The sequence below is a fragment of the Mycobacteriales bacterium genome, assembly GCA_035690485.1.
GTDB lineage: Bacteria > Actinomycetota > Actinomycetes > JAFAQI01 > DASSKL01 > DASSKL01.
On sequence record DASSKL010000005.1, the window covers coordinates 55,474 to 113,144 of the forward strand.

At 73.0% G+C, this 57,671-nt stretch carries 56 protein-coding genes, 1 tRNA gene and 1 riboswitch (1 of these 58 running past the window's edge); of the genes, 50 read left to right on the forward strand and 7 right to left on the reverse strand.

What is annotated here, in order from left to right:
• Positions 1–231 precede the first annotated feature (231 nt).
• The 5 genes from VFJ21_00550 to VFJ21_00570 all read left to right on the forward strand — a co-directional run bounded on the left by VFJ21_00550 (position 232) and on the right by VFJ21_00570 (position 3,397).
• Complete coding sequence (locus VFJ21_00550; protein ID HET7405612.1) at positions 232–396, forward strand: DUF4244 domain-containing protein; 165 nt, start codon at positions 232–234, stop codon at positions 394–396.
• A complete protein-coding gene (locus VFJ21_00555) occupies positions 393–809 on the forward strand; it encodes a TadE family type IV pilus minor pilin (protein HET7405613.1) in 417 nt (138 codons plus the stop codon). Before VFJ21_00550 ends, VFJ21_00555 begins: the two co-directional genes overlap by 4 nt.
• On the forward strand, positions 806–1,312 hold the full coding sequence (locus VFJ21_00560) for a pilus assembly protein TadG-related protein (GenBank protein HET7405614.1): 507 nt from the start codon (positions 806–808) through the stop codon (positions 1,310–1,312). The genes VFJ21_00555 and VFJ21_00560 overlap by 4 nt, the downstream gene beginning before the upstream one ends.
• 136 nt (positions 1,313–1,448) lie before the next feature.
• On the forward strand, positions 1,449–2,168 hold the full coding sequence (locus VFJ21_00565; GenBank protein HET7405615.1) for a sortase: 720 nt from the start codon (positions 1,449–1,451) through the stop codon (positions 2,166–2,168).
• Positions 2,165–3,397 (forward strand): hypothetical protein, encoded by a 1,233-nt coding sequence (locus VFJ21_00570; protein HET7405616.1) that lies wholly within the window; start codon positions 2,165–2,167, stop codon positions 3,395–3,397. The genes VFJ21_00565 and VFJ21_00570 overlap by 4 nt, the downstream gene beginning before the upstream one ends.
• Positions 3,398–3,453: 56 nt before the next feature.
• Here VFJ21_00570 and VFJ21_00575 read toward each other — a convergent pair whose 3' ends face one another.
• Positions 3,454–5,775, reverse strand: a complete 2,322-nt coding sequence (locus tag VFJ21_00575) for a DEAD/DEAH box helicase (protein HET7405617.1) — start codon at positions 5,773–5,775, stop codon at positions 3,454–3,456.
• A gap of 132 nt (positions 5,776–5,907) precedes the next feature.
• Between VFJ21_00575 and VFJ21_00580 the strand changes: the two genes are divergently transcribed.
• From VFJ21_00580 to VFJ21_00640, 13 genes are all read left to right on the forward strand, one after another.
• On the forward strand, positions 5,908–6,249 hold the full coding sequence (locus tag VFJ21_00580) for an STAS domain-containing protein (protein HET7405618.1): 342 nt from the start codon (positions 5,908–5,910) through the stop codon (positions 6,247–6,249).
• A gap of 10 nt (positions 6,250–6,259) precedes the next feature.
• Entirely contained in the window at positions 6,260–6,760 is a 501-nt protein-coding gene (locus tag VFJ21_00585; protein HET7405619.1) for an ATP-binding protein, read from the forward strand.
• Between the two features lie 134 nt (positions 6,761–6,894).
• Positions 6,895–9,219 carry a sodium-translocating pyrophosphatase gene (locus tag VFJ21_00590; protein ID HET7405620.1) on the forward strand — a complete coding sequence of 775 codons (2,325 nt, stop codon included), beginning with the start codon at positions 6,895–6,897 and terminating at the stop codon, positions 9,217–9,219.
• Between the two features lie 37 nt (positions 9,220–9,256).
• Positions 9,257–9,832, forward strand: a complete 576-nt coding sequence (locus tag VFJ21_00595; GenBank protein ID HET7405621.1) for a hypothetical protein — start codon at positions 9,257–9,259, stop codon at positions 9,830–9,832.
• Between the two features lie 34 nt (positions 9,833–9,866).
• Positions 9,867–12,533 (forward strand): type I DNA topoisomerase, encoded by a 2,667-nt coding sequence (topA, locus tag VFJ21_00600; GenBank protein ID HET7405622.1) that lies wholly within the window; start codon positions 9,867–9,869, stop codon positions 12,531–12,533.
• Between the two features lie 3 nt (positions 12,534–12,536).
• Complete coding sequence (tmk, locus tag VFJ21_00605) at positions 12,537–14,576, forward strand: dTMP kinase (protein ID HET7405623.1); 2,040 nt, start codon at positions 12,537–12,539, stop codon at positions 14,574–14,576.
• Entirely contained in the window at positions 14,573–15,724 is a 1,152-nt protein-coding gene (locus tag VFJ21_00610) for a DNA polymerase III subunit delta' (GenBank protein HET7405624.1), read from the forward strand. Before tmk ends, VFJ21_00610 begins: the two co-directional genes overlap by 4 nt.
• A 36-nt stretch (positions 15,725–15,760) precedes the next feature.
• Positions 15,761–16,594 (forward strand): regulatory iron-sulfur-containing complex subunit RicT, encoded by an 834-nt coding sequence (gene ricT / locus VFJ21_00615; protein HET7405625.1) that lies wholly within the window; start codon positions 15,761–15,763, stop codon positions 16,592–16,594.
• Positions 16,519–18,126, forward strand: a complete 1,608-nt coding sequence (locus VFJ21_00620) for an alpha/beta hydrolase (protein HET7405626.1) — start codon at positions 16,519–16,521, stop codon at positions 18,124–18,126. Before ricT ends, VFJ21_00620 begins: the two co-directional genes overlap by 76 nt.
• A 23-nt stretch (positions 18,127–18,149) precedes the next feature.
• Positions 18,150–18,225, forward strand: a tRNA-Thr gene (locus VFJ21_00625).
• 53 nt (positions 18,226–18,278) lie between these two features.
• The gene (locus VFJ21_00630; GenBank protein HET7405627.1) at positions 18,279–18,869 is read left to right on the forward strand and encodes a VOC family protein; all 591 of its coding nucleotides are present in this window, start codon (positions 18,279–18,281) and stop codon (positions 18,867–18,869) included.
• Positions 18,870–18,990: 121 nt separating this feature from the next.
• The gene (locus VFJ21_00635; protein HET7405628.1) at positions 18,991–19,446 is read left to right on the forward strand and encodes a MaoC family dehydratase; all 456 of its coding nucleotides are present in this window, start codon (positions 18,991–18,993) and stop codon (positions 19,444–19,446) included.
• Positions 19,447–19,465: 19 nt separating this feature from the next.
• On the forward strand, positions 19,466–21,130 hold the full coding sequence (locus VFJ21_00640; GenBank protein ID HET7405629.1) for an AMP-binding protein: 1,665 nt from the start codon (positions 19,466–19,468) through the stop codon (positions 21,128–21,130).
• Here the strand turns inward: VFJ21_00640 and VFJ21_00645 are convergent.
• The gene (locus VFJ21_00645) at positions 21,115–23,037 is read right to left on the reverse strand and encodes an APC family permease (protein ID HET7405630.1); all 1,923 of its coding nucleotides are present in this window, start codon (positions 23,035–23,037) and stop codon (positions 21,115–21,117) included. The genes VFJ21_00640 and VFJ21_00645 overlap by 16 nt on opposite strands.
• 151 nt (positions 23,038–23,188) lie before the next feature.
• On the opposite strand from VFJ21_00645, the gene VFJ21_00650 reads away from it, so the two are divergent.
• Entirely contained in the window at positions 23,189–24,301 is a 1,113-nt protein-coding gene (locus VFJ21_00650; GenBank protein HET7405631.1) for a DUF4118 domain-containing protein, read from the forward strand.
• Entirely contained in the window at positions 24,298–24,975 is a 678-nt protein-coding gene (locus VFJ21_00655; protein HET7405632.1) for a response regulator, read from the forward strand. Before VFJ21_00650 ends, VFJ21_00655 begins: the two co-directional genes overlap by 4 nt.
• A gap of 83 nt (positions 24,976–25,058) precedes the next feature.
• On the opposite strand, the gene VFJ21_00660 is transcribed toward VFJ21_00655, so the two are convergent.
• Positions 25,059–25,718 carry a response regulator transcription factor gene (locus VFJ21_00660; protein HET7405633.1) on the reverse strand — a complete coding sequence of 220 codons (660 nt, stop codon included), beginning with the start codon at positions 25,716–25,718 and terminating at the stop codon, positions 25,059–25,061.
• Positions 25,715–26,998 (reverse strand): PspC domain-containing protein, encoded by a 1,284-nt coding sequence (locus VFJ21_00665; protein ID HET7405634.1) that lies wholly within the window; start codon positions 26,996–26,998, stop codon positions 25,715–25,717. The genes VFJ21_00660 and VFJ21_00665 overlap by 4 nt, the downstream gene beginning before the upstream one ends.
• A 131-nt stretch (positions 26,999–27,129) precedes the next feature.
• Between VFJ21_00665 and VFJ21_00670 the strand changes: the two genes are divergently transcribed.
• Positions 27,130–27,393 (forward strand): PspC domain-containing protein, encoded by a 264-nt coding sequence (locus tag VFJ21_00670; protein HET7405635.1) that lies wholly within the window; start codon positions 27,130–27,132, stop codon positions 27,391–27,393.
• A complete protein-coding gene (locus VFJ21_00675; GenBank protein ID HET7405636.1) occupies positions 27,390–27,791 on the forward strand; it encodes a DUF1707 domain-containing protein in 402 nt (133 codons plus the stop codon). Before VFJ21_00670 ends, VFJ21_00675 begins: the two co-directional genes overlap by 4 nt.
• Positions 27,792–27,810: 19 nt before the next feature.
• Here VFJ21_00675 and thrC read toward each other — a convergent pair whose 3' ends face one another.
• On the reverse strand, positions 27,811–29,082 hold the full coding sequence (thrC, locus tag VFJ21_00680) for a threonine synthase (protein HET7405637.1): 1,272 nt from the start codon (positions 29,080–29,082) through the stop codon (positions 27,811–27,813).
• Positions 29,083–29,093: 11 nt separating this feature from the next.
• A riboswitch (SAM riboswitch) is annotated at positions 29,094–29,222 on the reverse strand.
• A gap of 271 nt (positions 29,223–29,493) precedes the next feature.
• Here thrC and VFJ21_00685 point away from each other — a divergent pair.
• The 9 genes from VFJ21_00685 to VFJ21_00725 all read left to right on the forward strand — a co-directional run bounded on the left by VFJ21_00685 (position 29,494) and on the right by VFJ21_00725 (position 38,835).
• Positions 29,494–31,143, forward strand: coding sequence for a nitrite/sulfite reductase (locus VFJ21_00685; GenBank protein HET7405638.1), 1,650 nt, complete (start codon positions 29,494–29,496; stop codon positions 31,141–31,143).
• Positions 31,140–31,301, forward strand: a complete 162-nt coding sequence (locus tag VFJ21_00690; protein HET7405639.1) for a hypothetical protein — start codon at positions 31,140–31,142, stop codon at positions 31,299–31,301. Before VFJ21_00685 ends, VFJ21_00690 begins: the two co-directional genes overlap by 4 nt.
• Entirely contained in the window at positions 31,298–31,990 is a 693-nt protein-coding gene (locus VFJ21_00695) for a phosphoadenylyl-sulfate reductase (protein HET7405640.1), read from the forward strand. Before VFJ21_00690 ends, VFJ21_00695 begins: the two co-directional genes overlap by 4 nt.
• Complete coding sequence (locus VFJ21_00700) at positions 31,987–32,781, forward strand: ABC transporter ATP-binding protein (protein ID HET7405641.1); 795 nt, start codon at positions 31,987–31,989, stop codon at positions 32,779–32,781. Before VFJ21_00695 ends, VFJ21_00700 begins: the two co-directional genes overlap by 4 nt.
• Positions 32,762–33,574: an ABC transporter permease subunit gene (locus VFJ21_00705; GenBank protein ID HET7405642.1), complete on the forward strand. Its 813-nt coding sequence runs from the start codon at positions 32,762–32,764 to the stop codon at positions 33,572–33,574. Before VFJ21_00700 ends, VFJ21_00705 begins: the two co-directional genes overlap by 20 nt.
• Positions 33,571–34,332: a uroporphyrinogen-III C-methyltransferase gene (gene cobA, locus VFJ21_00710; protein HET7405643.1), complete on the forward strand. Its 762-nt coding sequence runs from the start codon at positions 33,571–33,573 to the stop codon at positions 34,330–34,332. The genes VFJ21_00705 and cobA overlap by 4 nt, the downstream gene beginning before the upstream one ends.
• On the forward strand, positions 34,329–34,997 hold the full coding sequence (locus VFJ21_00715) for a CbiX/SirB N-terminal domain-containing protein (protein ID HET7405644.1): 669 nt from the start codon (positions 34,329–34,331) through the stop codon (positions 34,995–34,997). The genes cobA and VFJ21_00715 overlap by 4 nt, the downstream gene beginning before the upstream one ends.
• 60 nt (positions 34,998–35,057) lie before the next feature.
• Complete coding sequence (locus VFJ21_00720) at positions 35,058–36,089, forward strand: polysaccharide deacetylase family protein (GenBank protein ID HET7405645.1); 1,032 nt, start codon at positions 35,058–35,060, stop codon at positions 36,087–36,089.
• Between the two features lie 133 nt (positions 36,090–36,222).
• Positions 36,223–38,835, forward strand: a complete 2,613-nt coding sequence (locus VFJ21_00725; GenBank protein ID HET7405646.1) for an EAL domain-containing protein — start codon at positions 36,223–36,225, stop codon at positions 38,833–38,835.
• 7 nt (positions 38,836–38,842) lie between these two features.
• On the opposite strand, the gene VFJ21_00730 is transcribed toward VFJ21_00725, so the two are convergent.
• A complete protein-coding gene (locus VFJ21_00730; GenBank protein HET7405647.1) occupies positions 38,843–39,334 on the reverse strand; it encodes an inorganic diphosphatase in 492 nt (163 codons plus the stop codon).
• A 73-nt stretch (positions 39,335–39,407) separates the two neighbouring features.
• Here VFJ21_00730 and dacB point away from each other — a divergent pair, with 73 nt between their 5' ends.
• From dacB to VFJ21_00800, 14 genes are all read left to right on the forward strand, one after another.
• Positions 39,408–40,769 (forward strand): D-alanyl-D-alanine carboxypeptidase/D-alanyl-D-alanine-endopeptidase, encoded by a 1,362-nt coding sequence (gene dacB, locus VFJ21_00735; protein ID HET7405648.1) that lies wholly within the window; start codon positions 39,408–39,410, stop codon positions 40,767–40,769.
• A gap of 24 nt (positions 40,770–40,793) precedes the next feature.
• Positions 40,794–41,873 carry a zinc-dependent metalloprotease gene (locus VFJ21_00740; protein HET7405649.1) on the forward strand — a complete coding sequence of 360 codons (1,080 nt, stop codon included), beginning with the start codon at positions 40,794–40,796 and terminating at the stop codon, positions 41,871–41,873.
• A gap of 7 nt (positions 41,874–41,880) precedes the next feature.
• On the forward strand, positions 41,881–42,858 hold the full coding sequence (gene tilS / locus VFJ21_00745) for a tRNA lysidine(34) synthetase TilS (protein HET7405650.1): 978 nt from the start codon (positions 41,881–41,883) through the stop codon (positions 42,856–42,858).
• Positions 42,824–43,402 (forward strand): hypoxanthine phosphoribosyltransferase, encoded by a 579-nt coding sequence (gene hpt, locus VFJ21_00750; GenBank protein ID HET7405651.1) that lies wholly within the window; start codon positions 42,824–42,826, stop codon positions 43,400–43,402. Before tilS ends, hpt begins: the two co-directional genes overlap by 35 nt.
• A 34-nt stretch (positions 43,403–43,436) precedes the next feature.
• Entirely contained in the window at positions 43,437–44,717 is a 1,281-nt protein-coding gene (locus VFJ21_00755) for a glycosyltransferase 87 family protein (GenBank protein HET7405652.1), read from the forward strand.
• Positions 44,714–46,105 (forward strand): hypothetical protein, encoded by a 1,392-nt coding sequence (locus tag VFJ21_00760; protein ID HET7405653.1) that lies wholly within the window; start codon positions 44,714–44,716, stop codon positions 46,103–46,105. The genes VFJ21_00755 and VFJ21_00760 overlap by 4 nt, the downstream gene beginning before the upstream one ends.
• Positions 46,106–46,301: 196 nt before the next feature.
• Complete coding sequence (gene ftsH / locus VFJ21_00765) at positions 46,302–48,473, forward strand: ATP-dependent zinc metalloprotease FtsH (GenBank protein HET7405654.1); 2,172 nt, start codon at positions 46,302–46,304, stop codon at positions 48,471–48,473.
• On the forward strand, positions 48,463–49,041 hold the full coding sequence (gene folE, locus VFJ21_00770) for a GTP cyclohydrolase I FolE (GenBank protein HET7405655.1): 579 nt from the start codon (positions 48,463–48,465) through the stop codon (positions 49,039–49,041). The genes ftsH and folE overlap by 11 nt, the downstream gene beginning before the upstream one ends.
• A 123-nt stretch (positions 49,042–49,164) precedes the next feature.
• Complete coding sequence (gene folP, locus VFJ21_00775) at positions 49,165–49,962, forward strand: dihydropteroate synthase (GenBank protein ID HET7405656.1); 798 nt, start codon at positions 49,165–49,167, stop codon at positions 49,960–49,962.
• Positions 49,959–50,417 (forward strand): nuclear transport factor 2 family protein, encoded by a 459-nt coding sequence (locus tag VFJ21_00780; protein ID HET7405657.1) that lies wholly within the window; start codon positions 49,959–49,961, stop codon positions 50,415–50,417. Before folP ends, VFJ21_00780 begins: the two co-directional genes overlap by 4 nt.
• Positions 50,414–50,776, forward strand: a complete 363-nt coding sequence (folB, locus tag VFJ21_00785) for a dihydroneopterin aldolase (GenBank protein ID HET7405658.1) — start codon at positions 50,414–50,416, stop codon at positions 50,774–50,776. The genes VFJ21_00780 and folB overlap by 4 nt, the downstream gene beginning before the upstream one ends.
• A gap of 14 nt (positions 50,777–50,790) precedes the next feature.
• Complete coding sequence (gene folK, locus VFJ21_00790; protein HET7405659.1) at positions 50,791–51,279, forward strand: 2-amino-4-hydroxy-6-hydroxymethyldihydropteridine diphosphokinase; 489 nt, start codon at positions 50,791–50,793, stop codon at positions 51,277–51,279.
• Entirely contained in the window at positions 51,276–51,749 is a 474-nt protein-coding gene (locus tag VFJ21_00795; protein HET7405660.1) for a DUF3180 domain-containing protein, read from the forward strand. Before folK ends, VFJ21_00795 begins: the two co-directional genes overlap by 4 nt.
• 52 nt (positions 51,750–51,801) lie before the next feature.
• Positions 51,802–52,122, forward strand: coding sequence for a hypothetical protein (locus VFJ21_00800; GenBank protein HET7405661.1), 321 nt, complete (start codon positions 51,802–51,804; stop codon positions 52,120–52,122).
• 16 nt (positions 52,123–52,138) lie between these two features.
• Here the strand turns inward: VFJ21_00800 and VFJ21_00805 are convergent, their stop codons facing one another.
• Positions 52,139–53,107, reverse strand: a complete 969-nt coding sequence (locus tag VFJ21_00805) for an ATP-binding cassette domain-containing protein (protein ID HET7405662.1) — start codon at positions 53,105–53,107, stop codon at positions 52,139–52,141.
• Here VFJ21_00805 and VFJ21_00810 point away from each other — a divergent pair, their 5' ends adjacent.
• From VFJ21_00810 to VFJ21_00830, 5 genes are all read left to right on the forward strand, one after another.
• A complete protein-coding gene (locus tag VFJ21_00810) occupies positions 53,108–53,800 on the forward strand; it encodes an ABC transporter permease subunit (GenBank protein ID HET7405663.1) in 693 nt (230 codons plus the stop codon).
• Positions 53,797–54,513, forward strand: a complete 717-nt coding sequence (locus VFJ21_00815; GenBank protein HET7405664.1) for an ABC transporter permease — start codon at positions 53,797–53,799, stop codon at positions 54,511–54,513. Before VFJ21_00810 ends, VFJ21_00815 begins: the two co-directional genes overlap by 4 nt.
• A 179-nt stretch (positions 54,514–54,692) precedes the next feature.
• A complete protein-coding gene (locus tag VFJ21_00820) occupies positions 54,693–55,631 on the forward strand; it encodes an ABC transporter substrate-binding protein (GenBank protein HET7405665.1) in 939 nt (312 codons plus the stop codon).
• A gap of 86 nt (positions 55,632–55,717) precedes the next feature.
• Positions 55,718–56,626: a DUF2520 domain-containing protein gene (locus VFJ21_00825; protein HET7405666.1), complete on the forward strand. Its 909-nt coding sequence runs from the start codon at positions 55,718–55,720 to the stop codon at positions 56,624–56,626.
• Positions 56,623–57,671: the 5' portion of an L-aspartate oxidase gene (locus VFJ21_00830; GenBank protein HET7405667.1), read on the forward strand. The gene runs 598 nt beyond the window's last position; only the first 1,049 of its 1,647 coding nucleotides appear in the window; the start codon lies at positions 56,623–56,625; the stop codon falls past the right edge of the window. The genes VFJ21_00825 and VFJ21_00830 overlap by 4 nt, the downstream gene beginning before the upstream one ends.

The window sequence follows — 57,671 nt, forward strand, 5'->3', positions numbered from 1 at the left end:
CTGGGTTGTGGAGTGCCCGTCCCGCTCTCCACAGATGAGCTGCGCGTCATGGCCCTCGACACCTCGGCGACGGACGCTCGATCCGTCCGGTGACCTCCCGGACGCCGTGCCGGCCGGCCGCCGGAAAGACCTCCTGGAGGATCCATGCGCCGCACGATTCATGCTGTCGCCAGTCGCTTTCGAGCTGCCTGTTCCACGATCGCCCCGCTGGCCGCACCGCGGCGGGTGGCCATGCGCCTGCGACTCGACGAGGTGGGCAGCGCCACGGCGGAGTACGCCGTCGCGACGGTGGCCGCCTGTGGGTTCGGGGGGATCCTGTTCAAGATCCTCACCGGGGACAGCGTCATGAAGCTCCTGCAGCAGGTGATCACCAACGCGCTCAAGCACTTCCTGTGATCTGGCGCCCTGGGGTGCGGCGGGTGGCCGCCGGTCTTCGGGGAGCCGCCGGCCCCGGTCGCGCCAGCGACCGGGGCTCGGTCACCGCCGAGACCGCGGTCGTGCTGCCGGTGCTCGTGCTCGCGGTGGCCCTTGGCGTGTGGCTCGTGCTCGTGGCGCTCGCCCAGCTTCGCTGCGTCGACGCGGCGCACGCCGCGGCTCGCGCGGCGGCCCGCGGCGAGCCCGTGTCCGCGGTTCGTGCCGCGACGGTCGATGCCGCACCGGCGGGCGCTCAGGTCACCATCGCGCAGGAGGGCCGGGCGGTGACGGTCGCCGTGGCCGCCACCGTGCGCCCGTTCGGCGGCCTGCTCCGCCTGGTGCCGAGCGTGCACGTGGGCGCCACCGCGCACGCCGAGTCGGAGGCGGGGTCGTGACGCTGGGTGAGCGCTCGCGCGATCCCGGCGCTGAGCGTGGCTCCGCCACCGTCTGGCTGCTGGCGTTGCTGCCTCTCCTTCTCTGTGCGACGGCCGCGGCCGTCCTCGTCGCCTCGGCGGTGATCGCCCGGCACCGGGCGGCCCTTGCGGCCGACCAGGCAGCGCTCGCCGCGGCCGCTCGGGCCGCTGAGCTGCAGCCGCTCACGGCGGTGGTCGACGTGGCCGCCGACGTCGCGGGCAAGACCGGGGTCGCGGGCGCCATCGGTGGCGCGGCCGCCCGCGCGGGCAGCACCCTGCTCATCCAGCGGCGGGCCTGCGCGGCGGCCCGCGCGACCGCGTCGGCCAACGGCGCGCACGTCACGTCCTGCACCCTGATCGACGGTGTCGCCGACGTCTCGGTCGCGATCTCGGGCCGTGGCCTGCTCGGCCGGTTCGGTGGAGCCCACGGCCGGGCCCGCGCCGGTCCCGCTGGGCCAAGCCCGACATTCCCCGCGATGTGGTGATCGCGCCGCCTTCGCGTTCTTGGCCCTGCAGGCACGTCACGGGGCGTAACCTTCGCTTCACCGCATCGTTGCCTGTGCAGGGCCGGCGGCGGCACGCCGCAGCGGCTGTTAGCCCCGGCTTCGAGGAGAGTCACCCATGCAGCCGACGTTCGCTCCCGCGCCGGTGGGGCCACGCCCCCGCGGGATCGCCGCGCTGCTCGGTGACTGCCTGCGCCGGCCGGGCGGCCGGCGGGTCGTCTCGCTGCTCACGGTCGTGCTGTTCATCGCCGGGGTCGGCATGTTCGCCTACCCCGTCATCACCGACATCCAGGCGCAGCACCGCCAGTCGGAGCTGAAGAGCCAGTTCGAGAGCCACTTCGCCGATCCGCAGTTCCGCCAGGTCTACCGCGAGCACAAGATCGAGGTCGGCGAGGGCCTCACCCGCCTGCAGATGCCCAAGATCGGCGTCGACGTCCTCGTCGTCGAGGGCACCACGCCGGCCGCGCTGCGCGCGGGCGCCGGGCACTACCCCGAGACCCCGCTGCCCGGAGAGAAGGGCAATGTCGGCATCGCCGGGCACCGCACGACCTACGGCCGGCCGTTCAACCGCCTCGACGAGATGGGCGCAGGCGACAAGGCCATCCTCATCACGCCGTTCGCCGAGTTCACCTACGTCGTGGTGCCCGCGTTCGACGGCCACCCCAACCCCTGGCCGGTCGCTCCCGACGACTTCAGCGTCGTGTCCCAGGCCGGTGCCCTCGGCGCGGGTCACTGGCTGACGCTGACGACCTGCAACCCCAAGGGCAGCGCCCGGCAACGACTGATCCTGCGGCTCAAGCTCGCCGACACCAAGATGCTCAGCGGAGCCGTCAAGTGAGAGGCACCCGCGGCCGGCTGCGCGCGTTGGCCTTGCTTTCAGCCGGCGCCGGCACGCTGCTGCTGGGCGCGCTCCCCGCATCGGCCGCGGCCGGCATCAGCATCACGACCGCGAGCGACGGCTCGGCGGTCAGCGCGAGCCAGCCGGTCACCGCCGACGACGTGCTGCAGATCCACGGCCAGATCGACCCCCGGACCAAGACCACCGACCTGGTCGTCACTGCGCCTGCCGGTGACAGCCACACGGTCGCCGAGGCCACCGCCAGCTTCACCAGCGGGGCGAGCCTCGACTTCGACCTGACGACCTCCTGCCTCACTTACGACGCCCGCCGGGCCCCGTGCAGCGGCCGCTCGCCGGCCCCCAACGGCACGTGGACGGCGCAGCTCACCGGGGGCGCGACGGCCACCTCGCAGTTCGTCCTGCGGATTCCGCCGGCCGCACCGACCGGAGTCACCGCGACCGCCAGCGGCAGCGGTGCGGTCGTCTCGTGGCAGCTCGGGGCCGAGCCCGACCTCCGCTCCTACGACGTCCTCGACGGGTCCGGGCAGCAGCTCGTCGGGGGCCTCAGCCCGTCCAACGTCTGCGACGCCAGCGGTGGCTGCAGCACGACGATCGCCAAGACCAGCGCGCAGTCGTTCATGGTGCGGGCGCACCGGGCCACGTGCCCGTCCTGCAGCGACACCGTCGCCTCGGCGCCGTCGAGCGCGGCATCGATCTCCTCGGGCAGCAGCGCCGCCCCCGTGCCGTCCCAGAGCGGCGATCCGTCCGCCGGCGGCAGCACGCAACCAGGGTCCAGCTCAGGCACCGCACAGGGCGGGTCACCGGCTCCGTCGACGAGCCCGGGTGCGCAGCCGTCCGGCGGCAAGCCGGGCGCGGCCGGGGTGAGCGCGCCGGGGCGCCGGGCCGCCGCCAGTGGCGCGGCCGGCCGGCTGCTGCAGCAGTTCCTGCCGGCGCCGACCGCGCTGCAGGCGCCCACCGTCCCGGCCTCGATCCTCGCGCCGCTCGCCGACGGCACCTACAAGCCCAAGCTGGCCTACGGCCAGCAGACCGTCGGCGAGGACGTGCTCGTGCCCGACGGCTCGACCCCGCGGATCGCGGCCCACTCCACCGGCGTGCTCAGCGGGCTGATGGACAGCGGCCGGGTCTGGGAGTCCGTCGCCGAGGGCGTCCTCCTGCTCCTGGTCTGCGCCCACCTCATGGCCTGGCTGGCGCGCACCCGCCCCGAGTAGGTCCACTCGCGTCAGCTGGCGCGGCGCGTCCCGTACCAGTCCGGGTGCTCAGGACATCAGCCCAGCCGGGCGACCACCAGGTCGAGCAGCCGCAGGGCACCCGACTTGTCGAGCGGCTGGTTGCCGTTGCCGCACTTCGGCGACTGGACGCACGACGGGCAACCCTGCTCGCACTCGCAGGCGGCGATGGCATCCCGCGTCGCGGTCAGCCAGCGGTCGCTCGCCCGGTAGCCGCGCTCGGCGAACCCGGCACCGCCGGGGTGACCGTCGTACACGAAGACGGTCGTCAGTCCGGTGTCGGGGTGCAGGGCGGTCGAGACCCCGCCGATGTCCCACCGGTCACAGGTCGCGAACAGCGGCAGCAGCCCGATCGACGCGTGCTCGGCGGCGTGCGCCGCCCCCGGCACGTCGGCCGACTGCAGGCCCGCCTGCTCCAGCAGCGGTGGCGTCAGCGTCCACCAGACGGCAGCCGTCCGCAGCTGCCGCGGCGGCAGGTCCAGCGCCACCTCGCCGAGGATCTCGCCGGAGCCCAGCCGGCGGCGTAGATACGCGACCACCTGGCTGGTCACGTCGACCGTGCCCACGGCGACCGCCACCCCGCCGGCGTCGCGCTGCTCGGCGGTCGAGACCACCCGGATCTCCGTCACCTCGCGGGCCGACGTCGTGTGGTCCGGCTGCGCCGGCTCGAGCAGCGCGACGGACTCGTCGAGGTCCAGTGCGCGCACGAGATAGGTCTCGCCCTGGTGCAGGTAGACCGCGCCCTCGTGCGCGGTGCTGTGCGCCGCCGCGGCGTCGACCGTGCCGAGCAGGCGCCCGGTGCCGGCCTCGACCAAGCGGACCGGCGTGCCACCCGTGCCTCGGATGTCGGTCAGGTCGTGCGCGCGGTCCCGCCGCGTCCAGTACCAGCCGGCCGCTCGCCGGCGCAGCAGCCCGCGCTCGGCCAGCTCGGGCAGCAGCTGCATGGCCGCCGGCCCGAAGACCTCGGTGTCGCCGTCGGACAGCGGCAGCTCGGCGGCTGCGGCGCACAGATGCGGGCCGAGGACGTGCGGGTTGTCGGGGTCGAACACGGTGGCCTCGACCGGCCGCGCGAAGACCGCCTCCGGGTGGTGGACGACGTAGGTGTCCAGCGGATCGTCGCGGGCCACGAGCACCGCGAGAGCCGGCTGCCCCCCGCGCCCCGCCCGCCCCGCCTGTTGCCACAGCGATGCGCGGGTCCCCGGCCAACCCGCCATCAGGACCGCGTCGAGCCCCGACACGTCGATGCCGAGCTCCAGCGCCGACGTCGCCGCGACCCCGAGCAGCCGGCCGCTGCGCAGGTCCCGCTCGAGCGTCCGGCGCTCCTCGGGCAGGTAGCCGGCTCGGTAGGCGGCGACCCGGCCGGCAAGCTCCGGTGCCACCTCCGCCAGCCCCCGTCGCGCCGACAGCGCGACGGCCTCGGCCCCGCGCCGGGAGCGGACGAAAGCCAGCGAACGCACGCCGGACGTGACGAGGTCGGCGAGCAGGTCGGCGGTCTCCGCGGTCGACGACCGCCGGGCCGGAGCCCCCCACTCCCCGAGCCCGTCCATCAACGGTGGTTCCCACATCAGGAACGTGGTGGCTCCGCGCGGCGCCGCGTCGTCGACCACCTCGGTGACCTCGGCCCCGACGAGACGCGACGCCGACCGACCCGGCTCGGCCACCGTCGCCGACGCCAGCACGAACGTCGGGCTCGCGCCGTAGTGCGCGCAGATCCGCCGCAGCCGCCGCAGGATCTGGGCCACGTGCGCGCCGAACACGCCGCGGTAGGCATGGCACTCGTCGACGACCACGAAGCGCAGCGCCCGCAGGAAGCCGGCCCAGCGGGTGTGCTGCGGGAGCAGGCCGAAGTGCAGCATGTCGGGATTCGTCAGCAGCAGGTTCGCGTGGGCCCGCGCCCAGTCGCGCTCCTCCCGCGACGTGTCGCCGTCGTGGCGCGAGGGGCGTACGCCGGGCAGGTCGAGCCCGACGATCGATTCGAGCTGGTCGCTCGCGAGGGCCTTCGTCGGCGCGACGTACAGCGCCGTGGCCGGAGCCGATGCGCTCGTCAGCAGCGAGAGCAGCGGAAGCTGGTAGGCGAGCGACTTGCCCGACGCGGTGCCGGTGGCGACCACGACGTGCCGGCCGGACCACGCAAGGTCCGCGGCGACGGCCTGGTGCTCCCAGAGCGCGCCGATGCCCCGGTCGGTCAGCCGTTCGCGGACGGGCGGCGGCACCCAGGACGGCCAGGCGGCGGTGCGACCGGCGCGCGCCGGCAGGTGCTCGACATGCGTCAGCCGCTCCCGGCGTCCGGGACCCTGCAGCAGCGCCGTGGCCGGCCCGGCGTCCGGCGACGACACGGACCGGGACACGGACAGGGACACGGAAGACCAGTCTGCATCCTCGCGGTCCGATGTGCTGGGCTTGGTGGGCCCGACGGGACACGTGGTTGAATTCGCCCGCGACGGGTAGCGCTGGCGTGTTGCCCGCCCCGACCGACCCTGCTGGAGGACCGCGTGGACCTATCCCTGTCGACCCGCACAGAGGGCGATCGCACGGTGGTCACGGTGGGCGGCGAGATCGACGTCTACACCGCCCCCAAGCTGCGCGAGCAGCTCATCGACCTGGTCTCGAGCGGCAACTACAACCTCGTGGTCGACATGGAGGGCGTGGACTTCCTCGACTCGACCGGTCTCGGGGTGCTCGTCGGTGGTCTGAAGCGTGTGCGCGCGCACGACGGTTCCCTGCGGCTGGTGTGCACCCAGGAGCGGATCCTGAAGATCTTCCGGATCACGGGTCTGACGAAGGTCTTCCCGATCCACTCGTCGGTCGACGAGGCCGTCGCCGCCACCGACTGAGGACCGTAATTTGCCGACCGTCGAGGTCTCGTTCAGCGCGCTGCCCGCGCACGTGCGCACGGCCCGCCTCATCGCCGTCGCCGTCGCTCGCCGGGCCGGCGTCGCGGAGGACCTCCTCGACGAGGTGCGGCTGGCGGTCGGCGAGGCGTGCTCGCGAGCCGTCGAGCTGCACCAGCGGCACAAGGCCGGCGCCTCGATAGCGATGTCGCTGGTCGACGAGCAGGACCGCTTCACCATCGAGGTGATCGACCAGGCCCCCGCCGACGGCGAGGGCAGCGCGGCCGACCTGGACCAGATCGACGCCGCCAGCCTCGCCCAGCCCGAGCACCTCGACCTGACCGCCGACCCCACCGCGGAGCCGGGGAGCGACCTGCTGCCGGCCGGATTCGGGCTCGCCGTCATCAGCGGTCTCGTCGACGACGTCGACGTACGCCGCGACGGCAACGGCACCCACGTGCGGATGACCTGGCCGGCTACCGACGTCATGGCCCCGGACAGCCAGGCGTCCTGACGATTTCGTAGACTCCGCGGTGCCGCCGGCCCGCGTGTGCGGACCCGGCTGTCCTCGAGCGCTCGACTGCCGGTCCCACGATGCTGGGTGCCGCACGGCCTCGAGGCAACCTGTCCAAGTCTCGAGGAGGACGGATGTCCCCCATGCACCTTGCTACCGCGCGGACCGTGGCGGCCGGCACCGGCAACAGTCTCGGCGTCCACGTCGGCGGTAGCGACTACACGATCGTCATCGCGATCGGGGTGCTGGCCCTCGCTGCGCTGGCCTTCGCCGGCTACCTGGTCCGGGAGGTGCTCGCGGCCGACGCCGGCACCCAGTCGATGCGTGATATCGGCTCGGCCGTGCAGGAAGGCGCCGCTGCGTACCTGCGCCGGCAGTTCACGACGCTGGCGGCATTCGCGGTCGTCGTCTTCGCGCTGCTGTTCATCATCCCGGCCGACGACGTCGGCCAGCGGGTCGGCCGGTCGGTCTTCTTCCTCGTGGGGGCGGCGTTCTCCGGTGTCACCGGCTTCGTCGGCATGAGCCTCGCCGTGCGCGCCAACGTGCGTGTCGCCGCCGCCGCGCAGAACGCCGGCGCCAAGCGCGCGATGCGCATCGCCTTCCGCGCCGGCGGCGTCGCCGGCATGTTCACCGTCGGCCTCGGCCTGCTCGGTGCCTGCCTCGTCGTGCTCATCTTCAAGGACCAGGCCCCGCACGTCCTCGAGGGCTTCGGCTTCGGCGCCGCCCTGCTCGCGATGTTCATGCGGGTCGGCGGCGGCATCTTCACCAAGGCGGCCGACGTCGGCGCCGACCTCGTCGGCAAGGTCGAGCAGAACATCCCCGAGGACGACCCGCGCAACGCTGCGACGATCGCCGACAACGTCGGTGACAACGTCGGCGACTGCGCCGGCATGGCCGCGGACCTGTTCGAGTCCTACGCCGTGACGCTGGTCGCCGCACTCATCCTCGGCAAGCAGGCGTTCGGCGACGTCGGCCTGGTCTTCCCGCTGATCGTGCCGGGCATCGGCATCCTCACCGCGGTCATCGGCATCCTCGCGGTGGCCCCGCGCGACGGCGACCGCACCGGCATGACCGCCATCAACCGCGGCTTCTTCATCTCGGCGGTCGCGGCGATCGGCGCGGTCGCGGCGGCGGCGTTCGCCTACCTGCCGTCGTCGTTCGCCGCGCTGCACCACGTGCCGCGCGAGATCCAGCAGATCAACGGCGACCCGCGGCTGTTCGCGTTCTTCGCCGTCCTCATCGGCATCGTGCTGGCCAGCGTCATCCAGTTGCTGACCGGCTACTTCACCGAGACCGCGCGCAAGCCGGTGCAGGAGATCGGCCGCTCGTCGCTCACCGGCCCGGCGACCGTCATCCTGTCCGGCGTCTCGGTCGGGCTCGAGTCGGCCGTCTACTCCGCCGTGCTGATCGGCGGCGCGCTCTACCTCGCGTTCCTGCTCGGTCACGGCGTGATCATCGTGTCGCTGTTCGCGGTCGCGCTGGCCGGCACCGGCCTGCTCACCCAGGTCGGCGTCATCGTGTCCATGGACACCTTCGGCCCGGTCTCCGACAACGCCCAGGGCATCGCGGAGATGTCCGGCGACGTCGACGAGAAGGGCGCCCGGGTGCTCACCGACCTCGACGCCGTCGGCAACACCACCAAGGCCATCACCAAGGGCATCGCGATCGCCACTGCGGTGCTCGCGGCGACGGCGCTGTTCGGCTCCTTCGCCACGGCGGTGTCCGACGAGGGCGTGAAGAACTTCAACCTGCCGATCGACCGGCCCAACCTGCTGTTCGGCCTGATCATCGGTGCGGCCGTGGTCTTCCTGTTCTCGGCGCTGACGATCAACGCGGTCGCCCGGGCGGCTGGCCGGGTGGTCATGGAGGTGCGCGAGCAGTTCCGCACCAAGCCCGGGATCATGGACTACACCGAGCGGCCGGAGTACGGCCGCGTCGTCGACATCTGCACCCGCGACTCGCTGCGCGAGCTCGTCACGCCCGGCCTGCTCGCGATCCTGGCGCCGATCACGGTCGGCTTCGCGATCGGCTACCAGCCGCTCGGCGCCTACCTCGCCGGGGCGATCGCGGCGGGCGTGCTCATGGCGGTGTTCCTCGCCAACTCCGGCGGCGCCTGGGACAACGCGAAGAAGCTGGTCGAGGACGGCCACTTCGGCGGCAAGGGCTCCGAGGCGCACGCCGCGACGGTCATCGGTGACACAGTCGGCGACCCGTTCAAGGACACCGCGGGTCCGGCCATCAACCCGCTGATCAAGGTCATGAACCTCGTGGCGCTGCTCATCGCGCCCGCCGTCGTCCGCTACGGCGAGGGCGGCCAGCACGCGAGCCACTGGGTCCGCGGCCTGGTCGCCGGACTGGCGTTCCTCGGCATCGTGGTGGCGGTCTACTCGAGCAAGCGTCGCTCGGTGGAGATGGGCGCCGAGGTGCCCATCGAGCCGGTGGAGAAGCTGCCGGCCTGAACCGGCCGATGAGCCGGCCCCGTGCCCGGGGGGCCCGGTGAGCCAGCTATCGCTGTTCGCCGCCGACGCGCAGCCGCCGTCGCCGGCCGACCTCGAGGGGCTGCTCGCCGGACCGGCCCAGCTCGCCCGCCGCGGAGACTCGGCCCGCCTGTCGGTGCGCGTCGACGCCTGGCGGGCCGACGTGCTGACCGCGCAACTCGACATCCAGCTCGGCATCACGGCCGAAACCGTCGCCGGCGAGCTGTCCGAGTCGCCGGTCGTGCGCACCCCGTTCCTCACGGCACTGCGGCCGCTCGCCGAACGTTGGACCCGCGGTTCCGTGAAGCGCACGCCGGACGGCTGGCGCCTCGACGGCCGCCGGTTGTGGTGGTGGTGCGTGGCCGCCGGCCGGGGGTACGACGGCGTCGGCTATACGCTGGCGCTCGGAGCCGGGGACGAGCTGGTCTGGCCGGGAGTCGGTGCGGCGCTCGCGGCGGCCGGGCTAGCTGCAGTCTTCGTGGGACCGCGGGCCGACGGGCCGGCCTACCGCATCACCGGACGCAGGCGACTCGGCCGGCTGCGGGAGCTGGTCGGCGACCCGCCAACGGGCACACCCGCCCATGACTGGCCCTAACCTGCGAGCGACCGCTTCGACGAACAGGAGCCCCGTGTCCGCGACGACGGAGACCGCGCCCGACGGCGCCCGGCGCCGCCTGGTGATCGTGGAGTCGCCGGCGAAGGCGCGCACGATCGCGGGCTACCTCGGCCGCGGCTACGTCGTCGAGTCCTCGATCGGCCACATCCGCGACCTGCCGCGCAGCGCCGCCGACATCCCCGCCGCGCACAAGAAGGACGCCTGGGCGCGGCTCGGGGTCGACGTCGACAACGGCTTCGTGCCGCTCTACATCGTCACGCCCGACAAGAAGGACCAGGTCCGCAAGCTCAAGAGCCTGCTCAAGGACGTGGACGAGCTCTACCTCGCGACGGACGAGGACCGCGAGGGCGAGGCCATCGCCTGGCACCTCGTGCAGGTGCTCGACCCTCACGTGCCGGTGCGCCGCATGGTCTTCCACGAGATCACCCCGCAGGCGATCGAGGACGCCGTCGCCAACCCGCGGGAGATAGACCAGCGGCTCGTCGACGCGCAGGAGACCCGCCGCATCCTCGACCGGCTCTACGGCTACGAGGTCAGCCCGGTCCTGTGGAAGAAGGTGATGCCGCGGCTGTCCGCCGGTCGGGTGCAGTCGGTGGCGACCCGCATCCTGGTCGAGCGGGAGCGGGCGCGGATGCGCTTCACCGCCGCGTCGTACTGGGACGTCGAGGCGCTGCTCGACGCGCATGCCGGCGCCCCGCCCACCTTCACCGCCGACCTGGTCGGGCTCGACGGGCGCCGGGTGGCGACCGGCCGCGACTTCGACGCCGACGGGCGCATCGCCAACCAGGACATCGTCGCGCTCGACGAGGCGGCGGCCCGGGGGCTGGCGGAGCGGCTCGGCGGCGCGGCGTTCACCGTGCGCAGCGTCGAGGAGCGGCCCTACCGGCGCTCGCCGTACCCGCCGTTCATGACCAGCACGCTGCAGCAGGAGTGCAGCCGCAAGCTGCGCATGACCAGCGCCACGACGATGCGGGTCGCCCAGCGGCTCTACGAGAACGGCTACATCACCTACATGCGCACCGACTCCACGACGCTGTCGGAGACGGCGCTGGCGGCGGCGCGGGCGCAGGCGCGGGAGCTGTACGGCGCGGAGTACGTGCCCGACCAGCCGCGCCGCTACGAGAAGAAGGTCAAGAACGCGCAGGAGGCGCACGAGGCGATCCGCCCGGCGGGCGACCGTTTCCGCACCCCGCGCGAGGTCGCCGGCGAGCTGGGCGGCGACGAGCACCGGGTCTACGAGCTGATCTGGCAGCGCACGGTCGCGAGCCAGATGGCCGACGCCGCCGGCCGGTCGGTCTCGGTGCGCGTCGTCGGCAGGTCGAGTGCCGGCGAGGAGGCGGAACTGTCCGCCACCGGCAAGACGATCACCTTCCCGGGGTTCCTGCGCGCCTACGTCGAGGAGAGCGACGACCCTGACGCGGACCGCGACGACCGCGAGCGCCGGCTGCCGCCGCTGGCGGAGGGCCAGCAGCTGACCGCGCTGAGCCTCGAGCCCCAGGGACACAGCACCCAGCCACCGGCGCGCTACACCGAGGCCTCCCTCGTGCGGGCGCTCGAGGAGCTCGGCATCGGCCGGCCGTCGACCTACGCGTCGATCATGTCGACGATTCTCGACCGGGGCTACGTCTTCAAGAAGGGCACCGCGCTGGTGCCGTCGTTCACGGCGTTCGCGGTCGTCGGCCTGCTCGAGCGGCACTTCGGCAAGCTCGTCGACTACGGCTTCACCGCGTCGATGGAGGACCACCTCGACGACATCGCCAACGGCGAGACCGAGGGCGTCGAGTGGCTGACCCGTTTCTACTTCGGCGACGTCAACCCCGACCAGGGCCTGCAGGACGACGGCCTGCGCCAGATGGTCCACGAGCGGCTCGGCGACATCGACGCCCGCGAGGTCAACTCGATCCCGATCGGCAAGGACGACGACGGCGCCGAGATCGTCGTCCGGGTCGGCCGCTACGGCCCCTACGTGCAGCGCGGCGAGGATCGGGCGAGCGTCCCCGAGGACCTGCCGCCCGACGAGCTCACCACCGCGCAGGCCGTCGAGATGCTCGAGGCCGGCTCGTCGGACCGCGCGCTCGGCACCGATCCCGAGAGCGGCTTCGAGGTGGTCGCCAAGGCCGGCCGCTACGGCCCGTACGTCACCACCGTGGTGCCCGAGGGTGTCGACGCGAGGCCGCGGACCGGCTCCCTTCTCAAGACGATGTCGCTCGACTCGGTCACCCTCGACGACGCGCTGCGGCTGCTGTCACTGCCCCGCCTTCTCGGCGCCGCCCCCGACGGCGAGGAGGTCACCGCTCAGAACGGGCGCTACGGCCCCTATGTCAAGAAGGGCAGCGAGTCGCGGTCGCTGGAGTCGGAGGAGCAGCTGTTCACCGTCACCCTCGACGAGGCGCTCGCCCTGCTGGCCCAACCGAAGACCCGGGGTCGTCGCGGCGCCGCCGCGCCGCCGCTGAAGGAGCTCGGCGCGGACCCGGTCACCGGCAAGCCGATGGTCGTCAAGGAGGGTCGCTTCGGTCCCTACGTGACCGACGGCGAGACCAACGCCAGCCTGCGCAAGGGTGACGATCCGGAGAGCATCACCCCCGAGCGCGGCGCCGAGCTGCTCGCGGAGAAGCGGGCCAAGGGACCGGCCAAGCGCCCGGTGAAGCGTGCCGCCAGACGGCCGGCCAAGCGCGCCTGACCCATGACCGCGCCCCGCCGGGTCTCGCTGGTGCCGCCGGTGCTGAGGATCCGGGCCTTCCGCCGGCTCTGGACCGCGCTCACCCTGTCGAGCCTGGGCGACTGGCTCGGCCTGCTCGCCACCACCTCGCTCGCGCAGGAGCTGGTCAGCGGTTACTCCGGCAAGCTCTACGCGCTGTCCGGCGTGCTGATCGTGCGGCTGGCGCCGGCGCTCGTCATCGGGCCGGTGGCCGGCGCGTTCGCCGACCGCTTCGACCGGCGTACGACGATGGTCGTCTCCGACCTCGGCCGCTTCGCGTTCTTCGCGTCGCTGCCGTTCCTGCACTCGTTGCTCTACCTGCTCGTCGCGTCGTTCCTCATCGAGTGCTTCAGCCTGTTCTGGGTGCCGGCCAAGGAGGCGAGCGTCCCCAACCTGGTGCCCAAGGAGCAGCTGGAGTCGGCCAACCAGCTGAGCCTGGTGACGACCTACGGATCTGCCGCCGTCGCCGCCGTCGTGTTCGCGCTGCTGGCGAAGATCAGCCTGTTCGTCCACGGCTCCGCCCCGGCGAACGACTCCACCCAGACCGACATCGCGCTCTACTTCGACGCGGCGACGTTCCTGTTCTCCGCCGGCACGATCTTCACGCTGCGGGAGATCCGCGGTGCGGTCGTGTCGACCGGCACCGGCGAGAGCGAGGGGCTCGGGCGCTCGATCGTGGGGGGCTGGCGGTTCATCGCCACCTCACGCTGGCTGCGCGGGTTGCTGTTCGGCATCCTCGGCGCGACCGCGGCCGGCGGGACCGTGATCGGCCTCGGCCGGCCGTTCGCGGTGCTCGACCTCGGTGGCGGCAACGCGGCCTACGGCGTGCTGTTCGCCATGCTCTTCGCCGGGTTGGCGACCGGGATGCTGGTCGGTCCCCGGCTCCTGTCGGGTTTCAGCCGCCGGCGGCTGATGGCGCTCGCGATCGTCGCGGCCGGTGTCTCGCTCGCCATCAACGCCCTGATGCCCAACCTCGCGCTGGCGATCGTGTTCACGTTCCTCGTCGGCGCCTTCGCCGGCGTGACCTGGGTGACCGGCATCACGCTGGTGGGGCTGCACGTCAGCGACGAGATGCGGGGCCGCACGTTCTCCTCGCTCTACACGCTGATGCGCATCGACCTGCTGCTGGTCATCGCGGCCGCGCCGCTGATCGCCGGCGCCATCGGGTCGCACCATGTGCAGGTGAGCGACGACATCCGGCTGCGCGCGGACGGCGTCACCGTCGTGCTGTTCGTGGCCGGCCTGCTCGGCGCGGTCGTCGGCGCGATCGCGCTGCGGCTGATGGATGACCGTCCCGGCGTACCGCTGCGCGACGACCTCATCGCGTCGCTGCGCCGGGTCGCCCCCCCGCACCAGGCCGGCAGCGGGTGCTTCGTCGCCTTCGAAGGTGGCGAAGGTGCCGGCAAGACCACGCAGATCGAGCGGCTCGCCGACTGGCTGCGCTCGCGCGGGCGCTACGAGGTCGTCGTCACCCGCGAACCCGGCGGCACCGCGACCGGCCGCAGGCTGCGCGAGCTGCTGCTCGACCCCGCGTCCACCGTCTCGCCGCAGGCCGAGGCACTGCTGTACGCCGCCGACCGGGCGCAGCACGTCGCCGAGGTTGTCGGTCCCGCGCTCGCGCGCGGGGCCGTCGTCATCAGCGACCGTTACGTCGACTCCTCCCTCGCCTACCAGGGCGCCGGCCGCGCGCTGGCCCCGGCGCAGGTGGAGCGGTTGTCCTCCGTGGCCACCGGCGGCCTGGTGCCGGACCTGACGGTGCTGCTTGACGTCGACCCGGTCCTGGGTCTCGCGCGTGCCGACGGCACGCCGGACCGGCTCGAGGGTGAGTCGTTGGAGTTCCACCAGCGGGTGCGCTCCGGGTTCCTGGCCCTGGCGGCGAAGGAGCCGCGCCGTTACCTGGTCGTCGACGCCGCCCTGCCGGCCGAGGAGGTGCAGCGCCGGGTGCGTGCCCGGCTCGAGCAGGTGCTGTCCGTGCGGGCCGATGCGGCGGCTGCGGCCGGCTCGTCCGTCGGGTCGTGGCGATGACCGTCTGGGACGACCTCGTGGGCCAGGAGGCCGCGGTCACCGTCCTGCGCGAGGCGGTCGCCGGGACCGGCATGTCGCACGCCTGGCTGTTCACCGGGCCGCCCGGGTCGGGGCGGTCGGTCGCCGCCCGGGCGTTCGCCGCCGCGCTGCAGTGCCCCGACGGCGGCTGCGGCCACTGCGGCGAGTGCACCACCGCACTGGCCGGCTCGCACCCCGACGTCGACCTCGTGCAGCCGCAGGGCCTGTCCTACGGCGTGGCCGATGCCCGCGCGCTCGTCCTGCGCGCCGCCGGCTCACCCGTGCGCGGCCGCTGGAAGGTGACCGTCGTCGAGGACGCCGACCGGCTGACCGAGAGCGCGCTCAACGTGCTGCTCAAGTCGATCGAGGAGCCGCCGCCTCGTGGCGTCTGGCTGCTGTGTGCGCCGTCCGCTGACGACCTGCTGCCGACCATCCGCTCGCGCTGCCGGCTCGTCGGGCTGCGCACGCCTCCCGCCGCCGCCGTCGCCGCCGTTCTCGTCGACCGCGACGGTGCCACCCCCGAGATGGCCGCCTTCGCCGCGCGCGCGGCGCAGGGGCACGTGGGCCGCGCCCGCCGGCTCGTCCGCGACGAGGGTGCGCGCAACCGCCGCCGTGAAGTGCTGTCCGTCCCGGGCGACGTCCGGTCGGTGCCGGCCTGCTTCGTCGCCGCGGCCAACCTCGTCGACGCGGCGAAGGAGGAGGCGACCGCCGCCATCGCGGAGCTCGACAAGCAGGAGCTCTCGGACCTCCAGGCGGCGCTCGGCGCCACCGACGCGAAGGCGCGTCCGCGCGGAACTGCTGGTGCGTTCCGCGACCTCGAGGAGCGGCAGAAGTCACGGGCGACCCGGCTGCAGCGCGACGCGCTCGACCGGGCCCTCACCGACCTCGCGTCGTACTACCGCGACGTGCTCGCCGTGCAGCTCGGGCTCGCTGCCGGGGCCGCCGAGTCGCCGGTGTCCCTCGTCAACGCCGATCTGGCCCCGTCCATCCGGCGTCTCGCCGAAACGTCGACGCCGGAGGCGACGCTGCGCCGCCTCGGGGCCGTGCTCGCCTGCGGGGAGGCGATCGATGCCAACGTCGCTCCGCTGCTCGCGGTGGAGTCCATGACGCTTGCGCTGTTGTCCGGCTGAGCACCCGGGCCTGCGGCGTACGCTCGGCCCGTGGGGATGATCTGCGCCGTCAGCTTCGAGCGCTACGGCCGGCTCTACTACCTCGACCCGGGCTCCCACAGCCCGAAGGTCGGCGACAAGGTGCTCGTCCCCACCGACTCGGGTCCCGAGGTCGCCGAGTGCGTCTGGGCGCCCCAGTGGGTGAGCGAGGACATCGGTGGGCTGCCGGTCATGGCCGGTCTCGCGACCGACGACGACCTGGCGCGCGACGAGCGCAACCGGCGCAAGCGGGCCGAGCTCAAGGTGGTCGCCAAGCGCCTGGCCCGGGAGCACTCGCTGCCCATGAAGGTCGTCGGCGTGGACTACGTCGAGGCGGACAACCACTACACGGTCTACTTCTCCGCCCCCGAGCGGGTCGACTTCCGCGCGCTGGTGCGTGACCTGGCGCGCGCGATGTCCGGCCGGGTCGAGCTGCGCCAGCTGTCCGCGCGCGACGAGGCTCGGGTGCAGGGCGGCATCGGCCCGTGCGGTCGCGACCTGTGCTGTGCGACGTTCCTGCGCGACTTCGAGCCGGTCAGCGTGCGGATGGCCAAGGACCAGGACCTGCCCGTCAACCCGCTGAAGATCTCCGGCGCCTGCGGCCGGTTGATGTGTTGTCTGAAGTACGAGCACCCGCTGTACCAGGAGTTCAAGGCCGACCTGCCCCGCATGGGCTCGACCGTCGAGACGCCGGAGGGCCCGGGGAAGCTGGTCGGCTACAACGTGCCGGCCGAAAGCGTCGTCGTCCGGCTGAGCGCCTCCGGGCAGCGGTGTGCGTGCAGCAAGGCGAGCGTCTGCGGCCCGCGGCAGGCCTACGAGTCGCGCGAGTCTGCGCCATCAACAGACGCCTGATCGCCGCGGCCGCGGCGGCGCTGCTCGCCGCCGGCTGCGCCGGCTCGGCGACACCCCGGGCTGCCCCTTCCTCGACCAGCCCGACGGCATCGGCGAGCGCGGCCACGACACGGACCACTGCGCCGAGCACGCCGGCCGCGAACCCGCTCGCCGCCTACTACGCGCAGCGCCTGACCTGGCGCGGTTGCGGTGGCGGTTTCCAGTGCTCGACGCTGACGGTGCCGCTGGACTACCAGCAGCCGGCCGGGCGGCGCATCGCGATCGCGGTGATCCGGCTGCCCGCCGCCGATCCGGGACAGCGGATCGGCTCGCTCGTCATCAACCCGGGCGGGCCCGGCGGCTCCGGCATCGACTACGCGCGGGCGGCGCGGGCGGCGTTCACCCAGGCGGTGCGCAACCGCTTCGACATCGTCGGCTTCGACCCGCGGGGGGTCGGCCAGTCGACACCGCTGCACTGCCTGACCGGGCCACAGCTCGACCACTACTTCCACGTCGACCCGACGCCCGACAACCAGAGCGAGATCAACGAGCTGGTCGCGACGGACCAGCAGCTGGCGAGCGGCTGCGAGAAGGACGACCCCGGTCTCGTCCACCACATCAGCACGCTCGAGCAGGCCCGCGACATGGACGTCCTCCGGGTGGCGCTCGGCGACGCGAAGCTCACCTACCTCGGCAAGTCCTACGGCACCTACCTCGGTGCGAAGTACGCCCAGCAGTACCCGAAGAACATCCGCGCGATGGTGCTCGACGGCGCTCTCGACCCGACGCAGTCGGCGCTCGCCGAGGACAAGGTGCAGGCCGAGGGCTTCGAGCGGGAACTGCGCGGCTTCATCGCCTGGTGCGTCGGGCAGGGCGGCTGCCCGCTCGGGGCGTCGACCTCCTCGGCGACGCAGACGTTCGACCGCCTGCAGGCGAGCGTCGACACCCACGAGCTGCCGTCGGCGAGCTCGCGCACGGTCGGGCAGGGCGAGTTCTTCCTCGGGGTCGCCGCCTCGCTCTACGACCCCGCCAGCGGCTGGCCGGCCCTGCGCGCGGCACTCGCGCAGGCCCTCGACGGCCGCGGCGACCGGCTGCTCGTGCTCTCCGACGCCTTGACCGGTCGCAACCCGGACGGCACCTACAGCAACCTGCAGGAGACCAACGCCGCGATCAACTGCGTCGACCGGCCCTCGCCGCGGACCTTGTCGGCGTACGCCGATCTCGCCCGGCAGCTCGCATCGGTGGCGCCGCACTTCGGCCCGGCGATCGCCTGGGGCAACGCGGGATGCGCCTACTGGGCGGCACCGCCGGTCGAGCAGCCGCACGCGGTGAGCGCGCCGGGGGCGCCGCCCATCCTCGTCGTCGGCACCACGCGTGACCCGGCGACGCCCTACGTGTGGGCGCAGGCGCTGGCCCGGCAGCTGTCGTCCGGGGTGCTGCTCACCTACAACGGCGACGGGCACACCGCCTACGAACGCGGCAGCTCCTGCGTGGACCGAGCCGTCGACGCCTATCTGATTTCGCTCACGGTCACGCCCGACCAGCACTGCTGACGCGTTGCTATCGTGGTGCCCGCGCCGCCTTAGCTCAGTCGGCAGAGCGATTCACTCGTAATGAATAGGTCGTCGGTTCGATTCCGACAGGCGGCTCCACCCACCCCCAGCGCAGGCTTCCCGTGTGCGCGCCATCGGCGTAGCGTCCGGTTATGGCTGCGACTGCTGACACGGTGCACTGGCGGGGCGTCCACCATCTCGCACTGGTCACCCCCGACATGGACGCCACGGTCCGCTTCTGGCACGGCGTCATCGACGCCCGGCTGGTCGTGACGCTCGCGACGCCGGCGTTCCGGCACTACTTCTTCGAGGTCGCGCCCGGTAACACGGTCGCGTTCTTCGAGTACGTCGGGCAGCCGCTCGAGTCGTTCGCGAAGCCGGCCGGCGTGCCCTACCCGCAGGCCGCGCAGTTCGACCACCTGTCGCTGCACCTGCCCGACGAGGACGCGCTGCTGCGGCTGCGCGACCGGCTGAAGGAGCACGGCTGCGAGGTGACCGACGTCGTCGACCACGGCTTCCTGCGCTCGATCTACTTCAACGACAACAACGGCATCGCGCTCGAGGCGTCGTGGTGGACGCTCGACCCGACCGGGCGGCCGGTCGACTACGGCGACGAGCGGTTCTTCTCCGACGCCGATCCCGTGCCGGCGGTGCGCGAGCTGCGCCAGAGCGGGCGGCTTGACCACACGGTCACGACGCACCTGGTCGACGAGGTAACCAAGGACCTCTACAGGCCGGTCTGACGCTTCCCCGCAACACCTCGAACCGCCGGGCGGCGATGAAGGACACCGGTGCACAGTCCGGTGCCTGGCGGCCTCCGAACCGGGTTCGGTTATTGCGTCCTCCTCCGCTAGGGTCGCAGGCATGGCGACCACGGTGCATGGAATCGACGACCTCAAGCAGAAGGTGGGCGAGCACCTCGGCTACAGCCCATGGCACGAGGTGACCCAGGAGCAGGTCAACCTCTTCGCCGACGCGACCGGCGACCACCAGTGGATCCACGTCGACGTGGAGAGAGCGAAGCAGGGGCCGTTCGGCGCGCCGATCGCGCACGGCTACCTGACGCTGTCGCTCGGCCCGGCGCTGCTGCCGCAGATCCTGCGCATCGAGGGCATCTCGATGGGCGTCAACTACGGCCTCAACAAGCTGCGTTTCCCGGCCCCGGTTCCGGTGGGGTCGAAGGTGCGGCTCGGCGCGACCCTGGAGTCGGTCGAGGACGTCGCCGGCGGGGCGCAGGCGGTTCTCGGCCTGACCTTCGAGGTCGAGGGCAAGGACAAGCCGGTCTGCGTCGCCGAGGCCGTCTTCCGCTACTACGCCTGAGGCGCGCAGACCCATGGGGATGACGTACGACGAGGCCGTGGCCGCCGTGACCGGCCCCGGCCAGATGCTCGAGATGGCGCCGGTCGAGGTCGACGGCATCACCTACCGCGGCTTCGCCAACGCGCCGGCCAGCCTGCGTGACCTGCTCTCGCTCGCCCGGGCGCACGGAGACAAGGACTTCATCGTCTACGAGGACGAGCGGCTGACCTTCACCGACGTGATGGCGCGCGTGGACGCGCTCGGCGCCACGCTGGTCGAGCGTTACGGCGTGCGAAAGGGCGACCGGGTCGCCATCGGGATGCGCAACTACCCCGAATGGGTGGTGGCCTTCGCCGCGATCGTCTCGGTCGGTGCCATCTCCGTATCGCTCAACGCCTGGTGGTCCGAGGACGAGCTCGACTACGCGCTCGGCGACTCGGAGCCGGTCCTGCTGATCGCCGACCGCGAGCGCATCGAGCGGGCACGGGCGTCGTGCGCGAAACGGGGCATCCGCGTCCTCGCGGTGCGCGCCGACGACGTCACCGACGAGGGTGTCGACCACTGGGACGACGTCGTGCAGGTCGGTGCCGCGCTGCCCCAGGTCGACATCGGTCCCGACGACGACGCCACGATCCTCTACACGTCCGGCACCACGGGCTTCCCCAAGGGTGCGGTCTCCACCAACCGCGCGGTCGTCACCTCGATCATGGGCTTCGCGTCGCGCGCGCCGATCGAGGCGCTGCGCACCGGCGAGACCGCCGAGGCGGCCAACCCGCCGTCGGTGATCCTCGTCGTACCGCTGTTCCACGTCACCGGGAGCGTGCCGGTGATGCTCGGCGCGTTCATCGGCGGCGCCAAGCTCACGATCATGTACAAGTGGGATCCCGACCGCGCCCTCGAGCTGATCGAGCGGGAGCGGGTGACGACGTTCGTCGGGGTCCCGACCCAGTCGTGGGACATGCTGCAGTCGCCGCGGTTCCAGGAGTTCGACACCTCGACGTTGCAGGGCATCGGCGGCGGGGGCGCGCCGCCGCCGCCGGAGCTGATCCGCCAGATCGACAGCAGCTTCAAGGGTGGCCGCCCGGCGTTCGGCTACGGCATGACCGAGACCAACGCCCTGGGCCCCGGCATCTCCGGTGACGACGCGATCGCCAAGCCGACCTCGGCCGGGCGCCCGCCCGTGACGATGGAGGTCGAGATCCGCGACCCGTCCGGGGCGCCGGTGCCGGTCGGCGAGCGCGGCGAGATCTGGTTCAAGGCGCTCAACAACATCCGCGGCTACTGGCGCAAGCCGGAGGAGACGGCCGAGACGATCGTCGACGGCTGGCTGCGCACCGGCGACCTGGGCCGGCTCGACGAGGACGGCTTCGTCTACGTCGAGGACCGCATCAAGGACATGGTGCTGCGGGGTGGGGAGAACGTCTACTCCGCGGAGGTGGAGGCCGCCCTCTACGAGCACCCGGCGGTATATGAGGCGGCCGTCTTCGGCCTGCCGCACGAGCGGCTCGGTGAGGAGGTCGCCGCCGCGGTCTACCCGCGCGACGGGGTCAGCGTCACGCCCGAGGAGCTGCAGACGCACGTCGGCAAGCGGCTCGCAGCGTTCAAGGTGCCCTCGACGATCGTCATCGTGTCGGAGCCGCTGCCGCGCAACGCGGCCGGCAAGTTCCTGAAGCGGCAGCTGCGGGAGAGCTACGCCAACGCCTGATCGGCCGACTCCCCGACGGGGTGCCGCTGCCAGGGCACGTCGGTGACCATCACACCCGGCTCGAACAGCAGCCGCGCCTTGAGTCGCAGTGCGCTCTGGTTGTGCAGCAGGTGGTCCCACGAGCGGTAGGGCACGTACTCCGGGATGAACACGGTCACCACGTCGCGCGGGCTGGCTCCCCGCAGGGCCCGCACGTAGCCGAGCACCGGCCGGGTGATGTCGCGGTTCGGCGCGGGCAGCACGGTCAGCGGCACGTCGATGCCCCGCCCGGCCCACGCCTGCTGCAGCCGCATTGTTGCGGTCGCGTCCGTCTCCACCGTGAGCGCGACCAGCGTGCTGGGCCTTGTCGCCCGGGCGTAGGCGAGCGCGCGCAGCGTGGGCTGGTGCAGCCGCGACACGAGGATCACCCCGTGGTTGCGCACCGGCAGCGGTAGTGGGTCGTCATCGGCCGCGTCCAGCTCGACCGCGACGGCGTCGTAGTGGCGGCGGATCGCCTTCATCGTCGCGAACAGCACCCCCATGGCGAGGATCGCCAGCCACGCTCCGTGCACGACCTTCGTGTAGAGCACGATGACCAACACCAGTGCGGTCGTGGTGGCCCCGGCCGCGTTGATGGCGCGCGACGTGCGCAACCGGCGCAGGCGGTCGGTGGGGGTGGCCGGCAGCGCGCGGCTCCAGTGGCGCACCATGCCGGCCTGGCTCAACGTGAACGACGTGAACACGCCGATGATGTAGAGCTGGATCAGCCGGTCGATGTTGGCGTCGAACCCGACGATCAGCGCGACGGCGAAACCGCCGAGCAGCACGATGCCGTTGCTGAACACCAGCTTGTCCCCGCGGTTGCGCAGCTGCACCGGTAGGAAGCGTTGCTGCGCGAGGATCGACGACAGCACTGGGAAGCCGTTGAACGCTGTGTTGGCCGCAAGGATCAGGATGCCGGCTGTCGCTGCCTGGTAGAGGTAGAACAGCGCCGCGTGCCCACCGAAGACGGTCGCCGCGATCTGGGAGATCACCGACGGGTTGCCGCTGGGCTGGGCGCGCGCCTTGACGTGCAGCGCCAGCACCGTGATGCCGACGAACATGGTCACGGCGAGCGTCCCCATCATCGTCAGCGTGGCGGCGGCGTTGCGCGCCTTCGGTGGCCTGAACGCCGGCACGCCGTTGCTGATCGCCTCCACGCCGGTGAGCGCCGTGCACCCCGACGCGAAGGCACGCAGGGCCAGCAGCACGGTGAAGATGCCGCCGACCTGCACCGTGCGGTGCAGCTGTTGCTGCGCGGTGACGGCAGCCGGCAGCTGGCCGGCGGCCGCCTTGACGACGCCGATCGCGAACATCAGGAGCGTGAGCGCGATGAACGCGTAGGTCGGGACCGCGAACGCCCGGCCGGACTCGCGCAACCCGCGCAGGTTGACCGTCACCAGCAGCACGACGGCGGCGACCGACAGCAGCACCGCGTGTCCGGCCAGCGACGGCACCGCGCTGGTGACCGCCACCACCCCGGACACGATCGACACGGCCACCGTCATGACGTAGTCGACGAGCAGCGCGCTGGCGGCGACCAGCGCCGCGTTGACGCCGAAGTTGTCGAGGCTGACCGCGAACGCGCCGCCACCGCCGGGGTAGGCGTGGCAGGTCTGTCGGTAGGAGGCGACGACGATGACGAGCAGCGCCGCGACGCCGACGGCGACCCACTTGGCCAGTGCGACGTACGCCGCACCGCCGAGCGCCAGCACCAGCACGATCTCTTCCGTGGCGTAGGCCACCGACGAGATCGGATCCGAGCAGAACACCGGCAGCGCGAGCCACTTCGGCAGCAGCGTCTCGGCCAGCTGCCGGCTGCGCAACGGGCGCCCGACGACGACCCGCTTGACCCCGCCGGCGGTCGGCAGCGGACTGCGTTGCAGCACGCGCTCGACGCTAGGTACGCCGGTGCCGCCCCGGCGTCAGTGCAGCGTCAAGGTTGCCGGCCGGAGCGTCAAGGATGCGTCAAGATCGCGGACCCGAGCGATTCGTCCCGATGTACTTGTCGAAGTGGCGACCGGGACGACACTTGAGAGCGTGACTGCATTCGCGGGCTACGCGCGTGCCGTCGACCGACGGCGCCAAGCCCACGGGGTCGCGGTCGCGGTGGCCGGGTTGCCGCTGCTGACGCTCGTGCTGACCACGCTGCGCGGAGACCTGTCGCTCGCCGACGAGCTGCTCCTCTACCTGATCGCGGTGGTCGCGATCGCGGTGATCGGCGGCTTGTGGCCGGCGCTGGCGGCCGCCATCGCGTCGTCGTTGCTGCTCAACTGGTTCTTCACGCCACCGATTCATACCTTCGTCGCCTCGCCCGACAACGTGCTGTCGCTGGTGCTGTTCGTCGCGGTTGCGACGCTGGTGGCGGCGGTCGTGCACATCGCCGCCCGCCGCGCCGTCGAGGCGGAGGAGGGGCGCGCGCAGGCCGCGCAGGCCGAGATGCTCGCCGCCGGCAACCGGATGCGCACCGCGCTGCTCGCCGCGGTCAGCCACGACCTGCGCACCCCGCTGGCCGGCATCAAGGCGAGCATCACTGGCCTGCGGCAGACCGACGTGGCGTGGTCGGCCACCGACCGGGCCGAGCTGCTGGAGACGATCGAGGACTCGGCCGACCGGCTCGGCGCGCTGATTGCCAACCTGCTCGACATGAGCCGGGTGCAGACCGGTGCACTGCAGCCGTTCCTGCAGCCGGCCGCCGTCGACGAGATCGTCCCGGTGGCCCTGCGGGGGATCCCCGGCGCCGACACCGTACGGCTGGACACCCCGGAGGACCTGCCGCTGGTGCGCACCGACCCCGGCCTGCTCGAACGCGCGCTGGCCAACCTGCTGTCCAACGCGCTGCGACACTCGCCGCCCGGCCGGCCGCCCACGCTGGTGGCCCGGCACGAGGGCGACCGGTTGGCGCTGCGGGTCGTCGACCACGGCCCGGGCGTCGCGGTGGGCGACCGTGACCGCATCTTCGAGCCGTTCCAGCGGCTGGGCGACCGGTCGGTGGGCGGCGTCGGCCTGGGGTTGGCCGTTGCCCGCGGGTTCGTCGAGGCGATCGGCGGCGAGCTCGCCGCGGGTGACACCCCGGGCGGCGGGCTGACGATGACGGTGCAGCTGCCGCTTGCGCCTGCCACCGTGCCGGCCGAGCAGGTGGCGGTGCCGTGACCCGGGTGCTGGTGGTCGACGACGAGGCGGCGATCTGCCGAGCGTTGCGCATCAACCTGGCCGCGCGCGACTACGAGGTCACCACCGCCACGTCCGGTGCGGCCGGGCTCGCCGCGGTGGCCCGGGAGCGGCCCGATGTGGTGATCCTCGACCTGGGCCTGCCGGACATGGACGGCGCCGAGGTCATCGCAGGTCTGCGCGGATGGACGTCGACGCCGATCATCGTGCTGTCGGCGCGTGAGCAGGAGGCGGCCAAGGTGGCCGCCCTCGACGCCGGTGCCGACGACTACGTGACCAAGCCCTTCGGCATGGACGAGCTGCTCGCCCGGCTGCGCGCCGCCGTACGCCGCAGCCGCAGCGCCGACGATGCGCCGAGCGTCGCCACCGAGTCGTTCACCGTCGACCTGGCGGCGAAGCGGGTGACGGGCCGCGACGGAGGTGACATCCGGCTGACGCCCACCGAGTGGCAGCTGCTCGAGGTCCTGGTGCGCAACCGGGGCCGGCTGGTCAGCCAGCAGCAGCTGCTGCACGACGTCTGGGGTCCGGCCTACACCGGTGAGACCAACTACCTGCGGGTCTACATGGCCCAGCTGCGCCGCAAGCTCGAGCCTGACCCGCCGCGGCCGAGGTACCTGCTCACCGAAGCCGGCATGGGCTACCGCTTCAGCGTCTGATCCTTCCGTCCGGGTGGAGGTGACACACCTCCGACAGCGCAGCCACCCGGAACGAGCAGGAGGCAGGGCCGCCTGCCGCCGGGTCAGATCAGGCGGCGGTCGGTCGCCCAGCGGGTCAGCTGGTGGCGGGTCGAGAGCTGCAGCTTGCGCAGCACCGACGACACGTGGCTCTCGACGGTCTTGCCGGAGATGAACAGCTCGCCGGCGATCTCCTTGTAGGTGTAGCCACGGGCGATCAGCCGCAGCACCTCCTGCTCGCGCGGGGTCAGCTGGTCGAGCTCCGGGTCGGGCGCGGGTTCGTCCGGCCCGTCACCCGAGGTGAAGGCGTCGAGGACGAAGCCTGCCAGCCGTGGGGAGAAGACCGCGTCGCCCTCGCCCACCCGGCGTACGGCGTCGACGAGGTCGTCTCCCGAGATCGTCTTGGTGACGTAGCCGCGGGCACCCGCCCGGATCACCGCGATGACGTCCTCGGGAGCGTCGGACGCGGACAGGGCCAGGAACCGCACGTCCGGCAGCCGGTCGCGGATCGCGGCGATGACAGCCCGGCCACCTCCGTCGGGCATGTGCACGTCGAGCAGGACGACGTCGGGCTCCTGCTGCTCGACGAGGCGTACGGCGGACTCGACGTCACCGGCCTCCCCGACGACGTCCAGCCGCTCGTCGATCTCGGTGCGTACGCCGGCCCGGAACATCGCGTGGTCGTCGACCAGCGCCACGCGGATCCGGCTGCCGGCGGTGCTCATGCGCGGGCGGTCACCCGCGGCATCGTCAGCCGCACCTCGGTGCCGTTGCCAGGAGCGGTGACGACTTCGGCACTGCCGCCGTGCCGCGACATCCGGCCGCGGATCGACTCCGCGACACCCTTGCGGTCGGCCGGCACGGCGTCGGGGTCGAACCCGACGCCGCGGTCGCGGACGAACACGCTGACCTGTTCCGGGGTGGCCTCCGCGAAGACGGAGATCGACGGGGCGCCGGACCACTTGGCGGCGTTGACCGTCGCCTCGCGGGCGGCGGCGAGCAGCGCGTGCAACGGCTCGTCGAGGTCGCAGTCACCGACGACCACGGTCTCGACCGGCAGCCCGTGCACCGACTCGACCTCCTGCTGGATCGCCTGCACGCCGGCGGCCAGGGTGGTCGCCTCCTCACCGAGAAGACCGGGCGGCGGCCCGCCGAAGAGCCACGCCCGCAGCTCGCGCTCCTGCGCCCGCGCCAGCTGCACCACCTGGTGCGGCTCGTCGGCGCGGCGCTGGATGAGGGCCAACGTCTGCAGCACGGAGTCGTGCACCCGGGCCGCGATGTCGGCCCGCTCCTCGGCCCGGGCACGTGCCTGGCGTTCGAGCATGAGGTCGCGGGCGATGCGCAGCCACCACGGCCCGAGCACGACCACGAACGCCGCGATCACCAGCAGCAGGCCGCCGAGCGGGCGAAGCGTCGCGCTGTTGGGGCGTCCGACGAGCAACGCGCCGAGGCCGGCACCCAGCAGCACGACTCCCGCCGCGAACCGCAGCCGCAGCCGTCGTCCACCGGTGCCGCCGACGAGCTGGAGTGCCGGTTCCGCGATCCGATGCAGCCGCGCCTGCTCCTCCTCCGAGGCGTTGCGCCAGACCAGGGCAAGCCCCGCCGCGCCGATGGTCAGCGGCCAGGTGAGCGACCCGAGCCAGGAGGCGCCGAGCGCGGAGGAGATGAGCAGCAGGACGGCGAGCAGCGCGGCGACCCCGGCCGCCAGGGACAGGCCTCGGCGGTCACCGAGGGCGCGACTCGCGATCGTGCGCTCCTGGCCCGCGGCCGGCAGCAGCAGCCAGCCGACGACGTAGGCCGCCACGCCGAAACCGCTCGCCAACGACGACAGCACGAACACCACGCGGACGACCGTGACGTCGACACCGGTCTTGACGGCCAGACCAGCGGCCACGCCACCGAGCAGCGGCTCGTCGGTGCTGCGCTGGAGCGGCACCGAGCGCCAGTGCGGCCGCCAGTGCCGCCGGTGCGGTGCCCACGGCGGGCGGTGCTGCGGTGCCTCCACGCCTCCATCATCGGGCCGTCGGCCCGCATGCGCATCAGGGACGACCCCGAGATCCCGGGACGTCCAAGTCAGGGTCGCAACCCGGGCTCATCCCGATGGGCATCGGCCGGTGGCTCGACGACGCTCGACCCATGACATCCACCGCACCCCCCACCCCGCTGGTCCGCCCGGTCGACGGGCGGATGGTCGCCGGCGTCTGCGCCGGCGTCGCGCGCTACCTCGACCTCGACGTCACCGTCGTCCGCCTGGTCGCCGTCGTGCTCGCCCTCGTCGGCGGCCTCGGCGTGCCGCTCTACCTCGCCGGCTACCTGCTGATTCCCGCCGAGGGCGAGACGACCACGGTGGCCAGCGAGCTGCTCGAGCAGCTCCGTCCCGAGCGGGGGGCCCGGCAGTGAGCTCTCGTCGCAGCGCCTGGGCCTACCAGTCGCCCGGCCGCGACGCGCACCTGCGCATCGGCGACGCCGAGCGCACCGAGACCGCCGACCGGCTGTCCAAGCACTTCGGGGACGGCCGTCTCGACGAGGCCGAGTTTCACGAGCGGCTCGACCAGGCCATGCACGCCAAGACCCGCGCCGACCTCGACGCGCTCTTCCACGACCTACCGCCCGAAGGAGCCACTCCCGTGCCCACCGCCCGCCGCCGGCGCTCCCACTCGCTGCTGTTCCTGGTGCTCGTCGCGATCGCGGCCATCGTCACCACGTCGTACGTCGTCAGCCACATCCCCTGGCTGCTCGCCGGCCTTGTGATCTTCCTGCTGATCCGGCACCGGCACGCCCGCCACCACCAGTCGTGAGAGCGCCGGGCCCGAAGGGTCAGTCGCCGAGGCCGGCGGCCTCGAACGCCGACAGCGTCGGCTTGATGGTGGCCGTCGGCGTCGCTCCCGCGACCACCGCGTCGAGCGTCTTCAGCCCGTCGCCGGTGTTGAGGATCACGGTCTCGGCGTCGGGGTCGAGCAGCCCGTCGGCGAGCAGCTGGCGCAGCACCCCCACGGTCACCCCGCCCGCGGTCTCGCCGAAGATGCCCTGCGTCGACGCGAGCAGCTTCATGCCCTCGACGACCTCGTCGTCGCCGACGTCGGCGATCGCACCACCGGTCCGGCGTACGACGTCGAGCGCGTTCGAGCCGTCCGCGGGGTTGCCGATGGCGAGTGACTTCGCGACGCCGGTGGGCCGCACCGGCGAGATGTCGTCGGAGCCGGTCCGGAAGGCGGTGGCGACCGGCGCGCAGCCCGAGGCCTGCGCGCCGTAGACGCGGTAGTCGCTCGCCTCGACGAGGCCGAGGGTCGACAGCTCACGCCAGGCCTGGTCGACCTTTGTCAGCAGCGATCCCGACGCGACCGGGACGACGACCTGCTGCGGCAGCCGCCAGCCGAGCGACTCGGCGATCTCGAAGCCCACGGTCTTCGAGCCCTCGGCGTAGAACGGGCGCAGGTTGGTGTTGACGAACGCCCACGGGTACTCGCCCACGAGCTCGGCGCACAGCCGGTTGGCGTCGTCGTAGGACCCCTGGATCGCGACCAGCGTGGTGCCGTAGACGGCGGTGGTCACCGTCTTGCCGGCCTCGAGGTCGTGCGGCACCAGCACGATCGAGCGCATGCCGGACGCGGCGGCGGCTGCGGCGACCGCGTTGGCGAGGTTGCCTGTCGACGCGCAGGCGATGACGTCGAAGCCGAACGCACGCGCCGCCGATGCCGCCATGGCCACCACGCGGTCCTTGAACGAGTGCGTCGGGTTGGCCCGCTCGTCCTTGACCCACAGCGCGCGCATGCCGAGGCTCGCCGCGAGCCGGTCGGCGCGGACCAGTGGGGTGCAACCGGCTCCGAGGTCGACGCGGCTGGCGACGTCGGCCGACACGGGCAGCAGCCCGGCGTAGCGCCACAGCGTGCGCGGGCCCGCCTCAACCTGCTCCCGGGTGACCCGGCGCAGCAGCGACTCGTCGTAGACCACCTCGAGCGGGCCGAAGCACTCGACGCAGACGTGCGTCGGGCCCAGCGGGTAGCCGGCGGCGCAGCCCTGACAGCGCAGGGAGACTGCCGCGCCGAAGTCGTGCTCGGCGGCGACGGATGTCGACAGAACGGTGGTCATGCGAGGCCTTCCCCTCATCTTTCCCGCGGACGTCGCGGGACGGAGTTGGCACCTGTCCCGGCGGGCCCCGCGGATGCGAGTGCGCCGAGATGGTTGCCGGGGCTTCGTCGGGCCGTTCCCTCTGCCCCTCTGGATGAGTCGTGCACGAACATGGTGACACGGCGCCCGCTCGCCGCGCGACCCCGTCTCACATGTTGACACGGGGTTGTCGGGAGATGAAACGGCTGCCTACAGTCCTCGCCGTGACCGCACCGCTCCTCGTCGCACGCCTGCATGTCGACCTGCAGCGCGTCCAGAGCGCGGTCTGTCTCGCCTTCTGCTGAGCGCCGAGAGTCTCCCTCCACGGCCGGCGTCCTGACGCCGTAGCCGCGCGCCACCCCGCACACACCGACTCCTCGCAGGAGGACATGCATGCCTGCCACCCGTCCCGCGCGCGCCCGTGGTCAGGGCCAGTGGGCCCTGGGGCACCGCGAGCCGCTCAACACGAGCGAACAGCAGAAGAAGGACGACGACGGTCTCCACGTCCGTGACCGCATCATCCACCGCTACGCGAAGGAAGGCTTCGACGCGATCGACCCGGCCGACCTGCGCGGGCGCTTCCGCTGGTGGGGCCTCTACACGCAGCGCGCACCCGGCATCGACGGCGGCCGCACCGCCGTCCTGGAGCCGGAGGAGCTCGAGGACCGCTACTTCATGATGCGGGTGCGGATGCCCGGCGGCCGGTTGACCAGTGACCAGCTCCGCGCCGTCGCGCACGTGTCGACGACCTACGGCCGCGACCTCGCCGACATCACCGATCGGCAGAACGTGCAGTTCCACTGGCTGCGCATCGAGGACATCCCCGCAGCCTGGGAGACGCTCGAGTCGGTCGGCCTGTCGAGCGCGGAGGCCTGCGGCGACGTGCCGCGCAACATGCTCGGCTGCCCGCTCGCCGGCATCGACGCCGACGAGGTGATCGACGCGACGGCCCAGCTCGTCGCCACCAACGCGCTGGCCGAGCGCAACCCGGACTTCTCCAACCTGCCGCGCAAGTACAAGACCGCGATCAGCGGGTGCGCGGCGCAGTGCGTCAACCACGAGCTCAACGACATCAGCTTCGTCGGCGTACGCCGCGACGACGGCGAGGTCGGCTTTGACCTGTGGGTCGGCGGCGGGTTGTCGACCAACCCGATGCTCGCTCAGCGGCTCGGCACCTTCGTCGAGCCCGACCTGGTGCCGGAGGTCTGGGCCGGCGTCACCGGGCTGTTCCGGGACTACGGCTACCGGCGGTTGCGCAGCCGCGCCCGGATGAAGTTCCTCGTCGCCGACTGGGGCACCGAGAAGTTCCGCGAGGTGCTGGAGAAGGAGTACCTCGGCTACGCGCTGCCCGACGGCCCCGCGCCGCCGCCGCCGCGGGACGGGGCGCGTGACCACGTCGGCGTGCACGAGCAGCAGGACGGCCGCTACAGCGTGGGGTTCGCGCCCAGGGTCGGCCGTACCTCCGGCACCCAGCTGCGCGAGATCGCCGACCTGGCCGACCGCTACGGCGTCGGTCGGGTGCGCGCCACCGTCGACCAGAAGATGGTGATAGTCGACGTCCCCGAGGACGACGTCGCGGTGCTCGTCACCGAGCTCGAGGAGCGCGACCTGCAGGTCCGGCCATCGGCCTTCCGCCGCGGCACGATCGCCTGCACCGGCATCGAGTTCTGCAAGCTCGCGATCGTCGAGACCAAGGGGCGCGCGCAGGAGCTGTTCACCGAGCTGGAACGCCGGCTGCCCGACTTCGACCAGCCGATCACGATCAGCCTGTCCGGCTGCCCCAACTCCTGCGCCCGCCAGCAGGTCGCCGACATCGGCCTGAAGGGGTCGATCGTCGAGGGCGGCGAGGGCTTCCAGGTGCACCTCGGCGGCTCGCTCGGAGCCGAGCCGTCGTTCGGCCGCAAGCTGCGCGGCCTCAAGGTGGCAGCCGACGAGCTGCCCGACTACGTCGAGCGGCTGCTGCGCCGCTACCAGGGAGACCGGGCCGACGGTGAGCAGTTCACGCAGTGGCTGCGGCGAGCCGACGAAGGGTTGCTGCAGTGACCGAGCGCGCGGCCCCGTTCTACTGCCCCTACTGCGGTGACGAGGACCTGCGCCCGGCCGGTGAGAAGGCCGGCAGCTTCGACTGCCGGTCCTGCGCCCGCCGCTTCGAGCTGCGCTACGTCGGCATCGCGCGACCGGCCGAGGAGGCGGCGCGATGACCGCCACCGCCGCGCTGCCCGAGCTCGCCGCCCGGGCCGCGCGCGACCTGGAAGGCCGGCCGGCGGAGGACGTCGTCCGCTGGGCGGTCGAGGAGTTCGGCGACGACCTGTGCCTCGCCTCGTCGATGCAGGACGCGGTGCTCGTGCACCTCGTGTCGACCGTGCGCGCCGGCGTACCCGTGATCTTCCTCGACACCGGCTACCACTTCGCCGAGACCATCGGGACCCGCGACGCGGTCGCGTCGGCCTACCCGGTCCGGTTGCTCAACGTCACGCCGAAGCAAACCGTCGCGGAGCAGGACGAGGACTACGGCCCGCGGTTGTTCGAGCGCGACCCCGACCTGTGCTGCCGGCTGCGCAAGGTCGAGCCGCTGGAGACCGCGCTCGCGCCGTTCCAGGCGTGGGTGTCGGGCATCCGGCGGGAGGACGCGCCGACGCGCGACGGCGTACCGGTCGTGCAGTGGGACGAGAAGCGGTCGATGGTGAAGGTGAACCCGCTCGCGACGTGGACGGCCGACGACCACGCGGCGTACGCCGCGGAGCACGGGGTCCTCGTCAACCCGCTCTACGGGCCGGACTACCCGTCGATCGGCTGCGCGCCGTGCACCCGGGCGGTGGGGCCCGGCGAGCACCCTCGGGCCGGTCGCTGGGCTGGGCATGCCAAGACCGAGTGCGGGCTGCACTCGTGACGGCGGTCCTCGAACGCGAGCGGGTCCTGCACGTCCACGGCGTCAGCCGCCGCTACGGCGGGCGCCGCGGCCTCACCGTCGCGCTGACCGACATCGACCTCGACGTGCGGCAGGGCGAGTTCGTCTGCGTCGTCGGGCCCTCGGGCTCCGGCAAGTCGACGCTGCTCGACCTGCTCGCCGGGCACCAGGAGCCCGACGACGGGCACGTCTGGGCGCACGGCGCGAGGGTCACCGGCCCCGACCCCCGCCGGATGGTCGTCTTCCAGGAGCACGCGCTGTTCCCGTGGCTGACCGCGCGGCAGAACGTCGAGTTCGGGCTGCGCGAGGCCGGGATGGGCCGGCGGGAGCGCCGGGCCGTGGCCGAGGAGTGGCTCGGCCGGGTACGGCTCGCGGGTTTCGAGGACGCCCACGTGCACGAGCTGTCGGGTGGCATGCGCCAGCGGGTGTCGATCGCCCGCGCGCTCGCGCTGGAGCCCGACGTGCTGCTCATGGACGAGCCGTTCGCCGCGCTGGACGCGCAGACCCGTGACGTACTGCACGCCGAGCTGCAGGCGCTGTGGCAGTCGACCGCCACGACGGTCGTCTTCATCACGCACAACGTGCGGGAGGCCGTCCTGCTGGGCGACCGGGTCGTGCTGCTGTCACCGCACCCCGGCCGGGTCCGGCGCACCGTCGACGTGACGCTGCCGCGTCCTCGCCACATGGAGGACGACGGTCTGGTGCAGTTCGCGGCCGGCCTGCTGCACGAGCTGACCGACACGGAGACCGGCGATGGTCGCGCCGTCGGCTGAGGCCCGGTCCGGCCTGCGCCGTCCCGCCATCGCCTGGCCGACCAGCGTCGTGCGGTCGGCGCCGGCTGCGCTGCTCGGTCTCGCGATCGCGATCCTCTGGCAGGCCCTGGCCCCCTCGGGCGGCGCCGTGCCGCCACCGAGCGAGGTGGGCCGCGCGCTGTGGCACGGGTTCGCCGACGGTGACCTCGGCGCGCTGACCGCCCGCTCGGTGGGTGCGATGGCCCTGGCGTTCTCGGTCAGTGTCGTCGTCGGCGTGAGCGGCGGGTTGCTGCTCGCCACCCGCACGCTGGCGGACCGGGCGGTCTCCCCGTACCTCGTCGGGCTTCAGTCGCTGCCGAGCATCGTGTGGATCCCGGTCGCCGTGCTGGTGCTCGGGGCGTCCGAGTCGGCGGTGCTCCTGGTGACCGTCGTCGGCGCGCTGCCGTCGATCGCGATCGGTACCCGCGACGCCGTACAGGGAGTCCCACCGCTGATCCTGCGGGCGGCGCGCACGCTCGGGACCGGCCGGCGGTCGATGCTGCTGCGGGTGATCGTGCCGGCCGCGTTGCCCGGGATCGTCAGCGGGCTCGAGCACGGCTGGGCGTTCGCGTTTCGCGCGCTGATCTCCGGCGAGCTGATCACCGGCGCCAAGGACACCGGGCTCGGTGCGTTCATCGACGTGGCGCGCAAGACCGGGCACAGCGACCGGCTGTTCGCCGGGGTCGTCGTGATCCTGCTCGTCGGCGTCGTGGTCGACCGGCTGCTCTTCGCCCGGGTGCAGCGGCGGCTGCGGCTGTCGCGGGGGCTCGCATGACGACGTCTGTGCAGCCCGGCATGGTCAGCCTCGTCGGCGGCGGACCGGGCGACCCGGGACTCATCACCCTGCGCGGCTGGCAGCGGTTGCAGGAGGCCGACGTCGTCGTCGTCGACAACCTCGCGCCGCGCGAGCTGCTCGACCTGCTGCCCGACCACGTCGAGGTCGTGGACGCCGGCAAGGCCCCACACCGGCACAACCTCACCCAGGACGAGATCAACGCGGTCATCGTCGAACAGGCCCTCGCCGGCAGGCGGGTGGTGCGGCTGAAGGGCGGGGACCCGTTCGTCTTCGGTCGCGGCGGCGAGGAGGCGCTCGCCTGCGTGCGCGCCGGGGTGCCGTTCGAGGTGGTCCCCGGCGTCACGAGCGCGATCGCCGTCCCAGCGGCCGCCGGCATCCCGGTCACCCATCGCGGCATCACCCAGGACTTCGCCGTCGTGTCCGCCCACCTCGACCCTTCGCAGCCCGGCGCGACGGTCGACTGGGACGCGCTCGCCAACGGCCCCGGCACCCTGGTGCTGCTGATGGCGGTCGCGCACATCGAGGCCGTTGCCGCCGAGCTGGTCAAGCGCGGCCGGCCCGGCGACACCCCGGTAGCCGTCGTCAGCAACGGCACCCGACCCGACCAGCACGTGCTCGTGAGCGACCTCGACACGGTCGCCGCCGACGTGCGCCGCCACCGCATCGCCCCGCCGGCCGTGGTCGTCGTCGGCGAGGTTGTCCGGCTGCGCGCCCTGCTCGGTCTGTCCGGCCCGTGAGGTTGCTGCTCGCCGCGCACGGCAGCCGCGAGCCGGCCTGGTCGCGCGTCGTCGACGAGATCGCTGCCGCTGTACGCCGCCGCGCCCGCGGCCTCGACGTCCGGCTCGGCTACGTCGACGTGCAGGGTCCGAGGGTGGCCGACCTGCTCGCACCGGACGTCGCGGTGGTGCCGCTGCTGCTGTCCCGAGGGGTGCACGCGCTGCGCGACATCGAGGAGCCGGCAGCGGCGGTCGGGGCCCGGGTGACCGCGCCCCTCGGCCCGGACCCCCGGCTCACCGCGGCGCTCACCGACCGGCTGGCCGAGGCCGGCGCGCCCGCTCGCGTGCCGGTCGTGCTGGCCGGCGCCGGCTCGTCCGACCCGGCGGCACGTGCGGACGTCGCCACTCAGGCGCGCTATCTCGCGAACGTGCGCGCGACGGACATCACGACGGCGTACGCCGGGGGCGACGTCGACCCGGTCGCCCAGGCGGTCCGCGACGCGGGCGGGGGCGTGGCGGTGTCGGCGTACCTGCTGTCCCCGGGCCACTTCAGCGGGTTGCTCGAGGCGTGCGGTGCGCGGTGGGTGGCCGCCCCGTTGGGTGCTCATCCCGCCGTGATCGACGCCATCCTGGCGCGCTACGCGGCATCGGGGCAGGAACCGGTCAGACCGCGCATCAGCGGTTAACCTGGGCACACTCCCCGCTCGGAAAGGCCGTCCTTGATGCATCGCGCCCTGCGCCCGGCTGTGCTCACTCTCTCCGCCGCCGCGCTCGCGGTGACACTGGCCGCCTGCGGCGGTTCGGTGACACCCCGCGCGCAGGCCTCGAGCACCCCGGCGGCGGTATCGACGAGCGCGAGCCCGACGCCCAGCGCCGCGCCGGTCGACCCCGCCTCGGTGCACGCCAACGAGCTCGGGCTCGTGCCCGTGTTGATGTACCACCAGCTCACCGACAAGCCCACGAGCGTCTACGACCGTCGGCCGGCCGACTTCAAGGCGGAGCTCGAGCAGCTCGCCGCCGACGGTTACGTGCCCATCACGGCAGCGGACTTCGTGCAGGGCCGCATCGACATCCCCGCCGGCAAGCACCCGGTGGTGCTGACGTTCGACGACTCCACGCTGAGCCAGTTCGCGCTCGGCCCCGACGGCGACCCGAAGCCCGGCACCGCGGTCGCGATCCTCGAGCAGGTCGCCGCGGAGCACCCCGGTTTCACGCCGACGGCGACCTTCTTCGTCAACAACGACCCGTTCACCGACGCCGATGGCAGGACGGCCCTCGGCTGGCTGCACGACCACGGGTTCGACATCGGTGACCACACGGTCGACCACGCCAACCTGCGGCAGGTCAGCGCCGCGAAGGTCCAGCAGGAGATCGCCGACAACTACCGGCTGATCACGAGCGCGGTCCCGGGCTTCACGCCGCTGACGATGGCGCTGCCCTTCGGCGCCTATCCGCAGGACGCCGCACTCGCCCATCAGGGCAGCAGCGGCGGCACGTCGTACGCCTTCAAGGGCGTCTTCCTGGTCGGCGCGGGCCCGTCGCACTCGCCGTTCCACGTGAAGTTCGACCCCTACAACATCCCGCGCATCCGCTCGCAGTCGCAGGCCGGCGCGTCCGCCGCGGACAAGGACTTCATCTCCAGCTACTACCTGCCGTGGCTCAAGGCGCACCCGGAGAGCTGGTACACCTCCGACGGCGACCCCGCGAAGGTGTCGTTCCCCAAGGCCTACGCGGACGTGCTGGCACCCACCTACAAGGGTGAGGCGAACCCCTACTAGACCGGACTAGATCGCTGCGCCGAACAGCGGTCGCAACAGCCTCCGATTGCAGGTCTTCAGTCGGCCATATCGGACGTCGACCTCTCTAGGTGTGTTGGGGGGAGATGCCACCGCCGCGACGCAGGCGGCCCGCGTGATCGTGCTCGTCGCGGTCGTGGCCGCGATCGCCGCCTGGACTGCCGTCCTGCGCCGCGACCGCCGGCCGGGACCGGCGGGCACCTGGAGCGTGACGGCCGCGCTGGTGATCGCCGCCGCCGTCGCCGAGGCCGTCGCGCAGGTGCGCGGGCAGCTGATCGACCATCGGCTCGGCGTCGTGCTGCACGTGGTCGCGATGCTGGGCTTCGGCGCCGCGATCGTGCTCGCCAGGCGCAGCCGCGGAGCGGTCGGCCGCCGCGAGCTGGTGCGGCTCGAGGGTGCGCTGCTGGTCGTCACCGCGCTGCTCGTCACGGTCAACGTCGCCGCCCCCGCGGCGCCGGCTCAGCTGTCGGGCCTCTCGATGCTCGGCTGGTTGCGGCTGGTCGTCGACATGACGGTCGTCGCCGTCGCGCTGCTGGCGTTGACGAAGATCAGCGCTCCCAGCCCGATCGGGCTGATGACACTGCTGCCGCTCAACGCGGCGACGGTCGCCCTCGCCCTCGCCGACGCGGCGAGCATCCGGTCCGCCGGGCGGGCCAGCGTGCACGTCGACTCGCCCGTGCTGCGGTTCGCGGTCGCGATGGCGTTCGTCGTCCTGGGATTCGCCGCGACCAGGAGTACGACGCCCACCGCGATCTCCGACCGGCGCGAGGAGTCGCTCGCGCTGCTCGCGGCCTTCGCTCCCGGCTTCCTCTGCGTGGTCTCGACGGAGGGCTACTACGCCGCGGGCGTGCGCGTGCCCGTCGAGATGGCGGCGGCCTCGGTCGGGCTCGCCGCGCTGCTCTTCCTGCGGCTGATGACGGCGCTCGTCGACAACCGGGTGCTGGCGCGCACGCTGGAGAAGCAGGTCGCCGATCGCACCCTCGACCTCGTCACGCGCGAGCAGTGGTTCCGCGCACTCGTGCAGAACGCCTCCGACGTGCTCACCGTCGTCGACACCCGGGCGACCGTGCGCTACCAGTCGCCGGCTTTCGAGCGGTGGTTCGGCCACGACTCGGACGCGATGGCGGGCGTGTCGCTCACCCCGCTGCTGCGGCCGGAGGACGCGGTGCGGCTGCTGGAGGCTCTCGTGGCGGTGTCGCGCGTGCCAGGGACCAGCGCCGTCCTGGAGCTCGAGATCTGGCACCGGGCCGGGCGCTGGTGCCACACCGAGACCGTCGTGACGAACCTGCTCGACGAGCCGACGATCCACGGCCTCGTGCTCAACATCCGCGACATCAGCGACCGGCGCCGGCTGCAGGAGCGGCTGACCCACGAGGCCTACCACGACGCGCTCACCGGCCTCGCCAACCGCGCGCTGCTGCAGCGGCACCTCGACGAGGCGGTCCGCGAGGCGGGACGCGACCAGGTGGCCGTGCTCTTCTGCGACCTCGACGGCTTCAAGGCGGTCAACGACTCGCGCGGTCACGAGATGGGCGACCGGCTGCTGTGCCTGGTGGCCGGCCGGCTGGCGCGTTGCGTCCGCGACGGCGACGTCGTCGCGCGGTTCGGCGGTGACGAGTTCGCGGTGCTCGTCCGCGGAAACGGGGCCTCCGCCCTCGCCTCCGACATCGCCCACCGGGTCGTCGTGAGCATCTCCGAGCCGTTCTCCGTCGACGGTGTCGAGCTGCGCGTCGGCGCGTCGATCGGCATCGCGGCGGTGGGCGAGGGAGCCCGGTCCGCCGACGAGCTCATGCGCAACGCCGACCTCGCGATGTACCGCGCCAAGGGATCCCGCGACCAGTCCGTGGTCGTCTTCAAGCCCGCGATGCACGATGCGCTGCTCGCCCGGCTGGAGGTCGAGAACGACCTGCGCGAGGCGATCGGCCGCGGTCAGCTCGTGCTGCACTACCAGACCTCCGTCGACCTCGCGACCTGCCGCTCGGTCGGCGTCGAGGCGCTCATGCGCTGGTACCACCCCGACCGTGGTGTGGTCGCGCCCGAGTCGTTCATCGCCGTGGCCGAGGAGAAGGGCTACATCGAGGCGATGGGCGAGTGGGCGCTCTACGAGGCGGCCCGCCAGGGTGCCCGATGGCAGGCCTACGCACCACCCGGCCAGGTGCTGCAGATGGCGGTCAACATCTCGCCCTGGCAGGTCACCGCACGGCTCGTCGACGTGGTCCGCGACGTCCTCACCAACAGCGCCCTGCCACCGGAGGCGCTGGTCCTTGAGGTCACCGAGTCGGTGCTGCTCGAGCGCACCGTGGAGGCCGTGCGGGTGCTCGGCGACCTGAAGTCGCTCGGGGTACGCATCGCCGTCGACGACTTCGGGACGGGCTACTCCTCGCTGTCCTACCTGTCGAAGTTCCCGGTCGACATCCTCAAGATCGACCGGCAGTTCGTGGAACGGCTGCCCAGCAGCGACGACGCGGTCGCCCTCACCCGCACGATCGTCAACCTCGGCCAGGCCCTCGGGTTGACGACGATCGCCGAGGGCGTGGAGAGCTGGCCGCAGGTCAACATCCTGCGCGACATGGGCTGCGACCACGCGCAGGGCTACCTGTTCTGCCGGCCGCTGCCCGCGACCGGCGTCGCGCAGGTCTTCGCGCTGGACTACGACCAGGCGCGCCGCACCCCGCAGGACGTCGCCACCCTCGTGCCGTTCCCGCGCCGGGCGCAGGTCACCGCCTGACCCGCGGTCAGTGCAGCGGGTTGGCCGCCAGCCGTTCCCGCGACAGCTCGATCTCGGCCTCGGCCTCCGCGCGCCCCACCCACGTCGCGCCCTCGACCGACTTGCCGGGCTCGAGGTCCTTGTAGACCTCGAAGAAGTGCTGGATCTCCAGCCGCTCGAACTCCGGTAGGTGGTGGATGTCGCGCAGGTGCTCCATCCGCGGATCGTTGGCCGGCACGCAGAGGACCTTGTCGTCGCCCCCCGCCTCGTCCTGCATCCGGAACATGCCGATCGCCCGGCACCGGATCAGACAGCCGGGGAACGTGGGCTCGGCCAGCAGCACCAGCGCGTCGAGCGGGTCGCCGTCGGCGCCCAGCGTGTCCTCGACGAAGCCGTAGTCGGCGGGGTACTGCGTCGCGGTGAACAGCGTCCGGTCGAGTCGGATGCGACCGGTGATGTGGTCCATCTCGTACTTGTTGCGCTGACCCTTCGGGATCTCGACAGTGACGTCGAACTCCACGGTCCCTCCTCGTCCGGGATCATCCGCGGCTAGTGTCCTCGAGGCGGCGACACGGGTCGTGAGGAGGTCGGGCGTGCGCGGTGCGCGGCGCATCGTCCTCGTCGCTCTCCTCGTCGTGGTCGCCGCCGCCGGCGGCTTCATCGCTGTGGTCGCCCAGCCCTGGCAACCGCACCCTTCGGCCACCAAGGTCCTCGTGCGGCCGGGACTCGTCCCTGCGCTCGCGCCGGCAGGCGCCGCCGCCCCGCTGCCCACGTCCACGGGGCTGCGCCGCGACCTCGCACCGGTGCTGGCCGACCCCGGCCTCGGCCCGTCGGTCGCCGCTGTCGTCACCGACCCGATGACCGGCGCCGTGCTCTACGACCGCGACGGCGCGCTGGCGGTGCCGCCCGCGTCGACGGCGAAGCTCGCGACGGCTACCGCAGCCCTGCTCGTGCTCGGCCCGCAGCGACGCATCACGACCCGGACCGTCCTCGTCGGCCCGACGGTTTACCTGGTCGGAGGTGGTGACCCGACGCTCGCCGGTCCCGCGGCCCGGCCGGGCTACCCCGGTGCCGCGTCGCTGGCGACGCTCGCCGAGGGCACCGCCGGCGGCCTGAAGGCGCGCGGTGTCACGGCCGTGCATCTCGCGATCGACACCTCGGCGTACGCCGGACCCGTGACCGCACCCGGCTGGAAGCCGGTCTACCTGTCGGCCGGCGACGTCGCTCCGGTCACGGCGCTGGAGGTCGACGAGGGACGGATCAGGCCTGACGACGAGGACCGGGTGACGGACCCGCCCGCGGCGGCTGCGGCGGCCTTCGCGGCGTTGCTGCACCAGCGCGGCATCCGGGTGGCCGGTCCGGTCCGCACCGCGCCCGCACCGACCACTGCCGCGCACCTCGCGGAGGTCACGTCGCCGACCGTGGCCCAGCTCGTGCAGCGGATGCTGACCGACAGCGACAACGACCTCGCCGAAGCGCTCGCCCGGCAGGTGGCCCGCGCCTCGGGTCGCTCGCCGACCTTCGCGGGCGGTGCGGCGGCGGTCATGGCCGCGGTTGCGCCGGAGCTGCACGGCGCGTCGCTGCGCCTGGCCGACGGCAGCGGGCTGTCGGTGCTCGACCGGGCCAGTCCCCGGGCGCTGGCGCATCTGCTGGCCGCCGCCGCGTCGCCCGATCGGCCGCAGCTGCGGCCGATCCTGGCCGGGCTCCCGGTGGCCGGGCTGACCGGCACCCTGGCCGACCGCTACGCCGGCGGGCCGGCGGCCGCGGCGCGCGGGGTCGTGCGGGCCAAGACCGGCACGCTCGACGGCGTGAGCAGCCTGGCCGGGCTGGCCGTCGACCGGGACGGGCGGCTGCTCGCGTTCGCCGTCGTCGCTGACCGCGCGCCCTACTACCTGACCGCGGAGGCGGCCCTCGACCGGGTCGCGGCGCGCATCGCCGGCTGCGGCTGTCGCTGACCTCCTGCGACGTACCGTGTCGTCATGACCGGCCGCACCCTCGTCGACTGGAACCTCGCCGCGGCGACCGCGCGCCGGGTCGTGCCACCCGGCCCCCCCGTCGACTTCGCCGGCGCGGCCGCCGTCGTCACCGACCTGCGGGCGCTGGCGGAGGAAGCCGATGCGCACGTGCGTGAGTTCACCGGTCTCGACGCGCCGCGCGACGGGGGCGTGGTCGCCGTCGTCGACCGGCCCGGTTGGGTGGCCGCCAACGTCGCCGGGTTCCGCAGCATCATCGAGCCGGTCACCGAGGAGCTGCTGCAGCGTCGCCGGGCGGGCGCGGCCGACTCGCTGGTCAGTGCGGTCGGGTCACGCGTCACCGGCGTACAGCTCGGCATGGTGCTCGCCTACCTGGCCAGCCGCGTGCTCGGGCAGTACGAGCTGTTCCTGCCGCCCGGGGAGGGCAACGGCCGGCTGACGCTGGTCGCGCCCAACGTGCTGGCCGCGGAGCGGATGCTCGGCGTCGACCCGCACGACTTCCGGTTGTGGGTCTGCCTGCACGAGGTCACCCACCGGACGCAGTTCACCGCCGTGCCGTGGCTGCGCGAGCACGTGCAGAACGAGGTCACGGCGTTCCTGCTCGCCAGCGACCTCGACCCGTCGGCGGTGGCCGCACGGCTGCGCGACGGCCTCGGCGCGATCGTCGACACCATCCGCGGCAAGGGCGAGGCGAGCCTGCTCGACGCCGTGCAGACCCCCGAGCAGCGCGCGATCCTCGACCGCATGACCGGGCTGATGAGCCTCGTCGAGGGGCACGGCGAGTACGTCATGGACGGCGTCGGCCCCGAGGTCGTGCCAAGCGTCGTCGAGATCCGCCGCCGCTTCGACCGCCGGCGACACGCGTCCGGTCCGGTCGAGCGGGTCATCCGGCGGCTGCTCGGCATCGAGATGAAGATGCGGCAGTACGCCGACGGCGAGCGGTTCGTCCGCGCGGTGATCGAGCGGGTCGGGATGGCCGGGTTCAACCGGGTTTGGACCTCGCCCAACACGCTGCCGAGCCGTGCCGAGATCGCCGATCCGCAGGCGTGGGTGCGCCGCGTGCACGGCGCCGCCGCGACCGGCTGAGCGAACCGTGGGCGGCCGGCTGCACCCCGCGGTGGCGGCGACCAGGGTCGCCGTCCGGCGCTACCTCGCCGACCTGCCCGCCGGCCGGACCGTGCTCGTCGCGGTGAGCGGCGGCGCCGACTCCGTCGCCCTCGCCGCGGCCACCGCATTCGAGGGGCCTCGGGCCGGGCTGCGCGCGGGCGCGGTCACCGTCGACCACGGCTTGCAGGCCGGGTCCGCCGACCGCGCGCAGCAGGTCGTCGCGCTGGCGCGAGAGCTCGGGCTCGACCCGGTCGACGTCTGCACCGTCAGCGTGGGCCGCGACGGCGGGCCGGAGGCAGCGGCTCGGGTCGCGCGCTACGCGGCGCTCGACGCGGCGGCCGAGACGAACGACGCGGCGGCCGTGCTGCTCGGCCACACGCTCGACGACCAGGCGGAGACCGTCCTGCTGGGCCTGGCCCGCGGCTCGGGGCCTCGGTCGCTGGCCGGCATGGCGGCCTCCCGCGGGCGCTACCGGCGCCCGTTCCTCGAGCTGCGGCGAGCTGACACCGCGGCTGCCTGCGCGGCGCTCGGACTGCCGGTCTGGCAGGACCCCCACAACGCCGACCCCGCCTTCACCCGCTCCCGGGTGCGCACAGAAGTCCTTCCTGCGCTGGAAGACGTGCTCGGTCCGGGCGTTGCGCAGGCGCTCGCTCGCACCGCGCGGTTGCTGCGCGATGACGACGCCGCGCTCGACACCTGGGCGGCCCGCGAGCACACCGACGACGTCGCGGCGCTCGCCGCCCTGCCGGCCGCCGTGCGCGGGCGGGTGCTGCGCCGGCTGCTGCTCGATGCGGGCGTGCCGGCCGGCGCCCTGGCCGCGGCACACCTCGACGCAGTGGACGCCCTCGTCACCGCCTGGCACGGGCAGGGAGCGGTCCACCTACCCGGCGGGTTGGGCGCCGCCCGACGGTGTGGAAGGCTGGTCGTCGATGGACGCCCAGGCCGCAGCCCCTGCTCCGACTGACGAGCTGCATCCCGACATCGCCTCCGTGCTGATCTCGCGGGACGAGATCGCGTCGAAGATCATCGAGGTCGCCGCCCGGATCGAGGCGGACTACGCCGGCCGCGAGGTGCTGCTGGTCGGGGTGCTCAAGGGTGCGGTCATGCTCATGGCCGACCTGGCCCGGTCGCTCGACCTCTCGGTGTCGATGGAGTTCATGGCGGTGTCGTCGTACGGCTCGTCGACGACGTCGTCGGGCGTCGTCCGGATCCTCAAGGACCTCGATCGCGACATCGCCGGCCGCGACGTGCTCGTCGTCGAGGACATCATCGACTCCGGCCTGACACTGTCGTGGCTGCTGCGTAACCTGCGGTCACGCAACCCGGCGTCGGTCGAGGTCTTCGCGCTGCTGCGCAAGCCGGACGCGATCCAGGTCGACGTACCGTTGCGCTATCTCGGGTTCGACATCCCCAACGAGTTCGTGGTGGGCTACGGGCTGGACTATGCGGAGCGCTACCGCAACCTTCCGTTCGTCGGCACGCTGCGACCGGAGATCTACTCCCGCTAGCGTCTGCGCGCTGCTCCTGCTTGCCGTCGTCGCGGTGGGCCAGGGGCTGTGGTGGGCGCAGCACAGCTCCTACGACTTCCCGGCGTTCTACCGCGCCGCGGGCCTGGTCGCACACGGCCACAGCCCCTACCTGCCGAGCCACCACGTCGACCGCGACTTCCTCGACGGGCCGCTCGTCGGGCTGCTCTACGCGCCGCTGAGCCTGCTCTCCTACGAGACCGCGCGGCTGACCGCGATCGCCGTGGGGCTCTGCCTCGTCGTGGTCTCCGCGGCGCTGCTCGCCGCCACCCGCCCGCACCGGCGGGTGGTCGTGGGTGCGGCGTTCGCCGTCGTCGTGCTGCTCACGGTGACGGGACGCGCCGCGCTCGGCCTCGGCCAGACGACCGCGCTCGCGCTGCTGGGCTACGCGATCTGGTACGCCGCTTACCGACGTGTGGGCCTGTGCCACGACCTCCTCGCGGGACTCGCCGGCTGCCTCGTCTTCCAGGTCAAGCCCTACCTGGGTGTCCCGCTGCTGCTCGTGGCGCTCGTCCACCGGCGCGCCCGCCTGCTGGCCGTCGCACTGGTCTCTTCCGCGGCCACGGTCGCCGCCGCCTCGCTGCTCGCCGGGCAGGACCTGGTCGGCGCGTGGTGGCACGCGGTGCTCGACCGGCAGGAGGGGGCGGCCGCCGGCACGGACCAGGTGTCGGTGCTCGCGGCCGTCCAGCACGCGACCGGTCACGACCCGGCCCTGGCCGTCGCGCTCGCGCTCGCGGCTGCCGCGACCGGGTGGCTGGTGCGCACCGCTTGGCGGGGCACCGACGAGCGTCCGCTGCTGGTCGCCGCGTGCTGGCCGCTCGTGGCGAGCACGTTCCTGCACCCCCAGGACCTGGTGCTGGGCTGCTGGCCGCTGACCGTGCTGCTGCTCGACCGGGAGGCAGCGACCAGGCGGTGGCTGTGCGGGCTGCTCGTCACGGTCTGCTTCCTCGACGTCTGGACGACGATGGCACCGCAGCACGATGCGGCCTACGTCGCGGGGCGGCAGGCGGCCTACGTGCTGCCGCTCTGGCTCGCCCTCGTCCTCGCCGGGCTGCCCGCGCGGCGCGCGGTCGGGGCGCTGGCGGCCGCGCTCGTCCTGGCCCTGGGCGTGCCGCTGTGGGTGCGCGCCGGCCCGGTCGAGCCGCCCTGGGCGAGCGGCGTCACGCTGGCGGCAGGCGGCCTGCTGCTCGCGGTCGGCTGGCTGTCCTCGTCGCCGGCCGGGGCTGGGTCCCCGCGGCTTCCCCGTGCGCGCGGCAGGCCGAGCCGGGCGGCGGGCTCCACTACCGTGGCTCCGTGACGGCGCTCCCGACGCTGCGCGCGCCGGACCGTCCGGACCGGCAGAGCGCCCGCCGGCTCCTCCCGTGGGGGACCGCGGTCGCTGCCCTCGTCGCGCTCTGGCTCAACCTCGCGAACCTCGGCGTGCCGACCTGGCGCTACGACGAGCTCGTCTACCGCGACGCCGGCTGGGCCTACCTGCACGGCAACCTCACGTCCAACCGCGAGCACCCGCCGCTCGGCAAGTACCTCATCGGCGTGGTCGAGCTCGCCGCCGGCCGGGGCACTGACATCCGCGTCGTCGCCGTCGTCGCCTCGCTGGTGACCGGCGCGATCTTGGCCGCGTTCGCGTGGCGACTCGCCGGTCGACTCGCCGCAGCCGTCGCGCTTGCGGCCTGGACGCTGCTGCCGCACGCCGTCCAGGGCGGGGTGGTGCGGCTGGACCGGTTCCTGTTCCTCGACCCGCTGATGGCGGCGTGGGCGACCGGGGCGCTCTACCTGGCCTACCGGCGACGACCCTGGCTGGCCGGGCTGCTGCTCGGCGCCGCCGTGGCGACGAAGGTGCCGGGTGCTCTCTACCTGCCTGCGGTCCTCGTGCTCGTCGGTGCCGCGTGGTGGCGCGCGCTCGCCGCCGCGGTCGCCGCCTTCGCCGCGGCCTACGCGCCCTACGGCACCGGCGCCCTCGACGCGCTGCGCTACATGGTCGACTTCCAGGACTCCGCGGCGGCCCACGGCCACCCGGTCCTCGTCGCCGGCCACCACTACCTGCACGCGCCGTGGTGGTCGCACCTGTGGTGGCAGTGGCAGGCCTACGACGGCGTCGGCTGCGCGGTGCTCGTCGTCGCCGCGGTGGCGACCGTCGGGCTCGTCCCCGATCGGCGTACGACGCTGGCCCTGGTCCTCGCCGTACTCGTGCCGCTCGCCGCGTTGAGCGCCCACGGCGTCAAGCTGCCCTACTACTTCTACGACTGGCAGCCACCGCTGACGTTGCTGGCGGCCGTCGGCCTGGTCGCAATGCTGCGCCGCGCGGGGGGGCTCGCGCTGCGGGACCGGCTCGCCGGGGCAGCGGCGCTGGCCGGGCTCGCCGTGCTGGCCTCGCTGGCCGGGTCGGCCGGCCACCGCGTCGCGGCCGAGATGCCCGCCGACTACGCGCTGCTCCCGGGCGTCGTGCCGGCCCACGGCCGCGTCGCCGTGTGGGGGTTCGCGAGCGTGGCTTCGGCGTACCTCCCGCATCGTGACGTCGTCGCCGCGACGCCGCAGACGGTCGCTACGAGCCCGGTGGTCGTGGTCGACCGGCGGCAGGCCGCCGCGGCGCCCCGGCCCGCTCTCGAACGTGCCCTGCGTGCCGGCCCCGAGCGGCGCGTGGTGCAGCTCCGCGGCGGGCTCACGGTCTACGAACGGGCCGGTTGACCGTCCGGAACAGGTGCCCGGACACCGGCGTTGAACAGATACCGCGGTGTACCGTCAGAAGTTCCACGATTGTCACCACGGCAGGCGTGGCAGACCTACGGCGAGACGGGCGCTGTGCTCGGCGACCGGTTCGCCCCGACCCGACCCCGACCGAGTTTCCGTGGCAGGAGGGACGGACGCGAGAGCGTCCTAGCCGATGAATCTCAAGCGTTCGTTCCGTGGGCCGGTCTTCTGGATCGTCATCGCGATCATCCTCGTCTTCGCGCTGAGCGGGATCTTCTCCACCGGCGGCGGCTACAAGAGTGTCAAGACGTCGCAGATCGTCGGCGCCATCAACGCCGGCAAGGTGCAGAGCGCGCAGATCCTCGACAAGGAGCAGAGCATCCAGCTCGACCTGCGCAACGGCATGACCGTGCAGGGTGCGAGCAAGATCTCGGCCGACTTCGCGACCGACCAGGCGCTCCCGCTGGAGAACGAGCTCGCCAAGAACAACGTCACCTACGACGTCAAGGTCTCCCACGACAACCCGCTGCTCGGCATCCTGTTCAGCCTGCTGCCGATCGTCATCGTCGTGCTGCTCCTGCTGTTCTTCATGAACCAGATGCAGGGCGGCGGCGGCCGGGTCATGCAGTTCGGCAAGTCCAAGGCCAAGCTCGTCAGCAAGGACACACCCAAGACCACGTTCGCCGACGTCGCCGGGGTCGACGAGGCGATCGAGGAGCTCCAGGAGATCAAGGAGTTCCTCGAGAACCCCGCGAAGTTCCAGGCCATCGGCGCCAAGATCCCCAAGGGTGTGCTGCTCTACGGCCCGCCCGGCACCGGCAAGACCCTGCTGGCCCGGGCCGTCGCGGGCGAGGCGGGCGTGCCGTTCTACTCGATCTCCGGCTCCGACTTCGTCGAGATGTTCGTCGGTGTCGGTGCCAGCCGCGTGCGCGACCTGTTCGAGCAGGCCAAGACGAACGCGCCCGCGATCATCTTCATCGACGAGATCGACGCCGTCGGCCGGCACCGCGGTGCGGGCCTCGGCGGTGGCCACGACGAGCGCGAGCAGACGCTCAACCAGCTGCTCGTCGAGATGGACGGCTTCGACCCCAAGAGCGGGGTCATCCTCATCGCCGGCACCAACCGCCCCGACATCCTCGACCCGGCGCTGCTGCGCCCGGGCCGCTTCGACCGGCAGATCGTCGTCGACCGGCCCGACCTCGAGGGCCGCAAGGCGATCCTGCGGGTGCACGCCAAGGGCAAGCCGATCTCTCCCGACGTCGACCTCGACGTCATCGCGCGGCGCACGCCGGGCTTCACCGGCGCCGACCTGGCCAACGTCCTCAACGAGGCGGCACTGCTGACCGCGCGCATGAGCGAGAAGCAGATCACCATGCACGTGCTCGAAGAGGCCATCGACCGCGTGATGGCCGGCCCGACGCGCAAGAGCCGGGTGATGAGCGACAAGGAGAAGAAGGTCACCGCCTACCACGAGGGTGGCCACGCGCTCGTCGCCTACGCACTGCCCAACACCGACCCCGTGCACAAGGTGACGATCCTGCCGCGCGGCCGCGCCCTCGGTTACACGATGGTGCTGCCGACCGAGGACAAGTACACCCAGACGCGCAGCGAGATGATGGACACCCTCGCCTACGCCCTCGGCGGGCGGGCGGCCGAGGAGCTGGTGTTCCACGAGCCGACCACGGGCGCGGCCAACGACATCGAGAAGGCGACGGCGACCGCCCGCGCCATGGTCACGCAGTACGGCATGAGCGAGAGCCTCGGGGCGCTGAAGTTCGGCCAGGAGCAGGGCGAGATCTTCCTCGGCCGCGACATGGGCCACCAGCGCGACTACTCGGAGGAGATCGCCGCCAAGATCGACGGCGAGGTCCGCGCGCTGGTCGAGCGGGCGCACGACGAGGCCTGGGAGATCCTCGTCGAGTACCGCGACGTGCTCGACAACCTCGTGCTGAAGCTGCTCGACAAGGAGACCCTCGGCAAGGAGGAGCTCACCGAGATCTTCGCCCCCGTCGCCAAGCGGCCGCAGCGGGTCATGCCGTCCGCGCGCCGTGCCCCGTCCGACGTGCCTCCGGTGCTCACGGCCGGCGAGCTCGCGCTGCTGGGTCCTGACGACGTCGCCGGGCTCGGCGCCGGCGGCGTACGCACCACCAACGGCCGCGCCACCAACGGCCGCGCCACCAACGGCAAGGCGACCAACGGCAAGGCGACCAACGGCAAGACCGCCAACGGCAAGGTCGCCGGAGGTCGGCTGCCCGAGGGCGGCAAGACGTCCGGCCGGCGAGCCGGCGGTCGCGCCCCGAAGCCCGAGCCGCCGGCGGAGGAGAAGCGTCGCAGCCCGCGCACCCGACGCACCGATGACCGCTGACGGGATCGACACCGAGCGCATCGCCCGTGCGGTCGGCGAGATCCTCGCCGCGATCGGTGAGGACCCCGACCGCGACGGCCTGCGCGAGACGCCGGGCCGGGTCGCGCGGATGTACGCCGAGGTCTTCGCCGGGCTGCACGCCGACCCCGGTGACGTGCTCACCACGGTCTTCGACGCCGACCACGACGAGATGGTGCTGGTCAAGGACATCGCGTTCGCGGCGTTCTGCGAGCACCATCTGGTGCCGTTCTTCGGCAACGCCCACGTCGGCTACATCCCGAACGACAGCGGGCAGATCACCGGCCTGTCCAAGCTCGCCCGGCTGGTCGACCTCTACGCCCGCCGGCCGCAGGTGCAGGAGCGGCTGACCACCCAGATCGCCGACGCCCTCGAGCAACAGCTCAAGCCGCGCGGCGTCATCGTCGTGGTGGAGGCGGAGCACCTGTGCATGTCCTTGCGCGGGGTCCGCAAGCCGGGCGCGCGCACCGTGACCTCTGCGGTGCGCGGGCAGTTCCGCGACTCCGACTCGACCCGCAGCGAGGCGATGAGCCTCATCCTCGGCCGCTGACCGGGGCGATTCGCTCCTTTTCATAAGGTGGCCTGCGTGAGCGAGCCCGCTGTCACCCCCTCTCCCGGCGCGCCGGCGTACCCGGTCGTCCGGGGGCTGCCGGGGCCGGCGCGCGCACGGGTCATGGCCGTCATCAACGTCACGCCCGACTCGTTCTCCGACGGCGGCAGCTTCGAGGAGCCGGACGACGCGATCCGGCACGGGCTCACGCTTCTCGCTGCGGGTGCGGACATTCTCGACGTCGGCGGCGAGTCGACCCGGCCCGGCGCCGCACGGGTCACTGCCGACGAGGAGTGGCGCCGGGTCGAGCCGGTCGTCTCCGCACTCGTGGCGGCCGGCGCGGTCGTGAGCATCGACACGATGCGCGCGACGACCGCGGCCAAGGCCATCGCTGCGGGTGCTCGCATCGTCAACGATGTGAGCGGCGGTCTCGCCGACCCCGATATGGTGCCGCTGGTCGCCTCGGCCGAAGTGCCCTACGTCGTCATGCACTGGCGCGGACCCAGCTCCGACATGCAGGCGCGTGCCGTCTACGGCGACGTCGTCGCCGAGGTCTGTGCGGAGCTGCAGGAGCGCTTCGACGCCGTCGTCGAGGGCGGGGTCCATCCCGACCGCGTCATCCTCGACCCCGGCCTCGGCTTCGCGAAGACCGGCGCGCACAACTGGACCCTGCTCGCGCATCTCGACGCGCTCGTGGGGCTGGGCCGGCCGGTGCTCATCGGCGCGTCGCGCAAGTCGTTCCTCGGCTCGCTGCTCCAGGTGGCGGCGGCCGAGCCGCGACCGGTGTGCGAACGTGACGCCGCCACCGCCGCGGTCACCGCGATCGCGGCGCACGCCGGGGTGTGGGGGGTGCGGGTGCACGAGGTCGCGGCCAACGCCGACGCCGTGCGGGTCGCTGCCGCCGTGCGGAACGCCGGATGAGCCGCTCCGGCCCGCCTGACGCCGACGCAGTTGCCGCGGTCAACGACGAGCTCTACGCCTCGGTCGAGGCGCGCGACATCGACCGGATGAGCGCCGTCTGGGACGACGACGACGACATCACCTGCGTGCACCCGGGCTGGCCGATGCTGCGCGGCCGGGCCCGGGTGCTGCGGTCCTGGTCGATGATCATGGCCAACACGGCGTACATCCAGTTCTTCGTCACCGACGTGCAGACCCGGGTCGACGGGGACCTGGCGGTGGTCACCTGCGAGGAGAACATCCTTGCCGCGGGGGAGCCCGGCGGCGCGGGGACCGAGGGCGGGATGCAGACCGCCGCCGTCGCGACGACGAACGTCTTTCGCCGCCGCGCCGACGGCTGGCGGCTGTGGTTGCACCACGGGTCGCCCGTGCTCGGCGGGCCGGCGACGAGTGACACGGCGGAGGAGCCGGGATGACCGACAAGGTGACGGTGCGCGGCCTGCGCACCCGCGGCTACCACGGCGTGTTCGAGGCGGAGCGGCGGCTCGGCCAGATCTTCGTCGTCGACGCGGTGCTCGAGGTCGATACGCGTCCGGCGGCCAACAGCGACGACCTCGCCGACGCAATCGACTACGGCGAGCTGGCCCTGTCGCTGTCGCGGGTCATCGAAGGCGACCCCGTCGACCTCATCGAGACCCTCGCCCAGCGGCTCGCCGACACGTGCCTGCGTGACGAGCGGGTGACCGCGGTCGAGGTCACCGTGCACAAGCCGCAGGCCCCCGTGCCCGTGGCCGTCGACGACATCACGGTGACGATCCGACGGACCCGCGGTTGAGCACGCTGCCCGTGGTGCTCTCGCTCGGGTCCAACCTCGGTGACCGCCTCGCCCACCTGCAGGCGGCCGTTGACGTCGTGCACCGGCGGCTCGGCGTGCTGGCCGTGTCGCCGGTCTACGAGACGGCGCCGGTCGGCGGGCCGCCGCAGGACGACTACCTGAACGCGGTACTGCTGACGGCGGTCGAACGCCCCTGGGACGCGCTCGAGGCGGCCCGGGAGGCCGAGGCGGCGCGTGCCCGACAGCGCACCGAGCGGTGGGGCCCACGCACGCTCGACGTCGACGTCGTCTCGGTCGACGACGTGGTCGCGGACGACCCTGAGCTGACCTTGCCGCACCCCCGGGCGCACGAGCGCGCGTTCGTGCTCGCCCCCTGGCTCGACGTCGACGAGGCGGCGGAGCTCGCTGGCCACGGCGCGGTGGCTCGGCTGCTCGCCGCGCTCGACTCCTCCGGCGTACGCCGCCGCGACGACCTCGTCCTTCGTGTCCCGGGTGCGCCGTGAGGCCGACCAGCGTCCTCGGGCTGGTAGCGCTGGCGGCGCTGGTCGGCGTCGTCTCCTGGGTGCTGACCGGTGTCGTCTACGACTCGTTGCCCCCGCTGCCGACCTACGCGCCGGTGACGCTCGGCCTGCTGGCCGTCGCCGAGGCCTACTGGGCCTGGGCGATCCGCAGCCGGGTGCATCGCCGCGGCAGCCCGCGGGTGCGCCCGATGGCGGCGCTGTGGGTCGCCCGGTCGCTCGCGCTGGCGAAGGCGAGCTCGCTCGTGGGCGCGCTCGCGCTCGGCGCCTACGCCGGCTTTCTGGCCTACGTCGGGGAGAAGATCCACGCTCCGGAGCACAGCCACGACGCACTGGTGTCGGGGGCCGGCGTCGGCACGGCGCTCCTGCTGTCCGTGACCGCGCTGCTGCTCGAGCGAGCCTGCCGGGTGCCGCCACGCGACGAGCCGCCCGACGAGTCGCTCGACGAGAGCTAGCCGAGACCCGCGGCGCGGGGCAGCGGGGCCGCCTCTCACTACCCTTCCCTGCATGAGTCAGGCAGCCGGCCCGGGCCGGTCCTTCGAGGAGCTCGACAGGTTCTCGACCGAGGAGCTGCGCGAGCAGGCGTTCGACGCGGCCGAGCACCACGGTGACGTCGGGTTCTTCTGGGACCTGCTGCGCCACCTTCCCGCCAGCGAGCAGTTCGCGGCCGAGGACGGCTCTCCCGGCGGCATGGCCAGCGGGATCCAGGACGTCATCGAGGTGGTGCGCTCGCTGGTGGCGGGTGGCTTCGGTGAGCTCGAGCCGCTGTTCCGGGCACGGTTCATCGACTACCTGCGCAACGTTCCCGACCCCCGGGTGGGTTCGTGAGCCTCGGCCAGGACCGCTAGCCCTCTCGCAGGGTGCGGTGCAGGGCCTCGAGCGTGAGGTCGCCCAGCGGGCGGTCGCCGTCGACCACCCTGACGGCGTCGTGGTCGCCGGCCAGCAGCGCCGACATCGCGTCCTTCAGCGAGGCCGACGCCGGCACCTCCACCAGCTGAGCCTCCTGCGGCGGCGAGAGCAGCGACCGGTCGATCGGCACGACCGCCAGGCGGCGCAGCGCTCGGTCGGGGCCGACGAACTCCGCGACGAACGGCGAGGCCGGGCTGCCGAGGACCTCGGCCGGAGCGGCGTACTGCTCCAGCACCCCGCCTTCGCGCAGCACCGCGATCCGGTCGGCGAGCCGCACCGCCTCCTCGACGTCATGGGTGACGAAGACGACCGTCTTTCGCACCTGCGCCTGCAGCCGGAGGAACTCCGCCTGCAGCCGGTCGCGGGCGATCGGGTCGACCGCGCCGAACGGCTCGTCCATGAGGAGGACGGGTGGATCCGCGGCCAGCGCTCGCGCCACGCCCACGCGCTGCCGCTGGCCGCCGGACAGCTCGTGCGGGTAGCGGCGCCCGTGCACCGACGGGTCGAGCCCCACCAGCTCCAGCAGCTCGCCGACCCGGGCGCGGATCCGCCCGCGGTCCCAGCCGAGCAGCCGCGGCACGGTCGCGACGTTGGTGCGCACGTCCTGGTGCGGGAACAGGCCCACCTGCTGGATCACGTAGCCGACGCGTCGCCGCAGCTGCACCGGGTCGAGACCGGCGACGTCGTCGCCGTCCAGCAGGACGCGGCCCTGCGACGGCTCGACCAGCCGGTTGACCATCTTCATCGTGGTGGTCTTGCCGCACCCTGACGGGCCGACGAGCACGGCGACCTCGCCCGCCGCCACGTCCAGCGACAGCTCGTGCACCGCGACGGTGCCGTCGGCGTAGCGCTTGCCCACCCGGTCGAACCGGATCATGGGCTCACCGGCGGTAGCGTCCCCCACGTGCCCCTCCCGGCCGACTACGACTTCGGCAACGCGTCCAACTCGTGGTTCGACTGGAGCTACATCCCCGACCATGCGAACACCATCTTGGCTGCCGCGCGCGAGCATGTCGTCCTCGCGGCGCTGGCGGTCGCCATCGGCTTCGCGGTCTCGATCCCGCTCGCGCTGCTCGCCCGGCGCAGCCGCTGGCGGCGAGGCGCGGTGCTCGGCCTGTCCAACGCGGTCTACGCGGTCCCGTCGCTGGCCGCGATCGTCGCCCTGCAGCCGGTGTTCGGCCTGGCCCGGTGGACGGTCGTGCTGCCGCTGGCGGCCTACACGCTGATCATCCTCGTGCGCAACATCCTGACCGGGCTCGACGACGTCCCCGCAGAGACGCTCGAGTCGGCGCGCGGCATGGGGCTGTCGCCGGCTCAGGTGCTGCTACGGGTGCAGCTGCCGCTCGCGCTCCCGGCGGTCATCGCCGGGCTGCGGATCGCCACGGTGTCCACGATCGAGCTCGTCGTCATCGGCGGCTACGTCGGCCAAGGCGGCTTCGGCGCCTACATCCTCGAAGGGTTCCGCAACAACTTCTACAAGGCCGAGATCACGACCTACATCCTGCTGACCGTGCTGCTGGCGCTGGTCGCCGACGGGCTGCTGCTCGGCCTGCAGCGGCTGGTCACCCCCTGGCAGCGGCGGAGGGCCGGGCCGTGAGCATCCCCAGCCAGATCTGGCACTTCCTGGGCAGCGGCTCGTCGTGGACGGGGCAGTACGGCGTGCCGGCCCGGCTCGGGCAGCACGCGGCGATCTGCGCGGTCACGCTGGCCCTGGCCGCCGTGGTGGCGCTGCCGCTCGGCGTCGGGCTCGCCCGGCTGCGCCGCGGGGGGTGGATCGCGTCCAGCCTCGCCAACGCCGGCCGTTCGGTGCCGGTGCTCGGCGTGCTGATCCTGTTCGCGGTCGGGCCGCTCGGCGTGGGCACGAGCGCAGCGGTCGCCGCGCTGGTCATCTTCGCGCTACCGCCCCTGGTGACGAACGCCTACACCGGCATCAGGGAGGTCGACGCCGACGTCCGCCTGTCGGCCGTCGCGATGGGCATGACCTCGTGGCAGGTGCTCTGGCGGGTCGAGCTGCCGCTGGCGCTCCCGCTCATCGCGGCCGGCGTCCGCATCGCGGCCGTGCAGGTCTGGGCGACGGCGACCCTTGCCGCCATCGTGGGCAGCGGCGGGCTCGGCCGCTTCATCGTCGACGGCTACGCGATCCAGGACTACGGCCAGGTCTACGGAGGCGCGATCGTCGTCGCGATCACCGCGATCCTCCTGGAAGGGCTGCTGGCGTGGGCGCAGCGGCGGCTGCACGCGTCGTTCGGTGGTGCCGTCGCCCCGGCCGCGGAGGCCCCGGTCGCGCGCTCCGGCACCGCCGTCGCGTGACTCGCGGGCGCCGCCGTGTGCAAGGCTGTGCTCGCGCGGGCTTGCCCGCCAGGACACGCGGAACCGCGGTTCCGGGACACAGAACGGCGGAGGGCGGCGCGATGCGTGCAGGTTGGCGAGGCCGGCGGTCGACGGGCCTACGTAGGGTCACCGGGTGGGCGGCAGTGGCTGTGGCCGGCATGCTCGCTCTGGTTGCGTGCGGTGGCAGCAGCGGAGGCTCCAACGCTCCGGTGAAGCAGGGGACGTCGTCGTCGTCGGCCAGCGCGCTGTGCCAGACCAAGGGCAGCGGCAACGTCACGGTCGGGGCGTTCAACTTCAGCGAGTCGCAGCTGCTCGCGACCATCTACGCAGCCGCGCTGCAGCAGTGCGGCTACACCACGTCGGTCAAGCAGCTCGGCGCGCGGGACGTCGTCTACCCGGCGCTGACCGCCGGGCAGATCGACGTCGTGCCGGAGTACGCCGCGACGCTCACGACCTACATCAACGGCAAGAAGAACGGCCCCAACGCGCAGAGCCCGGCGGCCGGCGACATCGACACGACCATGCAGGCGCTGCGCAAGCTGCTGCCCACCTCGCTGGTCGCGCTCGACCCGGCACCGGCCACCGACAAGGACGCGTTCGCGGTCACCGAGACGTTCGCCAAGCAGCACAACCTCACGTCGCTCTCGGACCTCGCGACCTACTCCAAGCAGCACCCGGTCTCCGTCGGTGGCCCGCCGGAGTGCCCGCAGCGCCCCTACTGCCTGCAGGGCTTGAAGTCGACCTACGGCATCCAGGTCTCGAAGTTCGTGCCGCTCGACGCCGGTGGCCCGCTGACGATCGCGGCCATCAAGGACGGCAAGGTCGACGTGGGTGAGGTCTTCACCTCCGACCCCACCGTGACGGCCCAGGGGCTCGTCGTCCTCGACGACGACAAGAACCTCCAGCTCTCCGACAACATCGTGCCGATCGTCAACACCAAGGTCGCCGGCGCAGCGCTGAAGAGCGCGCTCAACGCGGTCGACCAGAAGCTCACCGAGGACGCGCTGGTGCAGATGAACAAGGCCGTCCAGGTGCAGCACGCCAAGCCCGAACAGGTGGCACAGCAGTTCCTCCAGCAGTCGGGGCTGCTGGGCTAGGACCCGGTCGAAGTCACGCGGCGCCCGCGCTCGGGGCGCTGGGTAGCCTGGCGGTTCCAGATCATCGTCACGCTCCCGGACCCGACATGTCGCTGCCGCGCACCCCGGCCGACCGGCCAGGCAGGCTCACGGTCGGCGTCATCGGCGTGGGCCGGGTCGGGGCGACGCTCGGTGCGGCGCTGGCGCGCGCCGGGCACGCGGTGACCGCTGCCTCCGGGGTGTCCCGGGCATCGCGCCGCCGGGCCGACGACCTGCTGCCCGGCGTGCCCCTGCTCGGGGTGCCGGACGTGCTCGCTCGTTGCGCACTCGCGCTGCTGACCGTGCCCGACGACGAGCTGCCCGGCCTGGTCGACGGGCTGGCGGGCACCGACGCGGTGCGCCCGGGCCAGCTGGTCGTGCACACCAGCGGCCGCTACGGGCTCGGACTGCTGGACCCGCTCACTCGCCGCGGTGCGCTGCCGCTGGCGCTGCACCCGGTGATGACCTTCACCGGCACCTCGGTCGACCTGGAACGGCTGTCCGGCGCGTCGTTCGGCGTGACCGCCCCCGAGTCGCTGCGGCCGGTGGCCGAGGCACTGGTCATCGAGATGGGCGCCGAGCCGGTCTGGGTGCCCGAGGAGATGCGCACGCTCTACCACGCTGCGCTGGCCAACGGCGCCAACCATCTCGTCACCCTGGTCGCCCAGTCGGCGGACCTGCTGCGCGCCGCCGGCGTCGACGAGCCCATGCGGATGCTCGCGCCGTTGCTGGGCGCCGCGCTCGACAACACGCTGCGTGGCGGCGACGCGGCGCTGACCGGTCCGGTCGCCCGCGGCGACGCCGGCACGGTCGCCGCACACCTCGACGCCCTGCGCCGGGCGGCGCCCGAGGCGGTGCCGGCCTACGTCGCCATGGCCAGGCTCACCGCCGACCGCGCGCTGGCCGCCGGCCGGCTCGACCCGGCGCGGGCCGCGGCCCTGCTGGACGTGCTCGCCGGCAACGGAGCGGCCGCGTGATCCCCGGCCGGCTCGCCGCGCCCGCGCCCGGCTGGAGCGCCGAGGCCGACGTCGTCGTCATCGGCAGCGGTATCGCCGGGCTCACCGCCGCGCTGCGGTGCCGGCCGCACGGGCGGGTGATGCTCGTCACGAAGGCGCTGCTCGACGCGGGTTCCACCCGCTGGGCGCAGGGCGGCATCGCGGCCGCGCTGAGCCCCGACGACTCGCCGGAGAGACACCTGCACGACACGCTGGTCGCCGGGGTCGACCTGTGCGACGAGCCGGCCGTGCGGGTGCTGGTCACCGAGGGTCCGGACCGGGTACGGGAGCTGATCCGTCTCGGCACCCGCTTCGACACCGACGAGGCCGGGCGGCTCCAGCTCACCCGCGAGGGCGGCCACCTGCAGCGGCGCATCGCGCACGCCGGCGGCGACGCGACGGGCGCAGAGATCGAGCGCGCGCTGATCGCCGCGGTGAGAGCCGCCCCCGACATCGAGGTCATCGAGCACGCGCTCGTCATCGACCTGCTGCGGGCGTCCGACGGTCGCGCGGCCGGCGTGACCCTGCACGTCCTCGGCGAGGGCAGCCGCGACGGCGTCGGCGCGGTCCTCGCCCGCGCGGTCGTGCTGGCCTCCGGCGGGATGGGTCAGATCTACGCCTCGACCACCAACCCGGTCGTCTCGACCGGCGACGGAGTGGCACTCGCCCTGCGCGCGGGAGCGGAGGTGGCGGACCTCGAGTTCGTGCAGTTCCACCCCACGGCGCTGTGGACCGGTGCGGCTGAGTCGCCGAGCGACTCCCATGGCAGAGGGCGTGGCCAGCAGCCGCTGGTGACCGAGGCGCTGCGGGGCGAGGGCGCGGTGCTGCGCGACGCGTCCGGAGCGAGGGTGATGGAAGGCGTGCACCCGCTGGCCGACCTCGCTCCCCGCGACGTGGTCGCCAAGGCCATGAGCCGCCGGATGGCCGAGCTCGGCGTGGAGCACCTCTACCTCGACGCCAGGCCGCTGGGCGCCGACATGCTGCACCGGCGCTTCCCCACGCTCATCGCCAACTGCCGCGAGATCGG

Excerpts from the sequence above, each read along its gene's own strand:
- VFJ21_00550 (HET7405612.1), top strand. The coding sequence starts at position 232 with ATGCGCCTGCGACTCGACGAGGTGGGCAGCGCCACGGCGGAGTACGCC.
- ricT (HET7405625.1), top strand. The coding sequence starts at position 15,761 with ATGATCTGCGCCGTCAGCTTCGAGCGCTACGGCCGGCTCTACTACCTC.
- VFJ21_00565 (HET7405615.1), top strand. The coding sequence starts at position 1,449 with ATGCAGCCGACGTTCGCTCCCGCGCCGGTGGGGCCACGCCCCCGCGGG.
- folB (HET7405658.1), top strand. The coding sequence starts at position 50,414 with ATGACCGACAAGGTGACGGTGCGCGGCCTGCGCACCCGCGGCTACCAC.
- VFJ21_00670 (HET7405635.1), top strand. The coding sequence starts at position 27,130 with ATGACATCCACCGCACCCCCCACCCCGCTGGTCCGCCCGGTCGACGGG.
- VFJ21_00590 (HET7405620.1), top strand. The coding sequence starts at position 6,895 with ATGTCCCCCATGCACCTTGCTACCGCGCGGACCGTGGCGGCCGGCACC.
- folP (HET7405656.1), top strand. The coding sequence starts at position 49,165 with ATGGCCGTCATCAACGTCACGCCCGACTCGTTCTCCGACGGCGGCAGC.
- hpt (HET7405651.1), top strand. The coding sequence starts at position 42,824 with ATGGACGCCCAGGCCGCAGCCCCTGCTCCGACTGACGAGCTGCATCCC.
- VFJ21_00800 (HET7405661.1), top strand. The coding sequence starts at position 51,802 with ATGAGTCAGGCAGCCGGCCCGGGCCGGTCCTTCGAGGAGCTCGACAGG.
- folE (HET7405655.1), top strand. The coding sequence starts at position 48,463 with ATGACCGCTGACGGGATCGACACCGAGCGCATCGCCCGTGCGGTCGGC.
- VFJ21_00740 (HET7405649.1), top strand. The coding sequence starts at position 40,794 with ATGACCGGCCGCACCCTCGTCGACTGGAACCTCGCCGCGGCGACCGCG.
- tmk (HET7405623.1), top strand. The coding sequence starts at position 12,537 with ATGACCGCGCCCCGCCGGGTCTCGCTGGTGCCGCCGGTGCTGAGGATC.
- VFJ21_00780 (HET7405657.1), top strand. The coding sequence starts at position 49,959 with ATGAGCCGCTCCGGCCCGCCTGACGCCGACGCAGTTGCCGCGGTCAAC.
- VFJ21_00630 (HET7405627.1), top strand. The coding sequence starts at position 18,279 with ATGGCTGCGACTGCTGACACGGTGCACTGGCGGGGCGTCCACCATCTC.
- thrC (HET7405637.1), bottom strand. The coding sequence starts at position 29,082 with ATGACCACCGTTCTGTCGACATCCGTCGCCGCCGAGCACGACTTCGGC.
- VFJ21_00635 (HET7405628.1), top strand. The coding sequence starts at position 18,991 with ATGGCGACCACGGTGCATGGAATCGACGACCTCAAGCAGAAGGTGGGC.
- VFJ21_00825 (HET7405666.1), top strand. The coding sequence starts at position 55,718 with ATGTCGCTGCCGCGCACCCCGGCCGACCGGCCAGGCAGGCTCACGGTC.
- ftsH (HET7405654.1), top strand. The coding sequence starts at position 46,302 with ATGAATCTCAAGCGTTCGTTCCGTGGGCCGGTCTTCTGGATCGTCATC.
- VFJ21_00820 (HET7405665.1), top strand. The coding sequence starts at position 54,693 with ATGCTCGCTCTGGTTGCGTGCGGTGGCAGCAGCGGAGGCTCCAACGCT.
- VFJ21_00695 (HET7405640.1), top strand. The coding sequence starts at position 31,298 with ATGACCGCCACCGCCGCGCTGCCCGAGCTCGCCGCCCGGGCCGCGCGC.
- VFJ21_00685 (HET7405638.1), top strand. The coding sequence starts at position 29,494 with ATGCCTGCCACCCGTCCCGCGCGCGCCCGTGGTCAGGGCCAGTGGGCC.
- VFJ21_00640 (HET7405629.1), top strand. The coding sequence starts at position 19,466 with ATGACGTACGACGAGGCCGTGGCCGCCGTGACCGGCCCCGGCCAGATG.
- VFJ21_00610 (HET7405624.1), top strand. The coding sequence starts at position 14,573 with ATGACCGTCTGGGACGACCTCGTGGGCCAGGAGGCCGCGGTCACCGTC.
- cobA (HET7405643.1), top strand. The coding sequence starts at position 33,571 with ATGACGACGTCTGTGCAGCCCGGCATGGTCAGCCTCGTCGGCGGCGGA.
- VFJ21_00660 (HET7405633.1), bottom strand. The coding sequence starts at position 25,718 with ATGAGCACCGCCGGCAGCCGGATCCGCGTGGCGCTGGTCGACGACCAC.
- VFJ21_00705 (HET7405642.1), top strand. The coding sequence starts at position 32,762 with ATGGTCGCGCCGTCGGCTGAGGCCCGGTCCGGCCTGCGCCGTCCCGCC.